The organism is Ruegeria sp. BHSC276 (assembly GCF_059612945.1).
On record NZ_JBXWRP010000004.1, the window covers coordinates 1 to 57352 of the forward strand.

Here is a 57352-nt window from a genome sequence, read left to right on the forward strand (position 1 = left end):
GCCCGACAGCCCGGTGCCGGGCGCATCCAGGCGGTCCTTGACCTCGTCCCAGATGGCGCCGCGGCGCAGGGATTTTTCCACGATCTCGTCCAGCTCGGCCTTGGACTTGGCTAGCCCGTGGATGCGTGGGCCGTAGGCGATGTTGTCATAGATCGACTTGGGGAACGGGTTGGGTTTCTGGAACACCATTCCCACCCGCGCCCGCAACTGCACCGGGTCGATGCTGGGGTCATAGATATCCTCGCCGTCCAGCCGGATGTCGCCCTTGACGCGGCAGATGTCGATCGTGTCGTTCATCCGGTTGAGGCAGCGAAGGAACGTCGACTTGCCGCAGCCCGACGGCCCGATAAAGGCCGTGACCGTCTTGTCGAGAATGTCCACCGAGACGTCCTTGATCGCCTGGGTTTCGCCATAGAAGACCTGGACGTCCTGCGCCTTTATCTTGACGGCATCGACGGCGACGCCCGGTTCGATCTTGCTCATGTCATTCATCATGATGATCCCTTTGCGCTTACCAGCTGCGCTCGAATTTGTTCCGAAGATAGATCGCGATGGCATTCATCGTGACCAGGAAACCCAGCAGCACCAGGATCGCCGCCGAGGTCCGGCTGACGAAGCCGCGCTCGGGGCTGTCGGCCCAGATGAAGATCTGGGTGGGCAGGGCGGTGGCGCTGTCGAACGGGCCGGCCGGGGCCGAGGTGATGAACGCGTTCATCCCGATCAGCAGCAGCGGGGCCGTTTCCCCCAGCGCCTGCGCCAGCCCGATGATCGTTCCGGTCAGGATGCCGGGCATCGCCAGCGGCAGCACATGGCCAAACACCACCTGATGCTTGGACGCGCCGATGCCCAGGGCCGCCTCGCGGATTGACGGCGGCACCGCCTTGAGCGCGGCGCGGGTGGCGATGATGATCGTCGGCATGGTCATCAGCGCCAGCGTCATGCCGCCCACGAACGGGGCCGAGCGCGGCAGGCCGAACCAGCCGATAAACACCGCCAGCGCCAGCAGGCCGAACACGACCGACGGCACCGCGGCCAGGTTGTTGATATTGACCTCTATGAAGTCGCTGATCTTGTTCTTGGGCGCGAATTCTTCAAGGTAGATCGCCGCGCCGATGCCCAGCGGGAAGGAAATCGCGAAACATACGAACAGCGCCCAGAACGACCCGATCAGCGCGCCCTTCAGACCAGCCAGTTCCGGGAATCGGCTGTCGGCATTGGTGACCAGGCCGGTGTTCAGCGGCTTGCTGATTACACCTTGGGCTTTCAGCTGGTCGAACCAGGCGATCTCGGCATCGTTCAGACGGCGGTTCTGCTCGGGCGTGTCGCGGTCGATGGTGCCCTTGTTCAGCTGGTCATACGGATCCGATACCGGCACCGTCAGCGTGATGGTCTGCCCGATCAGAGAAGGGTCAGCCACCACCCGGTCGCGCAGTTGAAACTGGGCGCCGTTGGACAGGATGCCCGCCAGGGCCTTACGGGTGGCCCGGTCGCTTGTGTCCACCTCGGGCAGCAACTCGGACAGCGAGGCTTGCAGTACGTCCTTGAAGCCGCCGCGCGGCAGTTTTTCGGGCTTGATCTCCTCGGGGTCGACATAAACCTCGAGCGTGATCTTGGTCTGGGTAAAGGCCTGATATCCCGACGATACCAGCGAGGCCACCAGGATGAACAGCATCAGAAAGGCAAAGCCGATGGCGCCCAGGCCCAAGCCCTGCAGCAGCTTCTGCTTGCGGTTGCGGCGGGTCAGGCTGGCGCGTACGGCGTCGGCGGTGTTGCCCTGCGGGGGCGTCTTTTCGGGTCCTGCGGTCAGGTCAGCCATGGTCTTGGCCTCAGTCATAGGCTTCGCGGTACTTGCGCACGATGCGCAGCGCGAAGACGTTGATGATCAGGGTGACGACGAACAGCATCATGCCAAGGGCAAAGGCCGCCAGCGTCTTGGGGTTGTCGAACGAGGTGTCGCCGATCAGAAGCGTGACGATCTGCACGGTCACCGTGGTTACGCTGTCCAGGGGGTTGATGGTCAGCGAGGCGATCAGGCCGGCGGCCATGACCACGATCATGGTTTCCCCGATCGCGCGGCTGACGGCCAACAGGATGCCACCGACGATGCCGGGAATGGCGGCAGGGAAAAGCACGTTCAGAACCGTCTCGGCCCGGGTTGCCCCCAGCGCCAGCGCCCCGTCGCGCAGCGAACGCGGTACCGCCGACAGGGCGTCATCGGTGAAAGACGAGATGAACGGGATCAGCATGATGCCCATCACGCTGCCTGCGGCCAGCGCCGTGTTGGGCGACACCGGAATGCCCAGCGAGGCGCCGAAACTGCGCATCGCCGGCGCCACCACCAGGATCGCGAAGAAGCCATAGACTACAGTCGGCACGCCGGCCAGGATCTCCAGCACAGGCTTGGCCACCGCCCGCAAGCGGTCGGGTGCGAATTCGTTCAGGTAGATGGCCGACAACAGGCCGACCGGAACCGCCAGGAACAGCGCGACCACGGTAATGACGATGGTGCCGAGAATGACCGGAAGCCAGCCGAATGCACCTTCGGCCGCAATCTGGTCTTCGCGCAGAGGGATCTGCGGTTCCCAATTCAGGCCAAAGAAGAACTCGGTGATTGGCACCATCTCGAAAAAGCGGATGGATTCGAACAGCAGCGCGGCAATGATACCGACGGTCGTAAAAATGGCGACGGTCGAGCAGAAGATCATCAGGCTTGACACGATGCGCTCGACCCCGTGGCGAGCGCGGAACGCGGCCCCCACGCGCGAGCGGGCAAAGGCCACGATGGCCAACGACAGAGCGAGGACGATCGACAGCAGAACCCATCCCGACATCTTATGCAGCTCAAGATACCGCTGGGCCGCGGCCATCTTCCATTGTTCGGGCTCGCCGAAGATCTGCCCGCGCGAGATCGACTTAATCTCGGCCAGCACCAACTGGCGCCCGCCAGTGTCCAATCCGTCAAGGCTGCCGGCAGGCAGGCCCGACATGACCACATGGTCGATCACTGGGCCTTGCAGGATCAGCCACAGTACGATCAGCACAAAGACCGGAACCAGCGTGGACAGAAAAGAAAACAGCCCGTGATAGCCGGGCAGAGAGTGCAGACGCGCCCCATCTGCGCGCAGACCGGCTGCAGCCCGCCGGTTCAGCAAATATCCAAGGATACTGACGCCCAACAGCGCCGCAAACACGAAAGTCGTCATCTGCCCCCCAGGCAAAAAAATAGGCTGCCCGGTTTCGTGGCCGGACAGCCCCGTGAATTGCAAGTCTTACGACTTGGGTTCCATGTTCTGGCCGTTCAGGATTGCGTCCTGCAGCTCTTCACGACGCTCGTCGGACAGGGCCACCAGGCCACGCTCGGCCAAATAGCCGTCAGCGGCCAGCGCGTCGTCCGACATGTATTCTTCCAGGAATTCGTCCAGGTTCGGGATCACGCCGCGATGCGCGTTCTTGACGTAGAAGTACAGCGGGCGGGACACCGGATAGGACTTGTCGGCGATGGTGTCGGCATTCGGCTCGACGCCCTCGATCTTGACCGGCTTCAGCTTATCCAAGTTCTCGTACAGGAACGAGTAGCCGAAGATGCCAACGGCGTTCGGGTCGGCCTCGAGGCGCTGAACGATCAGGTTGTCGTTCTCGCCTGCTTCGACGAAGGGTCCGTCGGTGCGCATGCGCGAGCAGTTTTCCTTGACCCAGTCGCCATCAAACCCGCCATTCTTGACAAAATCCAGCTCTTCGCAGCCGGCATGCATCGCCAGCTCGACGAAGGCGTCGCGGGTGCCCGAGGTCGGCGGCGGGCCATAAGCCAGGATTTCCACGGCTGGCAGGTCGGGGTTGACTTCGTTCCAGGTCTTGAACGGGTTGTCCTTCCACTCGCCATCAACCGGCACTTGGGCGCCAAGGGCCAAGTAGATGTCACCCAGCGACAGGTCCCAGTCCTGATCATTGCCGCGCGAGATGGCGATCGACAGGCCGTCGAACCCGATCAGGGCTTCCGAGATGTCTGTGACGCCGTTCTTTTGGCACAGCTCGTATTCCGAGGCCTTCATGGCACGCGATGCGCCGGTGATGTCGGCGGTGTTTTCACCGATGCCTTCGCAGAAGATTTTCATGCCGCCGCCGGTACCGGTCGATTCGACGATGGGCGAGGCTGCGCCGGTGTTGTTGGCGAACTGCTCGGCGACGGCCTGGGTGTACGGGAACACGGTCGAAGATCCGACGATGCGGATGGCGTCGCGCGCCGAAGCAGCAGACGCAGCAATGGCGGTGATTGCCAGAACCGAAGCGGTCAGTTTGATGGTGGTCATGGTCACTCCTGAAACTCAGCTTTGGCCGCCCCCTGCGGCCTTGGCGACTGCTCTAAGCGGGACGTGCGACGCTTATGTAACGGCAGTGTAACAGTTTCATGACAAAGCGCGCAGGGTTCGGGTTTTTGCGGGATCTCCTGCGCCGAATCCTGCTGAAATGGAGATGAGGCGGCCCAAATAACACCTGGCGTGCAGGGAAAATGGCCCCATACACACAAGTGAATGGACTCGGCGCCCCGATTCGAGGATCTTGGTGATCCAGTTTCGAATCATACCGATGGCCGGGTGACAGGAGCGTTGATATGCTGACCAGACGACACTTTGTTGCGACATCGCTTGCCTTGTTCTCGCAGCCGATTCTGGGTGCGTTGCCGGCCTCGGCCGCGACCGCGTCTCAATGGGCAGCATGGGATGCGCAGGTCACGCCGGCCAATTACGATCCGGCCGCGTCGAACCCCTGGGGTCTGCATCCGCGGTTCCTGCCCCGCCGGGTTCAGACCAACCGACCGCTGAAACCCGGCGACATCCATGTGGATGCGGTGGCGCGGTATCTGTATTTCATCGAAGATGGCGGTACCGCCATGCGCTACGGCGTGGCCATCGCGCGCGGTGATCTGTACGAGCCCGGAACCTATACGATCAAACGCAAGGCTAAATGGCCGCGCTGGACGCCCACCGCCGACATGATCCGCCGCGACCCGCAGGATTATGCCCAGTTCGCCGACGGCATGCCGGGCGGGCCGAAAAACCCGCTGGGGGCGCGGGCGTTCTATCTGTATCAGGGCAACCGCGACACCTATCTGCGCATCCACGGCACGCCTTATCCCCGGTCGATAGGTGGCCGCGCCAGTTCAGGCTGCGTGCGCATGGTGATGGCGCATATCATCGGCCTGTATGACCGGGTTCAGCCCGGCGCCACGGCACATCTCTACCCGCCCGAGCAGCCGATCACGGCCTCGGCCTGATCAGGCGCGGGCGCAGATCGGGCGCCCCTCGACGGTTCTGAGCGGCAGATAGGTCGTCTCGACCGGGCCGACATGGCGGTACCAGTAACACCCATCCTCGGGCATGATCCGAACCGCGTTCAAGTTCTGGCCGGGCGCGGCAATTGCGATCACCCCTTCGGGCACCTTGGCCAGGTCGCCGGGCGCGGACGCGCCGGACATCGACGCGGTTTCCGTACAGGCGCCGACTGCCAGCAAAACTGCCGCATATTTCAAGTCCGATTTGGCCAACATCGTGTACTTCCCCGTGCTGTTTCCCGGTCCGTTTGCCGCACAAAGTTGCATCCTGACGCGCGCAGTTCAATTCGCTGCGTACAATAGGTGTGACAGCGTGGCTTTTCTGCGCAGGGCGTTGCGAACAAATTTGGGTTGACCTTCCAGCGCGGTAAGGCGGCAGAAGACGCGCAAACAGCGAATGCATCTACAACCAAGTGAAACGAGCCGATGAACAAACTGACGCTTTTGATTGGCGGCGTTCTGATCGCGGGCGCTGCCGTATTTGTCTACAACTTCAACCAGCAGCCTACGGGCCATTCGATGGCGGTGCCCGATACGTCGTCGCTGTCGCAGGGGGAACCAATCGCGCAGGTCCGGGTGCCGGCGACGTTCAGTGCGCAGGCGCAGATGGGAAAGGTTGCCTTTGACGCTAAATGCGCAGCCTGCCATGGAATGAATGCGACGGGGCTGGAAGGGCTGGCGCCGCCGTTGGTACACAAGATCTATGAGCCCAGCCACCACGGGGACGAGGCCTTTCAGCGGGCGGTTCAATATGGTGTTCAGGCCCATCACTGGCGCTTTGGCGACATGCCGCCGGTCGCTGGCTTGACCCGTGCAGACGTGCAGGGCATCGTTGCCTATGTCAGGGAACTGCAGCGCGAGAACGGGATAGACTGAACCTTGCACAGCTGGGCGGACAGGATGATCGGACGGTGGCTTCTGGCCTTGGGCTTGGTCTTGGCCGGTGTTCTGGTGTTCTCGGAACCCGCCTTGGCGCATGGGGGCGATGGGGGTACACATGCCGTCGTCGATCTGGAAGCATCCGACCCCGACCATGTCGAACAGGGCCACCCGGGTCATTGCCACGGCGGGGCCTTCTGCAACGGCGTGGCAATGACCGTGGCCGCGCCCGTCGTTTCCGCTCTGGTATCAAGGATCAGCCGCCGTGCCATCCCGCCGGGCCGGTACCGGATGTTGCCGGTGGCCCTGTTCGATCCGCCCCCGCCGCGCGCCGTGTCCTGAGTCACGAAAGGCCCCTTTCGGGGGCGAGTTGAAGCAGACAAACAGGACAAGACGATGACCCTTTCAAAACTGACGACGGGAGCCGTGCTGGCGTCGATGATCGCCGTAACCGCCCTGGCGCATGGTGGCGCCACCGGGATCGTGAAGGAACGCATGGACGGTATGTCCGCCATGAAGGACGCGATGAAGACCCTGACGCCGATGATGCAGGGCAAGACACCTTATGACGCGGCCACAGTCCGGCGCGCGGCCGAGACGATCGGGCGCCATGCCGGTGACAGCATGACACGGCTGTTCCCCGAAGGTAGCGATGGCATGCCTTCCGAGGCCAAACCCGAGATCTGGCAGGACTGGGAAGCCTTCGCCGAACTGGCCGAGCAGCTGCAGACCTATGCCCAGGGGCTGGTCCTTGCGGCCGACAACGGGCTGATGATGGCCGGTGCCGGTCAGGGGTCCGGCATGATGGGCGGATCGGGCATGATGGGTGGCGCCTCGATGATGGGGGGCGGGGCCATGATGGGCGGAACCCCCGGGCGCGAGGAGCTGTCCGAGATGCCCGCCGATGGCGTGTTCATGATGCTGGGCCAGAACTGCTCGGCCTGTCACACGCGGTTCCGGTCGGAATAGGGTGCCACGATGAAACGCATCTATCGCTTGGGCCTTGCCTCTGCCGTACTGGCTGCGGCGGGGCTGGCCGCCGTGGTCGCGTGGCCAATCGGTCTGACGCCGCAACTGCCCGAGCTGACGGGCGACGTTGACCGCGGGGCCTACCTGGCGCGGGCGGGCGGCTGCATCGCCTGCCACACCAATTTCGCCGAGGGTGGCGCGCCCCTGGCCGGCGGCGTCAAGCTCGAAACACCCTTTGGCACGGTGTATTCCCCGAACCTGACCACAGACCCGGACCACGGCATTGGCGGCTGGTCGATCGAGGAATTTGCCAAGGCCGTGCGTCAAGGCGTGGCGCCGGACGGGCAGCCCTATTACCCAGCCTTCCCGTACCCGTTCTACGCCGATTTCACCGATCAGGACATTGCCGACCTGTGGGCGGCGTTCCAGACCGTGCCGCCGGTGGGCACGCCGTCCCGCGCGCAGCAGATGGCCTTTCCCTTCAACCAGCGCTGGGGGCTGAAACTGTGGCGCGCGGCGTTCCTCGAGCCTCCGCGCACCGATCCGGTCCCCGGCAAAGGTGATGTGTGGAACCGCGGCCGGCTGCTGGTCGAAGGCGCCACTCACTGTGCCGCCTGCCACACCGGGCGCAATCTGTTTGGTGCCCGCAAATCGGATACCGAGCATTTCAAGGGCAGTGATGCACTGCCGGGCGGCGACAAGGCGCCGGCCATCGACTATGAAACCCTGCAGAGGCTGGGCTGGACGGTCGACAACCTGGCCTATGCCCTGCGCACCGGCATTATGCCCGACGGTGACGTATTCGGCGGTGCCATGGGCGAGGTCGTGACCTACGGCACCAGCTTCCTGACCGAAGCAGACCGCCGCGCCATGGCCACCTATTTGTTGGACGACCATGACGGACAGTGAAAAGGTGGAGCCGCGGGGCCATCCGCGCAGGACGACATTGCCCTGGGTGGCGCTGACGGCCGCCGTCGTGATGGGTGCTGCTGGCGCGTTCGGATGGATTTCAGGCGCTGACCTCAGTGACGAACCCTCCGATCCGGTGCGGGGGGCGGTGCTCTATGCCGAGAACTGCGCCGCGTGCCACGGGGCCAACCTTGAGGGTCAGCCGGACTGGCAGACGCCCGACGCCAACGGTGTTCTGCCGGCCCCGCCGCATGACCGCACCGGCCATACTTGGCATCACGGAGACGGTATGCTGTTCGCCTATACCAAGCTGGGCGGTGCCGAGACGCTGAAACGCATGGGCGTGACCGGGGTACAAAGTGGCATGCCCGGTTTCGCCGATACCCTGACCGATGCAGAGATCCGAGACATCCTCGGTTTCATCAAATCCAGTTGGACGGAGCGCGAGCGTGAGATGCAGCAACTGCGGACCGAGGCCGAAGACGGCGGACCTTTCGAGGACTTTCGCTGAGTGCACCTTGACCTTCCACCTGCTGGAACCCTTATGTAGCGGGTCAGCAGCGATTCAATGGTGACGACATGACCCAGATTTCACACGCCCGCCTTCAAGTTCAGGGAATGAGCTGCGCCTCGTGCGTCGGCCGCGTCGAACGTGCCCTGAAGGCCGTGCCCGGCGTCGAGGACGCCTCGGTCAACCTGGCCAGCGAAAGCGCCCAGGTCGATTTCCACGCGCCCGCTGACCTGCCGACCATCCTCGGCGCGCTCGAGGCGGCCGGGTATCCCTCCGCGATCGAAGAGGTCACGCTGGACATTCAGGGAATGAACTGCGCCTCATGCGTGGGCCGCGTGGAACGGGCGCTGTCGGCGGGGCAGGGGGTCGTGGCGGCCTCGGTCAACATGGCCTCGGAAACGGCCACGGTCCGCTATGTGGCAGGCTCCACCACGCCCGAGGCCATAGCCGCGCTGGCCACGGCGGCGGGCTACGCCGCCACCCTCCGAGACGCGGCACGGCCCGAGCCCGAGGACCGCAAAACCGAGGAAATCCAGCACCTGGCCCGGCGCACAAGCTTTGCCGCGATCCTGGCTCTGCCTGTCTTTGTTCTGGAAATGGGCGCGCATGTCGTTCCCGGAATGCACCATCTGATTGCCCAGACGATCGGTCTGCAGACCAGCCACCTGTTGCAATTCGTACTGACCACGATCGTTCTGTTCGGGCCGGGGCTGCAATTCTATACCAAGGGCTTTCCGGCCTTGTTCCGGGGCGCGCCCGACATGAACTCGCTGGTCGCGCTGGGGACGGCGGCGGCCTATGGGTACTCGCTGGTGGCGACCTTTGCGCCCGATCTTCTGCCGGCGGGCACCGCAAACGTCTATTACGAGGCGGCGGCGGTCATCGTGGTGCTGATCCTGCTGGGCCGCTTCCTCGAGGCGCGCGCCAAGGGCCGCACCGGTGAGGCGATCCGCAAGCTGGTGGGGCTGCAAGTCAAGACCGCGCGGGTCGAGCGCGATGGCCGCGTGGTGGAACTGCCCGTCGATCAGATCGTCGTGGGCGACATAGTGCATGTCCGCCCCGGCGAGAAGATCCCGGTGGATGGCGCCGTGCTGACCGGGCGGTCCTATGTGGATGAAAGCATGATCACCGGCGAACCGGTGCCGGTCGAAAAGGCCGAGGGCGCCGCCGTGGTTGGCGGCACCGTGAACGGAACGGGGGCGTTAACCTTCCAGGCCGAAAAGGTCGGGGCCGACACGATGCTGGCGCAGATCATCCAGATGGTCGAACAGGCACAGGGGGCCAAGCTGCCCATCCAAGGTCTGGTCGACCGGATCACCCTGTGGTTCGTTCCGGCCGTGATCTCGGTTGCCGTGGTGACGGTTCTGGTCTGGCTGCTGTTCGGCCCGGACCCGGCGCTGAGCCTGGCGCTGGTTGCCGGGGTCTCGGTTCTGATCATCGCCTGCCCCTGCGCCATGGGTCTGGCCACGCCGACCTCGATCATGGTGGGCACCGGGCGTGCGGCCGAGATGGGTGTGCTGTTCCGCAAGGGGGACGCGCTGCAGATGCTTCAGGAAACCACCGTCGTTGCGCTGGACAAGACCGGCACGCTGACGGAGGGCCGGCCCGAACTGACCGACCTGATCGTGGCCGACGGCATGACCGAGGACGCGGTGCTGCGCCTTGTCGCCGCGGTCGAGGCCACGTCGGAACACCCGATCGCAACCGCGATCACCCGGGCCGCCGAAAGCCGCCGGTTGTCTCTGCCCAAGCCCGAAGCGTTTGACTCGATCACTGGCTACGGGGTGCAGGCAATGGTCGAAGGCCACCGGGTTCTGATCGGCGCCGACCGCCTGATGGCCCGCGAGGGGATCGAGATCGGCGGGCTGGCAGAGCGCGGCGCGAACCTGGCCGCCAAGGGGAAAACGCCGCTCTATGCCGCGATCGACGGGCGTATCGCGGCGGTGATCGCCGTGGCCGATCCGATCAAGCCCGGTACGCCTGCCGCCATCCAGGCCTTGCATGACCTGGGTCTAAAGGTCGCGATGATCACCGGTGACAACGCCGCTACGGCCCGGGCCATCGCCGCGCAACTGGGCATCGACCACGTGGTCGCCGAGGTGCTGCCCGAAGGCAAGGTGGCCGCGCTCGAAAGCCTGCGCGCAGACGGAGGCAAGCTGGCCTTCGTGGGCGACGGCATCAACGATGCGCCCGCGCTGGCGGCGGCGGATGTGGGCATTGCCATCGGCACCGGCACCGACATCGCGATCGAGGCGGCCGACGTGGTGCTGATCTCCGGTGACCTGACCGGCGTGGTCAACGCGTTCGACGTCAGCCGACGCACCATGCGCAACATCCGGCAGAACCTGTTCTGGGCCTTTGGTTACAACACGCTGCTGATCCCGGTGGCCGCCGGGGTTCTGTACCCGTTCGGCGGGCCGCTTCTGTCGCCGGTTCTGGCCGCGGGCGCGATGGCGCTGTCCAGCGTTTTCGTCCTGTCCAACGCCTTGCGGCTGCGTTGGGTGAAACCGGCCCGAACACCACAGGACGCTCCCGAAGAAACCCGCATCCTGACGCTCAACCCGGCCAATGCCGACTAGACAAGGAGGGAACCATGAATATCGGAGATGTCGCCGAGCGCTCGGGCCTTCCGGCCAAGACCATTCGTTACTACGAAGACATCGGCTTTATCAAACCCCGGCGCGGCGCCAACGGATACCGGCATTTCGACGAAAAAGAGCTGCACAAACTGGCGTTCATCGGCCGCGCCCGGTCGCTGGGCTTTACCATCGAAGACTGCCGGACGCTTTTGGCACTGTACGAGGACAAGCGTCGCGCCAGCGCCGATGTAAAGCGCATCGCCAAGCAAAACCTGAAGGAAATCGACGCGAAGATCGCCGATCTCAAGGCCATGCGCGCCACGCTGTCTCACCTGGTCGCGGAATGTGCCGGCGATGACCGCCCGGATTGTCCGATCTTGAATGACCTTGGGCGGATTTGACCGCATCCGTCTGCGACACATTCCACAGGATGGTGGCGGAAACCCGCGTCGTCCGGTCTCGTTTGTCCTCGACATCACTCCAGAAGAAGCCCAACGCCGACATCAAGGCGTTGGGAAGGAACACCCGCCTCTGCGAATAAAGCTTTGTAAAACGCTCGTTCAGAAACGGGGCGCAAGTTACGAACCGAGTTTCGCCCCAGCCCAGTGTCCCGAACAGAGCGTCTTTTGTTAGCCCACCCGGTTGACTTGGCTTTGCCGATACCCAATTTCCGCCGCCTACGCATAACAGAGGTTTGCCGAAATGAACCGTATCCTAGCAACCGTTCTGGCCTTAGGCCTGGGCACTGCCGCAACCGCCGAAACCCTGCGCGTGGGCATGTCGGGCGGGTATTTCCCCTTTACCTTCGTTAAGCAGGACGTGCTTCAGGGCTTCGAGGTCGACGTCATGAACGCCGTTGGCGAAAAGACAGGGTTGGACATCGCGTTCGAGACCATGTCGTTCTCGGGCCTGATCGGCGCGCTGGACGCGGGCCGGATCGACACGATCGCCAACCAGATCACCATCACCCCCGAACGCGAAGCCCGGTTTGCGTTCAGCCAGCCCTATGTGATCGACGGCGCGCAGGTGGTCGTGCGCAAGGGCAACGACACCATCAAGGGGGTCGAAGATCTGAAAGGCCACACCGTCGCCGTCAACCTCGGCTCGAATTTCGAGCAGCTTCTGAAAGAACTGCCGTATTCCGACGAGATCGAGATCAAGACCTACGAGGCCAACATCGCGCAGGACACCGCCTTGGGCCGTGTCGATGCCTTCGTGATGGACCGCGTGTCCTCGGCCCAGCTGATCGCCGAAAGCCCGCTGACGCTGGAGCTGGCCGGCGCGCCCTTCTCGGAAATCCGCAACGCCCTGCCGTTCCGCGATGACGCGGAAGGCCGGGCTTTGCGCGACCGGGTCGATGCGGCGCTGACCGAGCTGAAGCAGGACGGCACCCTGGCGGAAATCTCGGTCAAGTGGTTCGGAACCGACATCACGGCGAACTGAAGCCATGCGGGGATTGGACCTTGAATATATGCTGGGGCTGGTCCCCGTCATCTTGGGCTATGTGCCGCTGACGCTGGCGATGGCTTCGGCCGCCATGGTGCTGGCGCTGGTTCTCGCGGTGGCGCTGGCGGTGGAACGTGTCTTTCGCGTGCCTGTGCTGGATCAGCTGGTGCTTCTGTTCATCAGTTTCTTCCGCGGCACGCCGCTGCTGGTGCAACTGTTCCTGTTCTACTATGGGTTGCCGCAAGTTCTGTCTTTCCTGACCGCGATTGACGGGGTGACCGCCGCGATCATGGGGCTGACGCTGCACTTTGCCGCCTACATGGCCGAAACCATCCGCGCGGCGATCATCGGCGTCGATCGCAGCCAGTGGGAAGCAGCGCAGTCCATCGGCATGACCCAAGGCCAGTTGATGCGGCGGGTGGTCCTGCCGCAGGCGGCCCGCGTGGCGGCTCCGACGCTGGTCAACTACTTCATCGACATGATCAAGGGCACCTCGCTGGCCTTCACCCTCGGCGTGACCGAGATGATGGGCGCTGCCCAGAAAGAGGCGGCGGGCAGCTTCCTGTATTTCGAGGCATTCCTGGTGGTCGCCGTCATCTACTGGATCATGGTCGAAGGTCTGAGCCAGGCGCAGAAGGTCCTCGAGATCCGACTGAACAGGGCATATGCACGATGATCCGTATCGAAGGACTGACCAAACGGTTTGGCGGCACCGCCGTCCTGAACACCATTGATCTCGAGATCGCAAAGGGCGAGCGCGTCGTCGTCATCGGCCCCTCGGGCACCGGGAAATCCACGTTGCTGCGCTGCATCAACTTTCTAGACACGCCCGATGCGGGCCGCATCACGGTCGGAGGCATTTCGGTCGATGCGACACGGGCCAGCCGTGCCGATATTCTGGCCCTGCGGCGCGCGACTGCCTTCGTGTTCCAGAATTACGGCCTGTTTTCACATCGCACCGCGCTGGAAAACATCATGGAAGCGCTGGTCACCGTGCAGAAACGCCCCCGCGCCGAGGCCGAGGCGCAGGGCCGTCGCATCCTGAAGGAAATCGGTCTGGCGGAAAAGGCCGACAGCTATCCGGCCAGCCTGTCGGGCGGACAGCAGCAACGTGTGGGGATCGGCCGCGCCATGGCGATCGGGGCGCAGTTGATGCTGTTTGACGAGCCGACCTCGGCGCTGGATCCGGAATGGGTCGGCGAGGTGCTCGACCTCATGCGTTCGGTCGCCGCGCAGCGCCAGACCATGTTGATCGTCACGCATGAGATGCGTTTTGCCCGCGAAATCGCCGACCGGGTGATCTTCATGGAGGGCGGTCGGATCGTGGAACAGGGCCCCCCGGCACAGATCTTCGATGCGCCGAAAGATCTGCGTTTGCAGCGGTTTCTGGCGCGCGTCAGTGCATGACGACGCGGCCCCGCCCTCGGGGGCGCAAAGCCCCCTGTCCATCGCGCCACGATCGGGCGTGGTCCCTGCTCACAGCTGCGACCCGATCGGCAGCAGGCTCAGGAACCCTGCAACGATGTGATCCCAGGCGCTGCCCGTTGGCTCGGTATCATATTCCAGCACCGTTCCGTCGGCCGCACGGGTCCGCCAGGTCAACTGCCCGGCTGGCCCCAGCGTGACCCGGTACGTATAGGCGGGTAGCGCGTCGTCCAGCGCACCGATGGCCTGTTCGGTCAGGGCGGGCGAGTCGATCAGGATTCCCATCTCGGTGTTGATGTTGACCGAGCGGGGGTCCCAGTTGAACGACCCCACGAACAGGTATCGATCATCAATCGCGAAAGCCTTGGAATGTAGCCCCGACCGAGACTGCGCCCAGTTGATGCCCTGTCGCTGCTGTTGATAGTTGTCGGGTCGCAGTTCGTACAGATCGACGCCGCCGCGCAGCAACGGTCTGCGTTTCGTGGCGTAATGGGCATAGACGGGAAGCACATCGTTCGATGCCAGCGAGTTGGTGACGACCCGGACATCGACGCCTCGGCGCTCGAGTGCGGTCAGCCACCGGACACCGCTGTTGCGGGGCACGAAATAGGCCGAAACGATGGTGACCTCGGATTTTGCTGTCTCGAAATATGGCAGCAGTTGCGCGGCAAGGATCGGATCCGCGATGTCGGCGCCGGCTGCCTTGGCAGGCGGGTCCGCATAGAGTCGGGCCGGCACCCAATCCAGCGAAAGGGCCCCGTCTGCAAAGTTTTCCTGCGCCGACCGGCGCAGCGCGGCGCCATAGGGTGTTCGCTTCGCGTCTTCGACCAATTGGCGCAACCGGTCGCGGGCGGCGGCAAGGCTGAATTCCGGCGGCCCGACAACCGCGCGGGCGGGCACCGCGAACGGACTGTTCCAGTAGTCATCGAAGCTTTTGGAAACTTCGGTCACCACCGGCCCCGCAGCCAGCACATCGAGATCGGCATAGTTCATTTCCTCGCGGGCGAGAAAATACTCGGCCCCGATGTTCCGCCCGCCCACGATGGTAAACAGATTGTCGGCCGTCATGGACTTGTTGTGCATCCGTCGATTGATCCGCTTGAAATCGGTCAAACCGGCCACGACCAAGCTTTGATCGCGCCAGAACGGGTTGAACAGCCTGATTTCGATGTTTTCGTGCAGGTCCAGTGCGGCGGTCATCGCGTCATAGCCTGCGGTGTCCATATCATCCAGCAACAAGCGGACGCGCACTCCGCGATCAGCCGCCTGAAGAAGGCTGGCTGCAAAAAGATGCCCCGTCGGGTCGTCATGCAGCAGGTAATATTGTGCGTCGATCGTGCGTTCGGCGGCGGCCGCCATCAACAGCCGAGAGACCAGCGCCTGTTCTCCATCGCTGACAAGTCGCACGCCCGAGCGCCCGTCCCCAGGGTCGCCCAACCGGCGCGCCGCGCGTCCTAGTTTGCTGTCTTCACGGGCGGGCTGATAGTTGGACACCGTCTTTTCGTACATGCGCTCCTTGGGTGCGCAGCCAAGCAGCGCGACCAGACAGACCAGACCGGCTATGATTTGCCGCAGCTTCATGCAGACCCTCCCTTCGCAGGGTCTCAGATGACACTGCCACGGCCCCCCGGTTCAAGCCCCTTGCGGATCAGCGGTGCAGGTTTTCGGCGGCCTGTGGCGATTGCGCAGGGCGGGTCGGCCAGCCCCGTTCGCCGTAGTGGTAGCCGACTGCCTTCCGACCCGAGACACCCGACGGCGAAAAAAAACACCACTTGGAACGCGCGGCGTCTACAGGCCCAAGACCGGTTCAGGCAGAACCCGCATGCAGACAGCGGCAAAAAACAGACCGCTGCCCGACAGCACGAACACATGCCAGATCGTGTTGTGATACGGGATCCAGTCCAGCAGATAGAACGCAACGCCGGCCGTGTAGACCAGCCCACCCGCGATCATCAGGATCACGACCGCCGAGGGCAGATCGGCCAGAACACCCTGGCCCGCCCAAACGATGGCCCATCCCATCATCAGGTAAAGCGCCAGCCCGAACCACCGGAACCTGTGCGGAGCGATCATCTTCAGGGCCGAACCCAGCGTGGCCGACGACCACAGACCAAACAGCAAGCCCGGCGCCTGCCCGCCGGACAACAGCAGGAACGGCGTATAGGTTCCGGCGATCTTGACGTAGATCCCCGAGTGGTCGAGACGCCGCAGAACATCGGTCCATTCCGGGCTCTGGCTCATGTTGTAGAGCGCTGAAAAACTCAGCATTAAGACAAGCGTCACGCCGTAGATCAACGCGCCCCAGACCGCGGCGGGCTCGGGTCCGGACTGCACGGTCTGGCCGACCAGGATCGGTACCGCGACCAATGCCGCACCAACGCCCAGTACATGTACTACCCCGTCGCTGACGCGTTCGGACCGGCTGTAGGTCGGGCGAATTTCGGCAAAGGATTTCATCCCCACCAGGATAGGCCAGCGCTCGGCCCCGGGCAAGCCGGGTGTCGATGACCTTCGGGTGTCGGGCCTCTATGAGGGTTGATCGTCCGCCTTCGGGTCCTTGTAGCGGTTGAGGTCCAGAACGCCGGACTGAACCGGCGCTTGCCGTGCCAACATCTCGTGCAGGCGGTCGCTGAGCCTCCAGAAGTCGGAGCTTGTCCTGCGTATGCCGTAAGTGGCGATGACATTCATATAGTCGCTTTGCGAGCGGATCGCCTTCACGGCAGACACGAAGTCGGGCAACGCGTCGCTGGACACGCGGAAGAAGAAATTGGGATAGCTTCCGATCAGCCCGGGCAACACCGTGATCGTGTCGTCCCGGGGCAGGCGTCGTGCGTGTTCGCGGAACAGAAATGCAACGTTGGAATGGGCCTTGTCATGGACGAGGGAAAAGACCTCGGTCTGGTCTTCGCCATGTTCGACCAGCAAAACCGACAGGTCGGGCAGATATCTGACCCACGGGCCGGTTTGGCTGGACAACTGCCGCAGCAGCGTCGCGCTGGGGTCGCTGGTACAGGCGTCACCCGTGCAGCGATTGATCGGGTCGGTGACCGGCCACAGCCCGTTCCCGCGGTTCAGCAAGTTCAGCAGAAACTCGGCCTTGGGGTTGTCGGTGCCGAAGGCGATCCCGGTCGGGAAATCGTCATCGAGACGGCGCTGATGCCAATAGGTGTGCAACTCGGCAAGAAATCCCTGATACCAGCCATCATGCATCCGGGTTCGGATTTCGGCCGGCATGAAGGTCAGGAAACTATCTTCGCTCTCCATACGCAGCTCATTCATGTACAGCCGTGTGGCCAGCTGATGCGCGACCCGGCCGAACACGTCGTAGCCTGCGACCAGATTGTAATAGATCCTCTCGAACACCGGATAGTCGATCACCCAGGCGGTTTCCGGGATGTCGCCGTGAAACCCGATCATCGCCGAGGCGTTGTCAAAGTGCCGAAACACGGTGATCAATGCCTGTGGATTCGTCCCGCCCCCGTCCCAGATCGCATCATAGCCGAACCCCGTCCGATGCGCCGGGCTGTTGCGATAGCGGGCGTCGCGAAACTGAAGGTATTCCACCTGATTGCGGTGATAGAGCGACTGGAGATCGCCCAGCACCCCTTCATCGGCCCCGGCGACCGGCAATTCGAGATAGGCCGCGCCCTGGGCAAGATAGCTGGGATCGGTCACCGACAGATCCGCCTCGGGGTCAAGGAAACTGACCCAGAACCGGTCTTCGATCACGTTGACCGCCGTCTGCCCATGACAGACCGGGCCTCGGATGAAGCTGCGCACGAAGAACAGCGCGTCGTCCAACAAAAACTCATAGCGGCTGCGGGCGGGGAGCGCAGCGAAAGTGCTGAACGGGTTGCCGCCCTCTGCATCGCCATAGGGCGGCAGTTGTTCCAGCGACCAGTCGGGTTCAAGAAACAGCTCCCTATACCGGTCCATACGCCGGGACCCGAACGGATAAACGAGGTGTTCCTTGTGCACGATGGTCTCGGTCACAAGTTGCAGCCGATAGTAGAACGGCCTTGCGCCGGGGTCGTCGAAGGGCCGGCGGGACGCGATGACGGAGATCGGCTGCCCCGGCGGCGTCGTGGACCTTACCATCTGAAAGAACCGGCGCGGGTCGTCATCCGGGAAATGTAGGCGCGCCAGGAACAGATGTTCGAACAAGTAGCGGCTGGTCAACCGGCTACGGAGATCGTCGGCGTTCAGAAAGGCCTCCCACCTATCGACCTTCGCCTGGACCGAAGCTGGCAGATCCGCTGCTTCCGGATCGAGTGTCCCGCCGGCCCGCGCCCATTCGCGCAACAGGGTGAACTCGTCATCCGACAACCGCGCGGCAGCGTAGGGCATTCCGGCCAAGGGGTGTTTGCGCCGAAACGCATCGAATTCCTGCGGCGACGGGCAGACCAGTTCGCGGTTGATCGAAAGACCCAGCTCTTGCGGAACGGGCTCTCCCTCGGGCAGCGGCGCGGCGTGGCCCAGATCCAGAAAGCGTTCCAGCAGACTGAGTTGTCCGGGCTTTTGCCCCGGACCTCCGGCGACCGTGTGGAACCCCAGCGCGCGCCAGTCCGGCACGGTTCGGGCGTCGAGCCCAAGCCGCGTGGGCGGCGCATCTGTCAGCCGGTCGGTGTCGTAGACCACCTGCTTGGTCCCGCCGCGCGCCACGCCTTCGGGTGCGGTCAGCTTCAGTTGGCAGGGCGCGTCATAGCAGCTGTGGCAGACGACGCATCGCCGGTTCAGCAGGTCTCTGACCTGTACGGTGCCCGTCACGCCCGTTTCAACGGCGTTCTGGGCGCAGGCACCCATTGGGATGATCAACCCAGCCAAAACGATCAGTGCAAGGCCGGCTACCGTCATTCGGAATTGAAAAAATCCGCTGCGCTGCATGGCTGGACTCTGCCCGATCAAGGAATTGAAACGTCAGCGCAGTCTGATCCGCCCAAACCTGCGTGTCGAGACATTTTCGGCCGCACTGACCGATTGCTTGATTGACACCGCATAACCCCGCATGATCAGGCATGGACAGCACGGTCGAGACATGGCTGCACGATCTGGGCCTGGACCAGTATGCCGATGCGTTTGCACAGAACGACGTCGATGAACGGGTGCTGCCCTTGCTGTCCGACGCTGACCTGCGCGAACTGGGTGTCAGCCTTGGGCACCGGAAGCTCATACTGGCGGCGGCGCGGGATTTGGGCGGCACGCCGGACGGGTCGCCGCACCCTGCCATCCCTTTGCCCGAGGCGGCGGGGGCCGTGTCCGACCAAGCTGACCTTGCGGCTGCCGAGCGCCGGCACCTGACCGTGTTCTTTGCCGATCTTGTCGGCTCGACCGAACTGACCAACCGGATTGACCCGGAAGACATGCGGACCCTGCTGCAGCGCTATCAGGACGCCGTCGCCGGGGCCGTCAGCCGGTATGGCGGCTATGTCGCCAAATATCTGGGTGACGGGTTGCTTGTCTTTTTCGGTTGGCCGCGCGCCTACGAGGATCACGCGATCCGCGCGGTCAAAGCAGGCCAGGAGTCGGTGGCGCGGGTCAAGGCGCTGCAAACCCCGGACGGGACCCCGCTGTCGGTTCGGATCGGCATCGCCAGCGGCGACGTGGTCGTGGGTGACGCGATCGGCAAAAACACCTATGAGGAAGGGGCGATGACCGGGCCGGTCTTGAACCTGGCCGCCCGCATCCAGGAACGAGCGCCGCCGAACGCCGTGGTCGTCCCGCAGGAGGACGCCACGACGGCGTTGCAGGGCGTATTCGAATTCGCCGAACTGGGGCAGGTTCCGCTCAAGGGGTTCGATGCACCGCGGAGTTTGATGCAAGTTGTGGCGGAACGCAGCGCCGAGAGCCGCTTTCGCGCCGTGCATGACTGTGCGGCCCAAAACAGGTTGATCGGGCGCGAGACGGAAAAGGACATCCTGCTGCAGTCGTGGCGGCAGGTGAAGGATGGCGCGGGCCAGGTGATCCTGCTGGGCGGCGAGGCCGGTATGGGCAAGTCCCGGCTGGTCGAGGCTTTTCTTGCGGACCCCAACGTGGCGGAACACGCCGACATCATCCGCCTGAACTGCTCGCCCTACCTGACCAGCAGCCCGTTTCACCCGGTCGCGGCACGGATTTCGCAGGATGCGGGCGTTGGGCACGATTTCGACGACGACAGGGTTCAGGAGCATGTGCGCGGGATGCTATCCCGGCGTCAGGGTCTGAAACTCGACCAGGTGCTCCCGGTATTTGCGGCCCTGGTTGCGCCGCACAGCGCGCTGGCCCAAACGGTTCTGAACCTTTCGCCGCAAGAGCAGCGTGACCTGACGATTCAGACGCTGATCACCACGGTCAGGGCGCGAGCGTCAAATCGTCCCGTCATCATTTTCGTCGAGGACGCCCATTGGATCGATGCCTCGACCTTGGCCCTTCTCGAGCGGTTCAAATCGATCTGTGTCGACCTGCCGTTGCTGATGGTTATCACTCATCGCCCCGAATGGGAAATGCGGACCGGCGCCGGCGATACCCATGTCCAGACATTGCAGTTGCGTCGCTTCGGGCCTGCCCAGGTCGGCGACCTGATCGAATCGTTGACCGGCCGCCCGACCGACCCCGAAATGGTGGCCAGCATCATCGAGAAAACCGACGGAATCCCGCTGTTCGTCGAGGAATTGACCCGAACGATCACCCAGACGGGCGATCTGCGCAATGTGCCCTCGTCGCTCAAGGGCACGTTGATGGCTCGGCTCGATGCGGTGTCGCCCGGCGCCAAACAGGTCGCCTTGGCCGCCTCGGTGATCGGGCGCGAGTTCGAGCCTGACCTGCTGCTGGAAATCATGTCCCTGGGCCCGGAAGACCTGCACACGCATCTCGATGAGTTGAGTCGCGCCGGTCTGATTTTTGAAAGTGGCCACCGCAAGGGGCATTTCGTATTTCGCCACGCGCTGATCCGCGACACGGCCTATCAATCCATGCTCAGCACCACACGCAAGGTCCAGCACGCCCAGGTGGCCCGAGCGCTGACCCTGCACCGCGCCGCTGACATCGAGCGCCGCCCGGAACCCGTCGCCCGGCACCTGACCGAGGCCGAGGATTGGGCCGCTGCCTTTGAACGGTGGCGCGCGGCCACCGAAATGGCCTTGGGCAGATCGGCCAGCCAAGAGGCCTTGGCCAACGCGGCCGAAGCGCTGAAGGCCGCGGGCCAGTTGGGCTCTGACGACAGCCGCGAGGTGATTGTTGCTACTTCGCTGCTGGGGCGTGCCCATGACAGCGCCGGGCAATTGCCCGAGGGGATTGCGCTGCTGCAACAAGCCATGGATGCGGCGCGGCGCACCGGCCGGGATGCGCTGGCCGCGGATATCACGAACCAGTTTGCGGATACCTGCATGATGGCCGGCCGGAATCATGAAAAGGCGATCTCGCTCTGCCTCGAGGCGCTGGAAAAACTGCCCGAGCAAGACGAGGCGCGCCGCTGCAGCCTCATGGGACAGATCTCCAAAGCCTGCATGTTCATTGGCCGCCTTGCCGAAGGCGCGGAATATGGTCAACGATGCATGGACTTGGCCGCGCGGCTGGGCGACCACAAATCGCAGTTTCACGTCATGATGACCCGCTATGGTGCGCCGTTCATCGCCCGGCAGGGCGACGACCGCTGGAACTGGCGGGAAAATCTGGAGGCGATGCACGCGACGGCGGAAAAACTGGGCAGCATCGACCAGGGGCGCGACCGCACGCTCAGTTTGTTCGTCGGTGCCGAGATGGCTGACCGTGCGTTGGTCGACAGCTCGCTGGACCTGTTGACCGAGATTTCGAGCAAGGACATGCATCTGCAACTTTATTGGGTGCAGATTCATGCCCGGGCCATGGTGGACATCTTGGACGGTCGGTTCGACCGGGCCGAAGCCTATGCGACCGAGGCGTTGAAGATCGGCCGTCAGACTCACGGTGCCCATGTCGAGGGCGTGTATGGCGTTCAGATGTTCACGATCCGTCGGGAACAGAACCGCCTTCACGAAGTGGCGCCCGTCGTCAAACGCCTGATGTCCGACAACCCGGAAGATGTCGCTTGGAAGCCCGGCTTTGGCCTGATCGCCGCCGAGCTTGGCTATTCCGAGGCAGCTGAACGAATCCTCGATGAGTTGTCCGAAACCGGCTTCGAGCTGCCGGAGGATGCGATGTATTCGACCACTCTGGGCTATCTCGCCGATATCTGCGTAGCGGTCGAACGGCGCGACCTCGCCGAGATCATCTATCAGAAACTGTTGCCCTTTCGCGATCTGACCATCACCGCCGGGGCAACTACCGTCTGCACCGGCGCCGCTGCACGACGGCTGGGCGCGCTGGCGGCGCTTTTGGGCGAATGGGACACTGCCGAGAGTCTGTTCGACACCGCGATGGCCGTCGATACAGCGATGGCCGCTCCACCCTGGATCGCCCATAGCCAAGCCGCCCGAGCCCGAGCATTGCGCCGCCGAGGTCGCCCTCAGGACCTTAGCATTGCCTTGGAGCTCGAGGTGGCAGCGTTGGCAACCGCGCGAGAATTGGCTATGGTTTCCTTGGCGTCAAGACTTGAGGGAGCAGCGTCCTAGTTTTCAGAAAGTGTGTACCGGGGGGGTGCCATGCCAAGATATATCATTGAACGAAATTTTGCCGAACAGCTTGATCTGGGAGACGACGACAAGATCAAGATCAAGGAAATCAACGATGAAGAGGGGATCGAGTGGATATTCTCGTTCCTCAGTGCCGACAAGCGCAAGACCTATTGCCTGTACGAAGCCCCGGACGAGGAAAGTCTGCGCAAGGCGGCGAAGCGCCTGAACATTCCTGCTGACGTCATCACGCCGGTTGACCGTGTCGACCCAGGCCTTTTCGCCTGACGTAGCATCCGATCTCAGTTGCGCCCGACGCCGGCAACAGGCGAAAGGGCACCCGCAGAGGCAGACAAGCAAGGATCCTGTCCACCTGATCTGGAGGACCGATAATGTTTGACCTGATAACGCTGAACGGCAGCACCAAATCCGTGGACCAAGACGCGCTTGACGCTTTGGACGCGGCGCTACGCGGCTCCGTCTTCCTACCCGGTAGCCCGGAATACGATGACGCCCGGACCACTTGGAACAGCATTGTCGACCGCAAACCCGGCTTTGTGATCCGGGCGCTCGGCGCCAGCGATGTGCAAAAGGCCATCAATTTCGTGCGCGAGGCGGGGCTGATCATGTCCGTCCGCTCGGGCGGACATCAGATTGCCGGGCATGCGGTGGCCGATGATGCGGTGATGCTGGATTTGTCGCAGATGAAATCGGTGCATGTCGACCCGAAGGCGCGCACCGCGCGTGTGGCGCCAGGCGCGGTACTGGGTGACGTAGACCGAGAGACGCAGGCGCACGGGTTGGTGGTTCCGACGGGCATCAACTCGACCACGGGGATCGCCGGGTTGACCTTGGGCGGCGGCTTTGGCTGGACCACGCGCAAGTTCGGCATGACCATCGACAACCTGATCTCGGCCGAGGTGGTGCTGGCCGATGGCGCGATCGTGACCGCGTCGGAAAGCAGCCACCCGGACCTGTTCTGGGCCATCCGTGGGGGCGGTGGCAATTTCGGCGTGGTCACTTCGTTCGAGTTCCGCCTGCATCCGCTGGGGCCGCAAGTCCTGTCCGGCCTTGTGATCCACCCGCTTGAACAGGGTCCCTCGCTGTTGCCCGAATACGCCCGGATCGCCGACACCGCCCCTGACGAGCTGACGGTCTGGACGGTGATGCGCAAGGCCCCGCCGTTGCCCTTCCTGCCCGAAGACTGGCACGGGCGCGAGGTGCTGATCTTTGCCGCCTGTTATGCCGGGCCCATCGAAGACGGAGAAGCCGCGATGGAGCCGCTGCGCGCCCTCGGAGACCCGATCGTGGACGTGATCGCGCCGCACGCCTTCGTCGACTGGCAGGCCGCGTTCGACCCTCTGCTGACCCCCGGCGCGCGCAACTATTGGAAAAGCCACGATTTTGATGCCTTGCCCACGGATGCGGTCGCAGGGCTGCTCGACAGTATCTCGACCTTGCCGGACCCGGCTTGTGAAGTGTTCATCGCCCACGTCGGCGGCGCGATGGCACGGGTCGAGGCTGCGGCGACAGCCTATCCCCAACGCTCGGCCCATTTCATCATGAACGTGCACACCCGTTGGGAAGACCCAGCCAATGACGATGCCTGCATTGCTTGGGCGCGGGCGCTGTATGACCGCATGGTGCCGTATGCAACCGGCAGTGCCTATGTCAATTTCATGCCCGCGGATGAGGCCGCCGCCCTGTCATCGGCCTATGGTGCGAACGCGGCCCAATTGTCCCGGATCAAAGGCAGGTACGACCCCGGCAACCTGTTCCGGGTGAACCACAACATTCCACCCGCGTGACGGCTTGAACTTCTTGCGGTGTTTGGCATAGACCGCGACCAACTGGACAGGGTCGGCGGGCAACACTACCGTGGGCCCGACATTCCCAACAGGAGACCCAGATCCATGTCCAAGATGCTTTCGATCGCGGCCGCAACCCTTGCGTTCACCGCAACTTCGGCCCTTGCGGATGGGCATTGCGCCGCGGGCAAGACCCTGACCGAGGGCAAGTTCACCGTGGCCACCGGAAACCCGGCCTATTACCCTTGGGTGATGGATGACGCGCCCGAGTCCGGCCAAGGCTTTGAAGCCGCCGTCGCCTATGCCGTGGCCGAGGAGATGGGCTTTGCCGCTGATGACGTGGTTTGGGTCCGGTCGTCCTTTGACGAGGCGATCCAACCCGGCGCCAAGAACTTCGACGTGAACATCCAGCAATACTCGATCACGCCCGAGCGCGATCAGGTCGTCGATTTCTCGGCCCCTTACTACACCGCGCCGATGGCGGTTCTGGTCAGCGCAAACGCCGTTGACACCCCGCCCACGCTCGAGGCGCTGAAGGGCCTGCAATGGGGCGCGGTCGGCTCGACCACAGCGGTGCCGAAACTGGCCAACGTAATCCAGCCAAATGCCGATCCGCTGCTCTATGGCGACAATGCCGATGTGAACGCGGCCATGACCGCGAACCAGATCGACGCCGCGCTGTTCGACCTGCCCACTGCCCTGTTCCTGAGCGCGGTGATGATCGAAGGGTCCAAGGTAATCGGCCAGTTCCCTGCCGATCAAGGCGACAACCCCGATCAGTTCGGCATGTTGATGGAGGAAGGCAACCCGCTGAAATCCTGCGTGGATTCGGCCATCGCCGCGCTGACCGAAAGCGGCAAACTGGCCGAGATAGAGGCCAAGTGGCTGCAGGACACGACGGGCGTTCCGCTGATCAAGTGACATGACACAGAACAGAACGGCGGGCCCGACCCGCCGCGAACTTTTTGAGGCGCAGCAGCGGCGGCGGTCGATCCGGATCGCCGCGACCAGCACCGTTCTGGTCGTGTTGGCGCTGATCGTGCTGGTGCCGCTGGCACCGGGCTGGGCCAAGGTCCAGCAGAGCTTTTTCAACGGCGAGGTTCTGGTCAAGACCTTCCCGAAGCTGCTCGAGGCCTTTAAGATCAACGTGATGATCTTTGCTTGGTCGGCGCCCGCGATCGCGGTGCTGGGGCTACTGATCGCGCTGGCCCGCGACACCAAATCGCCCGCTCTGTTCCCGTTGCGTATCTTCGGCGCGGCCTTCACCGACATATTCCGCGGCGTGCCTGTGATCCTGACCGTCTATCTGATCGGCTTCGGCATTCCCGGGCTGGGTCTGGCCCGGCCGTGGAACTCGCCCTATATCTGGGGATCGCTGGCGCTGATCCTGACCTATTCGGCTTATGTGGCCGAGATTTTCCGCTCGGGCATCGACAGCGTACACCACAGCCAGCGCGCCGCCGCCCTGTCGCTGGGCCTGACCGAAGGCCAGGTGATGCGCGACGTGGTGCTGCCACAAGCCGTCCGCAACGTCGTGCCCTCGCAGATGAACATGTTGATCGCGCTGCAAAAGGACGTGTCGCTTCTCAGTTTCATCGGCCCGGTCGAGATCTTCCGCCAGGCCGGCGTGTTCAAATCGCTGCTGGCCAATTTCACGCCTTATGTGGGCGCGGCGATCATTTTTCTGATCGTGACCATCCCGGCGACGCGCTATGCCGACCACCTGATGGCCCGGCAGATGCGGGAGCGGCGCTGATGGCGAAACTGAACTTGCGCAACGTCGTCAAACGCTTTGGCGACCGCACCGTCTGCGACGGCATCGACCTGACCGTGGACGAGGGGCAGATGGTCTGCCTGATCGGCGCTTCGGGGGCGGGCAAATCCACCGTTCTGCGCTGCATCAACCTGCTCGAGCCGATCGAGGATGGTGAGATCCTGCTGGACGGGGTCGACATCTCGGTGCCCGGGCTGGATCCGCAATCGGTGCGCGCCCGCATCGGCATCGTGTTCCAGAGCTTCAACCTGTTTCCGCACATGACGGCGCTGGACAACGTGATGCTGGCGCCGCGCCGCGTGCGCGGCCGCACGCGCGCCGAACTGCTGCCCCAGATCGAAGAGATGTTCGAACGCTTCGGGCTGGCCGACCGGATGCACAACTATCCCGACCAACTATCTGGCGGGCAGCAGCAGCGGGTCGCCATCGTGCGCGCTTTGGCAATGCAGCCCGAGGTGATGTTGTTCGACGAGATCACCTCGGCCCTCGACCCGCAACTGGTGGGCGAGGTTCTGGACGTACTGCTGATGCTCAAACAGCAGGGCATGACCATGGTGATGGCCACGCACGAGATGGGCTTTGCCCGGCAGGCCGCCGACAAGGTGTGTTTCCTGCGGAACGGCCGCATTGTCGAGGAAGGCCCGCCCGAGCAGCTCTTTGACCACCCGCAGCAAGACGCCACACGGCAATTTCTGGCGCGCGCGCTCAAGTAAACGCCGGCGCCGGTTCAAAAATTGAACATTGCACGGGCCGGACGCCAACTTCGTGCTAGAGTCCACCGAACTGCCATATGCTGCTGGAGGTTCGGAATGCGTCTTTCAACCCTGTCTGCCGTGTGCGTTGCTGCCGGTCTTACCCTCAGCAACATGGCTTTGGCCCAACAGGTCGCTGACACGATCTATACCGGTGGTCCGATTCTGACAATCGATGACGCCCGGCCCACGGTACAGGCGGTCGCGGTCAAGGATGGGCGGATCATCGCGGTAGGTGAACTGACCGAGATGCGCAGTCATCAGGGCGAAGAAACGACGATCTTTGATCTGGACGGGCGCGCAATGTTGCCCGGCTTTGTCGACAGCCACGGTCACGTGGTCATGGGCGGTTTGCAAGCCTTGTCGGCGAACCTGCTGGCACCACCGGATGGCACGGTCACCGACATTGACAGCCTGCAGGCGGCGTTGTCCGCTTGGGCCGAGGCCAATAGCGACACGGTCGAAGCGATGGGGATGATCATCGGCTTCGGCTATGACAACGCGCAACTGGCCGAGCTGCGCCACCCCACCCGTTCCGAACTGGACGCGGTATCGCGCGACGTTCCGATCATGATCATCCACCAATCCGGCCATCTAGGGGTCGGCAATTCCAAAGCGCTCGAATTGGCCGGGATCACCGCAGAAACCGAGAACCCGCCCGGAGGCGTGATCCGAAAGGACGATGCCGGCCAGCCGAATGGCGTGCTGGAGGAATACGCATTCTTCGGCGCCTTGGTGCCCCTGCTTGGCAGTGTCGGCGAAGACGGGCTGCAGACTTTTGCGCGCGCCGGCAGCCGGATGTGGGCGCGCTTTGGCTACACCACCGCGCAAGAGGGGCGCTCCTCGGGTGCAGCAGTTCAGGCCCTGCGCCGGGTGGCCGCGGACGGCGACCTTCCGATCGACGTGGTGGCCTTTCCCGACGTTCTGGAATCGCGCGATTTCATCGCATCGGACGCGTCGCGCACCTATGCCGACCGGGTGCGAGTCGGCGGGTGCAAGCTGACAATCGACGGCTCGCCGCAAGGATTTACCGCGCTGCGGGATCGGCCCTACTACGATCCGGTCGGGGATTACCCGCCCGGCTATGCCGGCTACGCCGCCATCACGCGCGAGCAGTTGCAGGATTCGGTGAACTGGTGTTTCGAGAACGGTCTCCAGATCCTGACCCACTCCAATGGCGAGGGGGCCACGGACATGCTGATCGCCGCCATCGACGAGGCGCGGTTGACCTATGGGGATCCGGGCAATCGGCCTGTTCTGGTGCATGGTCAGTTCCTGCGCGAGGATCAGGTGGCCAGCCTCAAACGATTGGGCGTGTTCCCATCGCTGTTTCCGATGCACACCTTCTATTGGGGCGACTGGCACCGCGACCACACGGTCGGGCCGGTCAATGCCGACAACATCTCGCCCACCGGCTGGGTGACCGAGCGCGGCATGATGTTCGGTACGCATCACGACGCGCCTGTGGCATTTCCAGACAGCATGCGGGTCTTGGCAGCGACGGTTACCCGGCGCACCCGGTCGGGCGACATCCTGGGCCCGTATCAACGGGTCGATGTGATGACGGCGCTCAAGGCGATGACGATCTGGCCGGCATGGCAGCATTTCGAGGAAGATCAGAAGGGCTCGATCGAGGTGGGCAAACTGGCTGATTTCGTGATCCTTTCGGACGACCCGACCGCGGTCGACCCCGAAACGCTGGCCCAGCTTCGTGTGGTGACCACCATCAAAGAGGATGCGGTGATCTTCGACGCCGAAACAACGGTCAAAGAGGGGCGACTGGACCGTCGCCCCCTTGCCCCCGACCCGGTGACGGCACATCTGCTGCTGCATGCGCTGTATCAGGGCATGGATGTCGAACGGCCTTGGCTGGCGGACTTCACGCAGCCCTCGACCGAATGAATCGGCTTTCTGAGGTGGGGCAATAGAGATACCGTCGCCACATGGTGCTTTTTCTGACCCTTGTTGCGACAATCGCCGGTCTGGTGGCCTGGTATTTCTGGTCGAAGTCCAGGGCCAGGGCCGCGCTGCTGCAAACACCGCTGAGCGATGAAGAGCGGCGGACCATCCACGCGACGGTGCCGATCCTCGAGCGGCTGCCTGCCAAGCTGCGCGCCACTTTGGAAGGCAAGATAAACCTGTTCCTGAACCAGGTCGATTTCATCGGCTGCGACGGGCTTGAGGTCACGGACGAAATGCGCCTGTCGATTGCCGCACAAGCCTGCCTTCTGGTCGTCAACTCGGACCAATGGTATGACAATCTGACGACGGTCCTGATCTATCCCAACGCCTTCAAGTCTCGCCAACAGCGGCACAGCGGCTATGTCGTGACCGAACAAGAGATCATCCGTACCGGCGAAAGCTGGGATCGGGGGCCGGTGATCCTGTCCTGGGCGCACAGCCGGCAGGGCGCGGCAAACGATCATGACGGGCACAACGTCGTGTTCCACGAATTTGCCCATCAGTTGGATGACTTGTCCGGCGGCACCAACGGCGTGCCCGTACTGGCCAAAGAGCAAAGCTATGCCGGGTGGGAGCGTGTTTTTTTGGCGGCCTTCGACGCGCATGTGCAAGCGGTCGAGACGGGCCGGCGCACAGTGATCGACCCCTATGGTGCCACCGGACACGAAGAGTTCTTTGCCGTCACGGTCGAGCTGTTCTTTGAGCGGCCCAAGGCCTTGAAGCAGGTCGAACCTGCATTTTATTCGGAATTGCGCAAGTTCTTTCGCCTTGATCCTGCAAACTGGTCGTAGGATCGCCGGCCCAGATGACTCGGAATGCGGCGATCAGCCGGAAAAGGCGCGGCGCTCATCCGATTGCGTGGTCTTCAGCGCGCGGGTCAAGCAGATTGCGCCCATGCTAACCAGGACAAAGCAAGTTCCGGCGAGCATATAAACCAACAGTGCGGTCAGAACCGAATACCCGGACAACAGGGCGGCCACGGCCAGACCAAGGCTGAATATCATTGCCAATCCGACGATCCCCAACACTGTCCCAGTCCCTCCGGTCATGAGTCGCGACCCGGTTGTGAGAGGACCAAGATGCCCACCACTCAAGCCGCAATTCGATTACGGTTTCAAATCATGGCAAAAGTTTGAACTGCCAAGGGTAAAAATTTGGTTAGCGGTTGCCTGTCTGCACCGATCCCATCACGCGAATCCATGAACTGTTGCGATATGGTACGGTGTGCGCTGCATGCCGGAACAAGTGTTGCAAGGGCAAGGCGTGAGGTGCAAATCGGTTCATTTGTGCAAGGTTTTGCCGATGGTCAACGGGCCGGGTGTCAGGCTTGGTCGACCTGCGACAGCAGCAGAACCCCTGCCATGACCAACCCGATGCCGGCGATTTTCTGAAGGCTCAGCGTTTCCGAAAACAGGACGTAGCCGACGACAAGAATACCAACCATCGCCAGCCCCGTGACGGCCGGATAGGCGATGCTCAACTCGATCCCGCGGATGGCGACGATGAAACTGCCCAGCAGAAGCAGCCCGCTGGCCAGCCCGGCCCACGCCCAAGGAGATGCCACCAAGGCGCGGATGTCAAACGGACCGGACAGCTGTTGAACGGCCAGTTTGAATGACACGTTGGTGCAGATGTTCGCGCAAACCGCAAGCAGCAAAGAAGACCAGTAGAGTGACATGTTCCTTCTCCTCGGTTGTCGGGTCCGTCACAGGCTGAGGTACTTGGCAGCCAGCGTGACCACCACGAAGGCTGCGCCGACCATCAGGCTGATGCGGTCGCGCAGCGCGAACAGAACCGGGTCGTCGGCCACCCGCCCGCGCCGCGCCCCGACCCAGATCCGGTTGCCCCAGTACAGCAGCAGAAGGCACAGCAGCCACAAGATTTCGGGGGTCCGGTAGATGGTCTGGACCTCGGGGCTGTTGATGTACAGCGCCAGAATGACCACCGCCGCGGTGATGTTTGCGACGCCCAGGCTGAACATCGTCTCGCTGTCGGCATGCGAATAGTCCCGGCCATGCACGGTGCTGTCATCGGCGGGGGCCGCGGCCACTTCGACATAGCGTTTCAGATAGCCCAGGCTGACGAAGATGAACATCGAGAAGGCCAGAAACCAGGACGACAGGACGATACCGGTGGCGGCCGAGCCCGCGATCACCCGCAATGTGTACAATGAAGCCAACACCATAACGTCCGCCGTGGCGATCTGCTTGACCCAAAAGGAATAGGCCATGGTGATGGCAAGGTAGGCGATCAGCACCAGGGTGAAATTGACCGGAAGGAAAAAGACCGACAGTCCGAAGGCGACGATCGGCAGGGCGATGGCCCCGACCACGCCCGCCCGCAGCGAAAGGTCGCCCGAGGGCAGGGGACGGAACTGCTTGCTGGTATGCTGGCGGTCGGCCTGCAGATCGACAAGATCGTTCAGGAAATACACGCCCGATGCACAGAGGCTGAAGCAGATGAAGGCCAGCAGCGACGCCAGCACGCTCTCGATCGGCAGGTGCTGCTGTGACGTGAACAGAGGCGCAAAGATCAACGCGTTCTTGGCATATTGATGCGGACGCATCGATTTTAGGAATGCTCTCCAGCCGGGTGGCCGCGAGTTGACGACCATTTCGGCTTTGTCCGCCGCCCGTGCTGCATCCACATCCCGTGCCGGTGCATTCACCAAGATTTCGGTCTTGGCTGCGGCCCAGATCGGACGGTCCGCTGCGGTGTCACCTGCGTAGGTGAAGGGATCCTGTCCGGCCATATTCCGGATCGCGGCCAGTTTTCTGGCGCCTTTCAGGTTGTGCGTTGCGTCGGTGGCCAGGACAGTATCGAAAAGGCCCAGATGCTCGGCCACCGGTTCGGCAAAGGCCTTCGGCGCGGCCGTCGCCAGAACCAGCTGCCGGCCCTGGGCCTTTTGTTGCTTCAAATACGCCAACAGCGCCGTTTCGTAGGGCAGACCGGCCGGGTCGATCCGAACCTGCTGCGCGATGCGGGATTTGGCATAGGCGATGCCGCGAAACAGCCAGAGCACCAGCACAAATATGTTCAACGGGTTCTTCGTCAGAAACTGAACGATGGCCTCGACAAAAAGATCGGTCCTGACCAGCGTGCCATCCAGGTCGACGAAGATTCTTGCGGGCTTTTCACTCATCAACGGGTTCTTCTTTCGGTCCGGGCATCCTTGAAAGCGAACCTTGCCGACCTGCCGGACCTTCGCCCGGCAGGGCCGCCACACGCGGTCTCAAAGCTTCACCAGGCGGCCACCGGCCACCTCAATTCCTTTCTTTGCAAAGACGTTGCGCGTGTCGAATATCATCGCGGCTTCGCGCGCCACCAGCGCATAGTCGGGCGCGCTGTGGTCGGTAATCACCGCCACCGCGCCATAGCGTTTCAGGTTTTCCGCCGTCAGAGGCATCGATTCTCGCCCGGCCAGATCCGGGAACTCGCCCCCTTCCGGCAGGCTGGGGAAGAACGGATCATGGTAATCGACCCGCGCGCCCAGCTTCTCCAGCTCTTGCAGCAGCACCAGCGCGGGGCTGCGGCGGGTATCCTCGACGTCGCGCTTGTAGGCGATGCCCATCAGCAGGATGCGTTGGCCGGCCAGAGGTTGGTCGGTGTCGGCCCCATCCGGCGCCAGCCGGTCGGCCATCCGGCGGGCCAGCGCGCTTGGGACGGCATCGTTGCTGGACCGGGCCAGGTTGATGATCGGCGTGTCGGATCCGGCATCGGCCGCGCGCCAGGCCAGATAGGCCGGCGAGACCGGGATGCAGGCGCCGCCGATCCCCGGACCGGGATAGAAGGGCATGAACCCGAAGGGCTTGGTGGCGGCGGCGTCGATCACTTCCCATACATCCACGCCCATTGCGTCCAATGCGGTCTTGAGTTCGTTCACGAGCGCGATGTTCACCGTCCGAAAGCTGTTTTCCACCAGCTTGACTGCCTCGGCGGTGGCGGCCGAACTGACCGGAACCGCGCGTGTCACAATGGCGCGATAGAACTCCTCGATCAGTTGCAGCGACAGCGGATCGTCGGCGCCGACAACCTTGGGAATGTTGTGGGTGTCGAACTTGTCATTGCCGGGGTCTTCGCGCTCGGGCGAGAAGCCCAGAAAGAAATCGACCCCCGCGCGCAGGCCGCGCGCTTCTAGCAGCGGCTGCACCAGCGTCGTGGTGGCGCCCGGCCAGACGCTGCTTTCCAATACCACCAGCTGTCCGGGCCGCAGATGCTGTGCGATGGTCTCGGCGGCGGCTGCGACAAAGCGCATGTCCGGGTCCTGGCTGTCGGTCAGCGGCGTGGGGACGCAGATCAGGATGATGTCGGCCTCGGTCAGGGCTGCCGCGTCCTGCGTTGCCCGGAACCGTCCGCTGTCCACGGCTTTGGCGATTCGGTCTGGTGCGAGGTACGAGATGACCTGCGCACCTTGATTGATCCGCGCGACCCGCTGCGGGTTCAGGTCGATTCCGGTGGTGTCAAAGCCTTTGTCATGGGCGGTCAGCGCCAGAGGGAGGCCGACATAGCCCAGCCCGACCACGGCGACCCGCGCCTCGCGCGCGGCGATGCGCTGTCTGAGGGCCTGGTGATGTGAGGTTTCGAGATTCATGATGTACCCTGATCATACAAACTGGAACTGAAATCAATTGCCGTCTTGGACCTAAACAAACCGCCCTCAACCACCGATACGGAGGATCGGGGCCGAATCCAATAAAATAGTCTCGCCCGGGCAGGGCGCAGATTGAATGTTTCCAAATAGGGCGCAATGGCACCTATTGCCGTGGACTGTACTGTGACAGCTTGCGCAGTCGGACGATGCTGCAATTTTCCTATTTCCCACCCAGCGCCCGCTGAAACGACTGTTCGGCCATGGCCGCGCCCTTGTCCCACCCGAACCCTGACGCCCGGGCCAGCGCCTTGTTCGACAGGTCGTGTCGCAGGCCCGGATCGGACAGCAGGCGGATGGCCTGGTCTGCCAGCGCCCGGCTGGATGTCGGGTCGAAATACAGCCCGCCATCGCCGACCACCTCGGGCAGGCTGCCGCGATCCGAGGACAGGACGGGCGTTCCGCAGGACATCGCCTCGAGCGCAGGCAGGCCGAAACCCTCCCACAGCGAGGGAAATACCAGCGCGTCGGCGGCGTTCAGCAAGGCGGCCAGTTGGGTGTCGTCGATCTCTCCGGTAAACAGGATGTTTTCGGAACACGCGGCATTCGCGGCTGCACTGGCCTTGAGGTCTGCGATGTTGTCCCAGAACCGGGCCCCGGTCGTGCGCCCGACGATGGCCAACCGCGTGTCGGGAAACGTGGCGACGATGCGCGGCATTGCCTCGATCAGGCGCAGCACGTTCTTGTGCCGGTTGAACCCGCCTACATAGACCAGAAGCGGCGCGTCCGGCGGGATGCCATGGCTTTGCCGGACACGGTCCAGCTGCAACTGGTCCCGGGCGGGGGCAAAGATCGGCTCGGCCCCTTCGGTGATCGTGTCGATCTTGCCGCGGGGAATGCGCAGGATGGCCGCCAGATCGGTTGCCGAGGCCTCGGAGATCGTCATCACCCGCGTCGCCTGTTTTTTGGCCAGCCAGCATTTGGCCTGCCACAGGCGGAAGTTCAGCTTTCGGGGAAAGATCAGGTCGGGAAACCGCTCGGGGATCGTGTCGTGAAAGCACACCACGCTGGGTCGCCGCGCAAGCAGGGGAAAATAGGAATAAACCGCCGGATAGAAGAACAGGTCGCACTGAATCTGCCTAGCGGCCCGCGCCATCGTCATCAGGTCGGCGCCTTTGCGGGCCCGCGCGCCTGATGAGGCCTCGGACATCGAAGCCCCGGACCCGGCGACCCGTATCTCGACCCCGTCCGGCACCACGCGCGTGGGGGGTTGATCGAACAGCAGCGTGTACCGGTACCCCGTGTCCCGGCTGACCAGCGCGTGGATCAGGTTGCGGGTAAAGCGGCCAAACCCGCGTTCGTTTTCCCACGATGTTGCGTCAACGGCGATATGTGTCAAAACCCATGAACCTCGAAACAAGAAACACTGAAAAAACCGTCAATTACGGGGCGCCGTGGCGGGATTGAAGATAGGTGCGTGTGGCGTCGAGCCCGGCGGGCAAATCGTATTCAGGCCGATAGCCCAGGCGCGCGCGGGCGAGGTCGATCCGGCAGACCCCATGTGCCGCGAACAGTTCGAGCATGGCGTGGTCGGGAAAGACCTCGGCCGGACCGGGCAAGCGGCGCTTCAACTCGTGAACCATGGTTTCGAACTTCTCGCGACCGATCAGGCTGCGGGCGGCGGCGCTGACGCGCGCGGCCAGAGCTGGCCGGTCGGGCGGGGCGTCCTCCGATGGCGCGGGCAGCCGGGCCTGCAGCGCGGCCAGTGGGGAATGGCGCACCTGACCCCGCCCGATGATCCGGGCATAGCCAAGCAGCAGGTCCGACCAGGCGAAAGGTGCCGCGCCGGAAATGATGAAACGCTCGCGGTCCAGATCCGGCAGGATCGCCGCGCGCAACAGAGCCTGCACCAGATCATCGACGAATACCCCGTTGCAGACACCTTCGGGATCGGGCAGGACCACCGTTCCACGCGCCAGCCAGTCGGCCAGCTGGTCGGTCCACATCCGGCTGTGCGGGCCATAGACCAGCGTCGGCTGCAGGATCGCCGCGGGGCAGTTCCCTTGCATCAAGGCCTGCTCCATGGCCTGCTTGGCCTGCCGATAGGCCGACCCGCCCGGCCTTTGCATGGGGCTGTTTTCATCCAGATCCTGATGTGGCCAGCCGTCATGCACGACGATCGAGCTGACATGGACGATCCGGCCGACGCCCGCAGTTTCGGCGGCGGATCTGAGCACCTCGAAATCCGCAAGGTTTTGGGTTGCGGGTGCGCGCATGTCATACGCGAGGTGAAACAGCACCTGATGGCCGCGCAAGGCGGCCTGCATCAGAGGTCGGTCAGACAGGGCGCCCACCTCGACCCGGACCCCGAGCGCGGCAAGATCGCGCGTGCCGTGCCGGGTTCTGAGCAAAGCGGTGACGTTTGCCCCGGCCTGGGTCAGCTGTTCCAGCAGCCGCCGACCGACGAACCCCGTGGCACCGGTGACAAAGACCGGGCGGCCTGCAAGGTCCTGCCATTGGGCTTGGTTCCCGGTGTGGGTCCGATCCGTCAAAACTCGATCCAAAGCAACATGTTGTCCGAGGTCAGCCTAGCGCAACGCGCTGGCCTGTGCTACTGCGCAGGAAAGGAATGTTGGATTGGAGCGCGGGTTTTGCGCCGGGCCACCGCCGGATCCGCGATTGAAGGACCGAGCACCGTAAGGGGCCGTTCCCAAGGTTGATTGTCGTGTGCGCCGGACCGGTGCGGTCGGGCGAAAGTATTGAGTGAAGGAGTTGTTTCATGCGTATCGGGGTTGTCGGCGGGGCCGGGAAAATCGGGAAATTGCGGGTCGAGACCATCCAGGAGTACCCGGACACGACGCTGGCGGCCGTCATGGATCTGTCGGAAGAGGGTGCCCGGGCCGTAGCCGGTGGGGCGCCGGTCTTCACCGACCTGGACCGGTTTCTGGACACCGATATGGATGCCGTCGTGGTCTCGACACCGCCGCACCTGCACGAGGCCCCCTGCCTGGGCGCGCTTGCGCGGGGGCGGCATGTGCTGGTCGAGAAACCGATGGCCAACTCGGTCGAGACCTGCCGCCGAATCCTGAAGGCGGCCGCAGCCGCGAACCGGGTCGTCGCGACCGGGTTCAACATGCGGTACTACCCGGCCTTCGCCTATGTAAAGGACGCCGTAACCAGCGGCCAGATCGGAACGCTGACCCATGTGCGGGCCTTCGGCGGCCATGACGGGCTAGCCCATTTCGCCCACGATTGGGAATACCGGACCCCGCTGGCGGGCGGCGGCGCGATGTGGGACATCGGGATTCACCTGACCGACCTGGTGCGGCATCTGCTGGGCGAGGTTACGTCGGTCTATGGCGTGGCTAGCGAGTCCGTTTGGAACTTGGCGGGGTCCGAGGACAATGCCATGGCGATCTTCCGCAATCCCGACGGGCTGGCCGCGATCTATCAGGCCACATGGGATGAATGGCGTGGATACGACTTTGTCATCGAGGCACATGGAACCCACGGGCTGGTGCGCGGGGCCTATGCGCCGATGAAGAACGTGCTGGTGACCCTGCCGGAACCGGGCGGAAAACCGGTCACGACCACCCGGCACTATTTCGACATCGCGGTCCGGGAAAAGCTGCGGTCGTGGAAATCGACGGCCAAGCTATCCTTCGCCGAGGAACTAAGGGATTTCCTGAAACTGTGCGACGGGGACCTGAGCGTCCGGATTGCCGACGGGAATGCCGGTCTGCGCGCGATCGAGATTGCCTTGGCGGTGGCCGAGAGCAGCCGCGCCAACGCGCCGGTCGAGTTGCCCCGCTTGCTGCCCGAGCGTCCTTGACCGGGATCAGGCGTGGGCGGGTTCCGGCCCCTGCACATAGCCTGCAAGCTCGCCCAACGCCCACATCGTGACGATCAGAAAGATCAGGGGGGATGCTTTCCAGAAGTCGCGCAGATGTATCCGTTTCTTCCGCTGGGTTGAATAGTGCCGCGCAAACAGAACGAAGGGCAGCAAGGGGGTCACAGCGGCGCGAAAGACACGCTTGGCGGCCGAAATCTCGCCGGAATGTATCCGCGCGTATTTTCGCCCCCAATGAAACCACTCGACCGCCAGCTGATGTGTCGGGATGCGTGGCCGGAATTGCGTTGTGCGGGGGTGTTCTGACAGGACCAGCTTGTGACCAGCCGCCTGTAATGCCGCGTGGATCGAGGGTTCGTAGAACCGCTCTTTGTAGAGGGCCTGCAATTCACGCAGGGTATCGGCCCGGTAGCAGACGTTTGTTGCCGACAGAAAATCGGCCTCGGAGGTCGGTATCGGCGGCATGTAGCGGCTGAAGTCACAGATGTGAACCGCCCAATTCCACGCCGTGTCATGGCCGTTGTCCACGCATCCCCCCACTGCGGCCGCGCCGGTTTGCCGTTGCAGGTCGATGGCGGAGGCCACCCAGTCTTCCCGCGGGATGCCCCGGTCTTCGACCATGCCGATCAACCGGCCGCGCGCGGCCTTGACGCCCTCGGCGCGGCGAATGTCCCAGAACCGGTGCAGTTCGAGCGCGTTGCGCGGCACCTGGCCCCGGGCGACCACGCCCAGATCCAGAAACCGGAACTCGGGGAAATCGGTCTGCAGGTCGGCGGCTTCGCGCGATAGCTGGTCGTAGGGAATGATGACTTCGAACTGATGCGTGCCTGACTGGTTCCGCAGTGCGTTCAGACAGTTGCGCAGCGCAGCGCCTCCATCGACGATGGCGACGATCACGGACAATTCGGGTCGGGTCGGATCGGACATCGGCCGCTATCCCGCTAGCGGACCTTGGAAAGGGACTGTCCGGCCCCGAACCAGTAACCCGAAATCTCACCCGCCCCCCAGGACAGCGCAAAAGGCACCAGAAGCGGCAGCGACCGAAGCAGCTGTGGCACATGCCTCTTCTTTGACAGGATGTTGCGGACCACCCGCGCAAAGACGACCGGCGGCAGGGCAAAGGCCAAACAACCCATCAGAGCGCGTTTCGTCGCGGGTTCGCCGCGGACCCGCGCCCCGGCGAAGCTTTTGGAGTAGAGATATCGCTGTGCCATATACAGCCCGAAGGTGTAGTGCATCTTGTGGCCGGCGACGATGTCGTTGCGCATGACCAGTTTCGCGCCTGCTTGGCGCATGTAATCATGTAGATGGTTTTCCCATTTGCCGTCGTCCAGCACCGCGTCGCATTTGCTCAGCACGTCGCGTCGATACACGGTGTTGTTGCCGGGCAGCCAATCACACGGTCCGTCGGCCAGCGGCGGCAGGACCGCGCTGTATTCACACAGGAACGCCGCCCAATCGATCAGCGAGTCGGTCGCCTCGTTGTCGACCGGCCCGGCAACCGCATCCGCGCCGGCGGCGATCTCTTCCAGCATCCGGGCCGTCCAATCCGGCGGGACGATGACGTGATCCTCGATCACGCCGACCGCATCCGCAGAGGCCGTCCGGATGCCAACTGCCCGCATCTGCGGGATCGTGGCTTCGGCGCCCACCGAGATGACATGAACGTCGGGAAATTCGGCCTGGACCTTCTGGGCAAAGCCGCAGCCCAGACGCTCGACCGCCAGGACCTCGGGTTTGGGGCCGGTCTGGTTGCGCAGCGCGGTCATGCAGCCTTGAAAATCGGAATAGGAATTGACGCAGGGTATGACGACCGAAATCTGATGTGGTTTCATGACTAAATCTCCAATCCTGATCGTAATGCAAAACCGGTCGTCTGCGCGCCCATAATCCGAAATATTGAATTTGAACGTGCTTGAACACAGCGATCAAAGGTCGGCTGGCCAACTGTCAAAAAAATTTGCCCATTGATTCAAAGGTGACCGGATTGTGGCATCAGTGGCAACAGTCCTGATTTGGGCTTCGCGGGCGAAACCGGCTTGGCCAATCCGTGCGGGGGCATGGATTTGGCCATCCGCCCTGATCTGACCCAGTCTGGGCCGCTGCGTTTTCAGCGGCCAGTCGTACAAAGGGCGCTGATATGCGTGGCGTCGCACAAGTGCTCTTGTTACACCTTCACTACCGAATGCAGTTGGAATGAACCATGCAGACAGAACCCGGAACGGATGTCCGCCAGCCCCTGCGCATCGCGCAGATGTGTACCGATTTCGGAATGGGCGGAATAGCACGCCATGCGCTGGACCTGAGCACTTGGCTGACGGGTCGCGGGCATGAAATCTATCTGGCCGGCAGCCCCGGAAACTGGGCGAACGAACAACTGAGCGATCGATTTCTGTCGGTTCCGACGCGCGGTGTTGCGGCGGATGGCGGGTCGGTTCTGCGGCGACTGTCAAACGCGGGGCGGGGCGCGCAGTCGCTGCGTCGTTGGTTGCGCGAGGCGAACGTCGACGTGATCCATGCGCATGAATCCGCTCCGGCCCTGGTGGCATTGCTGGCGCGGATGGGTCTGAACATTCCACTGGTCGTGACCTATCACGGCTCGGACCCCGACCGGATCAGGGGGTTCGGCGCCATTGCGCGCCATGCCGACCTGATCGTCACGCCCAGCCACCGCGCCGCCGAGGACCTTGTGGCGATCGGGGGTATTTCCAAGGGCAAGCTGCGGGTGATCGGCCTCGGGATCAAGCCGCCCCCCGTAGACCTGCCGGAAGACGTGGCCGCGTTGCGTGACCACCTGTTGCGCGGGGGCACGCGCCTGGTCGTGACCATCGCCCGGGTGGCGCATCAGAAAGGGATCGACATTCTGATCGAGTGTGTGGCGCGCCTGAAGGGCAGCCATCCCGAATACCGCTTCGTCGTGGTCGGCGATGGGCCGCTGGATCGCGAGATGCAGGCGTTGGCCACGGATCGCGGCCTGGACGGGTATCTGCAGTTCGTGGGGCGGACGGATGTTCCGTACCGGTATCTGCGGGCGGCGGATCTGATGCTTTTGACCTCGCGGTGGGAGGCCCTTCCGATCTCGATTGCCGAGTCGCTGCAGACCGGCACACCGATCGTCGCGACGGATTGTTCCGGGGTGCACGAACTGGTCGACGACACGGTCGGGGCCTGCGTTCCCATCGGTGATGTCGCGGCGATCATACAGGCGGTGACAGAGGTGCTGGAAGATGATGCGAAACGCGCGGCCATGGCGGCAAACGCGTTTCAGAGATCGAAAGCGTCCCGCTTTGACCCCGACCATATCAACCGGCAGATCGAAAGCCTGTATCTTGGGCTGCAGGAGCGGTAGGCCCGGTCGGTGGCGACTTGTGCCTTTCGATCGGGGCGGGGATCGTGTTCCATGCCCCGAAAGTGTTGGTTCTTGAGTATTGTGACATGCGTTCGTTGAAAATCCTGATGTTCACTACCTTCTATCCGCCCTATTCCTTCGGTGGCGACGCGGTGGGCATCCAGCGCATGGCACGGGCGCTTGTCGCGCGCGGGCATGACGTGACCGTGGTGCATGACGAGGACAGCTATCTGATCCTCGGCGGCAAGCCCCAACCCGAAGGCGACCCGGACGGAGTGCGCCGGATCGGACTGCGCAGTCGCTATGGCATGCTGTCGAACCTTCTGACCCAGCAGACCGGCCGCCCGGTGGTGCACGCGGGCCGCATTCGTCAGTTTCTGGACCAGCAGCAGCCGGATATCATCTGGCACAACAACACCTCGCTCATCGGAGGGCCGGGCCTGTTGCCGATGGGATCGGGCCTGAAGATCTATGAGGCGCATGAACACTGGCTGGTGTGTCCCACCCATGTCCTGTGGCGCCATGGGCGTGAGCTGTGCGACAAACGCCAGTGCCTGCGCTGTGTCCTCAGCTACCGGCGCCCACCACAGCTGTGGCGGTATACCGGGGCGCTGGACCGCGCCTTGGACCACATGGACCTGATCGTCGCAAAAAGCGAATTCAGCCGCGCCAAGCATCGCGAATTCGGGCTGCGCCACGACATGCAGGTGCTGCCGTATTTCCTGCCCGACCTGCACCCATCGGCGCTGCCCGAACCGGCCGTGCATGACCGCCCTTATTTTCTGTTCGTCGGTCGCCTGGAAAAGATCAAGGGCTTGCAGGACGTGTTCCCTGCCTTTGACCGATACCCCGATGCCGACCTGCTGATCCTGGGCGACGGCGACTATGCGCCCGATCTGAAACGACAGGCCGCGGGCAACCCGCGGATCCGGTTCCTGGGCCGCAAGACGCTGGATGAGCTCAATGCCTATTACCGGGGGGCGATCGGTCTGATCGTGCCCTCGGTGTGCTATGAAACCTTCGGCATCATCCTGATCGAGAGCTTCCGACTGGGAACGCCGGTGATTGCCCGGCGTCTGGGCCCCTTTCCTGAAATCGTCGAGCGGGCCGGAGGTGGGGCGCTGTTCGACACGCAAGAGGATCTGATCGCTGCCATGCGTGAACTGCAGCACGAGCCGGGGCGGCGCGACAGCCAGGGCCGTGCCGCGCGCGCCGCGTTTCTGGAAATCTGGCACGAAGACAAGGTTCTGGCCGCCTATGGTGCCGCACTGGCCCGCGCCGCGTACGGCAAGGGCGACCGGGTGCTGGCCGCCGCGCTCGAGGCCGGAGCATTTGAGACCGGCGCGCAGGCCTGACCGTCGGATCAGGGCGCACAGGACCCGATCCGGTGGGCGTTCGCCATGACCGAAAAGGTGATGGTCGTCGCTGAAATGCTGGGAAAGACCGAGGCATCGACGAGATGCACACGCGACAGACCGCGGGGCCGTCCCAGCGTATCCGCCTGCCCGGCTTCGGGCAGCTTGGCCATGGGCATCGACCCGCCGACGTGAAAGCTGGACCCCACGGCCCCCTGACGGCGGGCAAAGCCAAGCGGCAGCAACCCGGCCAGCCTCAGAACCTCCGCGATGCGCGCGGCGGCCTTGCCGGACACGGCGTCGGTTTCGTCATTGCCCGTTACCGTCGGGACAAGCCGCCCGTCCGAGGCAAGAGTCAGTCCGATCCGAGCCGAATGCGCCGAGTGCAGAAACACCTGGGCCACGATCAGCCGCCGCGCCAGCATGCGCCACAACGGCCCCGAGCCGGGAAGCCGGGCGCCGTAGTTGCGGATCAGGTCATGGGCGAAGAATTCGTTCCAGGTGTACAGTTGCGAATGGACCATATGGGGCGAGACGGCCGCGTCGTCCAGCTCGACGAAGATCTGCGGCAAAGTATGGAAGGGTCCGGCATCCGGGCGGCGGGGCAGGTGCCATCGGTGCAGACTGGGCAGAAAGAAATGCTGACTGTCCAGCAGGCGCAGGCTGGCGTCGGGAGCCGGAGAGGACAGCAGCAGAATACGCGCGGTCTCGAGCACCCCGGCAGCGATGAAGACGCGGTCGGCCTGAATGGTCTCGCCCCCGTCGAGCGTGACCGTGACCGCATCGCCCTGTTCCTGAAACCGGTTCGCCAGCCCGATCCGGTACCGAAAGGCCGAATGGTGGCGCAGCCCCTCAAGCGTATGCGCGGCCGAATAGATCAGCCCCCAAGGACAACCATGCAGACACTGACCGCAATACCGGCACCCGGTCTCGACCGCCAGCCGCGACGCCCCGGCCCGGACACCCAGTTGGGCCAGATCGTCTTTTCGCAGTGTCAGCCTGTCGAGCACGCGTTGGGCCTGTACCGAGGGGCTCAGCGGGGTTCTCTCGTGCATCGAAAAGGCCGGAAACAGGTCTTGCAGGGCGTCAGTCTGCCCGCTGATGGGCATGAAGGTGGCGACGGCGCGGTAATGGGGTGCCAGATCCTGATCGGTGATCGGCCAATCCTGCATGTCGGCCGCCCGGTTGGGCAGAACGGCAGAGCCCCACAGGTTCGACAGCCCGCCAGCCGCGTGCGACGCCCGCAAGGCGACCGCGTCGGGATCGGTCAGCGTCATCGCGCCGGGTTCCATGGCGAAATCGGACCCAAACCGGCGAACCTGTCCCGCCGGGGTGTCGAATTGCGGGGCCTGCCAGGCCCGCCGGTCCTGCGGCGACCAGCTTTCGGGGTCGGTGGCGGCCAGACGGCCGCGCAGAGCCATCGCCGGCTCGTCGGGTCTGCGCCCGCCATCCAGCATCAAAACCCGGCGACCCCGGTCCAGAAGGGCCGAGGCGACCGACACGCCCGCCGGTCCGGATCCGATCACCAGATCGGTCACGGCGCGCGGCCCGCCCGGATCGCGACGGGGACGGTCATGTCGTCACTTGTCCCTGCATCTCGGCCACGATGTCGTCGATGATCTGCTGCAGCGTTCGCATCGGCCGGAACCCGGTCACGCGTTCAAGTTTGGTGACGTCCGGCAGCCGCCGCTGCATGTCCTCGAACCCGTCGGGATAGACCGTGTCATAGGGCACATGGCGGATCTCCGATCGGGATCCGGTCGTTCGGATGACCTGCTCGGCCAGCCTGCGGATCGTGACCTCCTGGTCGGTGCCGACATTGAAGACGTCTCCGCGGGCCTCGGGCAGGTGCATCAGGCGGCACATCGCCTCGACCACGTCGGCCACATGCCCGAAACAGCGCGACTGGTCGCCGGTTCCGTGTACCATCAGGGGGGCGCCGTCCAGCGCGGCCCGCACGAAATTGGGCAGAACCATTCCATAGCGCCCGGTCTGCCGCGGACCGGTCGTGTTGAAGAATCGCAACACCGTGACCGGCAGCCCGGATTCACGTGCATGCGCCAGGGCCAGGAATTCATCCAGAGTCTTTGCGCAGGCATAGGACCAGCGCAGATTGCGGGTGGCGCCGATGGTCAGGTCGTCCTCTTCCTGGAACGGAAACTTGGTGCTTTTGCCATAGACCTCGGAACTGGATGCGATGAAGGTATGGGTCTTGTCGGTCAGCGCCGCATCCAGCACGTTTTCGGTGCCGGCAACATTGGTCAGGATCGACCGGCTGGGTTCGTCCATGATCAGTTTGACGCCGACCGCTGCCGCCAAGTGAAACACCACATCGGCCGGGCGCACCAGATCTGCAACCAGCTGCCGATCCAGAATGCTGCCCTCGACGAAGGAAAAATCGGCGTGGTCCGCCACCCCGGCCAGATTGGACATCAGCCCGGTCGACAGATCGTCGAGAACGGTCACCCGATGTCCTTCGCCGATCAGCCGTTCGGTCAGATGAGACCCTATGAACCCGGCGCCGCCGGTAATCAGAATGTGCATGTGTTCGTACCAGTCACTTACCAAGAACCAAATTCAACCTCTGCCGACCCGCGCTGATAAACCCGGCGCCGGCCGTCTTTGAAATTTACCACGGCTTTCCCCGAACCCGCGCCCGTAACCCGCGCAGGGCCTTGCGGACGGTCAGATAGGGGCCGCCGCGCCCCGCCAGATGCGCCCGCCACCGGGCGATGTCGGTGAAGTAATACATCTCGAGCCGGGGCAGATTGTGGATGTCATCCCCCGATCGGGCCACGCCCAGCCGGGTTCCGACCGCGCTATCATACCGCCGGGCGATCATTTGGCGGACGGTGGGGTTCGAGGCGCCGTAGGGCGGTGCGAAATGCCGGATCGGGCGGTGCAAGCGGGCCGAGATTTCAGCCCCGCTGGCCTCTATTTCGTGTTGGGCTGCCCCGGCGTCCAGTGCCGTCAGGTCCGGATGACTGATGCTGTGGGCGCCGAACTCCACGCCCTGATCGGCCAGGCTTTCGATCTGGTCCCATCGCATCAGCGGCCGGGGCGGGACATGCCCGCCGGCCCAGGAATCGGTGCCGCCGATCCGGCCCGAAGGCAGATAGACGATGGGCTGAAACCCATGGTCGCGCAGGATCGGCCAGGCGGTGTCGGCGAAATCGGCGAACCCGTCGTCAAAGGTTATGACGACCACGCGCGGGGCAGGGGGGGCGGCTAGGGCGTCAGGCGTCACCACCGGCAGGCCCGAGTCGGCCAGCGCCCGCATCTGTTCGGCAAAGATACGCGGCGCGATTGACGTCGGTCCGGGCGCGTCCGAAATCGCGTGATACATCAGGATATCGGCCTGCCAGTCGGACATGGCTCAGTCTTCCACCACATGCGAGGCGAAGACCTCGCGATACCGGTTCCATTTCGCGCGATCGACCCGGCCTGCATCGTCGATGCAATCGGCGGCGCCATAGGCCATGGCAAAGGCATGGTGGGTGTTGTCATGGGCAAACAGTCCCTGCCGCCCGAACACCAGCAGGCCATCGAGACCCGACAGCCAGCGATCGACGGTGTCGAACCGCGCTTCGTAGCCGATGTCATAGACCGGATAGGCATGGCTGAGCCGACGGGTTTCGCAGCGCCGGACCGGAACCGTGACCGGCAGGCCCAGCTGACCCAGCCACTTGGTGAACTCCTGCCCCAAGGCCTCGTCGGACATGCTCCACCATTTCTCGTCCGGGTCGCAGGGCAGTTCGGCGCACAGGACCGTCACGCCCTTTGGCGAGCCGCTGGCGTTGTAGTTCTTGGGTTCTGACATGCGGCTGATCGGGATCGACAGCTCGGGGAAATAATGTGCGTCGAACTCGGTGAACTGGTCGGTTTCCAGCACCAGATACAGCAGGATCATGCCGCGAAACCGGATGCCGCGGGCCGCTTCTACCACATCGGCGGGCGGGTCGGGGATCAGGCGCGTCAGCGCGGTCAGCGGGATGGTAGACAGGATCAGGTCGCCGGTCAGCTGTCGTTCGCCGCCGGCGTCGCGGACGGTCAGGCCGCAGACGTGGTTTCCCTGCCGCTGGATTGCGGTGATTTCGGTGTCGAACAGAAATTCCGCGCCTTTTGTCCGGGCGCTCTCGCGCATTGCGTCCGAGATCTGCCCGAACCCTTTGCGCGGATAAAAAAACCGCCCCGCCGTTTCGCTGCGCAGCCCGGGCAACAGCCGCAGCATCTTCATCAGGATCTTTCCGACCGACCCGCTGCCCACCCGTCGTTCCGCCAGCTTGACCGCCAGCTTCTCGGGCTCCAACCCCCACAGCTTGCGCACATAGGGAAAATAGAAATTGTCAGAGATCGTCGGACCCAGCCCGTCATACAGAACGGTCGAGAAGGTCTGTTGGCCCTGATGTTTCTTGCGGAAGGGTTTCAGCACCATGTCGCCGATCAGCGACAGGGCGAAGGGTTTGGGCAGACGCAACACCGCATCGGTCAGCTTGAGCGGAAAATGGATCCACTTGCCGCCCAGCCGGATGCGTCCATGTCGGGGGCGCAGCAGCAGATCATCGCCCAACAGGGTCTTCACGTCCTGCAGCACTTCGGGTTCGGCTGCGGGATGGAACCGGTGCGAGCCGTAGTCGCAGACCACGCCTTCGACCGGGAACGAGGCAGAGTTGCCGCCCGCCACCGAGGCCCGTTCGACGACGGTCACGCGCGCCTTGCCCGCCAGCGAATGGGCAGCTGCCAGCCCCGCCGGACCTGCGCCCAGAATGATGATATGGGGCTGATCGCCCGATCGGGGTTGGGAAACATCCGTCACTTGCACTCTTCCTTTCTCGAACGCGTGGGCGCAGCAAGACTCATCCCTGAGACCAACAGAACCAGCGCGCCGATTCCGCCCGCCGAAAACAGAACCACCTGCCAGACCAGCCCTGCGGCAACCACCGCTGGGGCGCTGACTCCAAAGGGCACGAGGAACCCGGCCAGCGTCGCCTCGCGTAGCCCGAGCCCGTTCAGGGACACCGGCAGAACCGCGATGATCTTGGCCAGGGGCCAGGCAAAGATCCACGCGCCGGCGACCACCGAAACGCCCGCAGCCCGTGCCAGCCACCAGGCCAGAAGGACCAGCGACAGTTGAATAAGAACCGAAGTCGAAAAGGCGATGGCCAGAAGGCCGGGCCGGGCCGCAAACCCGGCCAGGGCATCGGCCAGCCTCAGGGCAAAGCTGCGCCCTGGCAAGGCCGGGAAGGCGCGCCAGATCAGCGGTAGCAACCACGGCAGGGCGACCATTCCGACCATCACGGTCAGCACGATCATGGCCGCGGCCCCGATCGCCGTCGTCCCGGTCGCGCCGTCCCACACCAGAACCAGACCCAGCCCGGACAGGGTCAGCAGGGCCACCATGTCGATCACCCTGTCCACCGTGGCCGTAGCAACCACTTGGGCCCCGTCGCGCATTGCGGCCTGCGCCATGGCTGCGCGTACGGTGTCGCCGCCGATCGCGCCGGGCAGGCACAGGTTGGCGGCAAGGCCGGCAAAATGAGCGCGGATCGCCAGCAGGGGCGAAATCCGGCGATTCAGCAACAGCCACCATTTCAACGCTGCGGCGACATGGGCCAGCAGGAACAGAACCAGTACGGCCAGAAACACGGGGGGCGGAATGGCCTTGAGCGCCGCCACGATCGCGTCAGCCGGCAAAAGCCAGAACAGACCGGCCAGCATCACGCCGGACCCGACCAGCCGGATCAACCAGCGGCGCGTGACCGGATCGGAGGGTAGCAGGCGCCCCATGTCACGGCCGCAGGTGGAGGCGCGAAATCATGTCGGCAATCAGCCCCAGCGACCAGATCATGATGGCCGCCAAAAACGAAAACACCGCGGTCTCGCTGAGGTTCCAGTAGAAGATGTCGACGATGAACTTGACCAACCCGAGCGTGAAGAAAGCCAGACCCAGCGGGATGAAAACGCGCAGCGGGTTGAACAAGGTGCTGATGCGCAGGATCAGGATGATGAAGTTCAGAAAATCGATCGGACGGATCTTCGATTTGCCGATCCGCTTTCCGTACTCGATCGGAACATAGATCATCCGCTTGCCGTTCGACGTCATGCATAGCGTGATCGTGGTGGTGAACGAGAAATTCTGCGGCAGCAGCGGCAGGAACGGGATCAGCTCGGATTTGCGGAACACCCGCAGCCCGGAATTCAGGTCGTTGATCTTGCGCTCGGCCAGAAACGAGGCGAAGGCGAACAGGAATTTCTTGGCCGGCCGCCGCAGCAGCGGCACGTTTTTCATCGCGGCGCCCCGATCCCCGACCACCATGTCCTGATCGCGACACAGGGCCAGCATTTCAGGCAGGTAGCGCGCAGGGTAGGTGCCGTCGGCATCGAGGATAGCCACGTATTCATGCTGCGCCATGCGTACGCCGCGCTTGAGGCTGGCCCCATAGCCCGAATTGACGTCGTTGAAGGTGACGGTTGCCCCGCTGGCTTCGGCTTCGGCGCGGGTTCCGTCCTCGCTGGCATCATCCACCACGATGATCTCGTAGGGGATGTTCAGCGGCCCGAGATGCGCGCGAACGTCTTCCACGGTCGCGCGAACGGCGTTTTCCTCGTTGTAGGCCGGAATGACCACGCTCAGGCTCATGCCGGTGACATCCGGCGTGCCCGGCTCATCCGTGTTGGCGCGATCCGTGCCGATTGGTTCTGCAACTTTGTTCATGAAACCCAAAACCCTGACCTACTCAAAATCAATTCTGTTCATACTCACCCGGGGGGCGTCCATGAAAATGGTCGCGGCCGTCCCGGAAACTTCCCGCCTATGGCAATCCGACACCTGAGCACCGAGCGTATCGGCAAAACAGGGCGAAATTGGACCGTTTCCGCGCCTGGCCGCCATTTTTTCGTATTTTGCGCCCGATGCTCATCACCTCACCAGATCGGCGGCCCGAGGTGAAAGGTGACGACCGTTTCGCTGCCGTCCTCTTTTGCCAGATGCGCAATGATGTCGTTGGCCTGTTGCGCGGGGTTCAGTCTGAACCGCGCCTTGGCCGGGCCGTCGGCGGTTTGAGGGCCGGTAACCTCGGGGGTCTGGCCGTTGACTTCGACCCGCGCGATCCTGAGCGCGGGGTCCCGCACGCGCAGCTCGACGTCGAGTGGCTTGCCGGCCCTCAGCGGGTCGCGCAGGATCAGCCGGGCGACCGGGGGCATTCCATCGGCCGGGGCGACGCGGCTGGTGCGATGGGCGCCGGGGCCGAAATTGTAGAGGCCGGCGGCCACGACCGCCGGCACCAGCAGAAGGTAGCCCCAGCGGAAGATGCCCAGCCCACGCCAGATCCGCCGCAGCGGACCATATTGCGCGGCCTCGGGGGCTAGCCGTGCGGCAAAAATCACGGCGCCGGTCACGGCCACGCCGGTTGCAATCAGCCCCATGACAAGCCACAGCACCCGCGAAAAGGCGCCCCCCCAGAACCCGTAGTGCAGCTCGTCGACGACGTTGCGCCAGCGTGCAAGGCTGGTGTTGTCATTCGGGGTGAAGGCGCCCGTGATCTCGAGCGTGGTGGGGTCCACCGCCACGGTGCTGAGCCCTCGAATATGCGGCATCGACGGCAGATATCCCACGAAGCGGAAGCTTTCGGTGGTCTTGCCCGGCAAAGTCACGCCCGTGGGTTCGAACCCCTGCAGGCCCGTACGCGCGCGGGCCTCGGCCCGATCTAATAGATCGGGTGTGAATCCGGCGGGCAGCACGGTTTCTCGTGCGGCCGCTGGCTGTGGCTTGGGGCGGTGGCCGTCTATGCCGAAATCACCCAACAGAAAGATGAAGGCGGTGACACCGCTGATCAGCAGCAGGGGCGTGGCCCAAAGAGCGGTCAGCCGGTGCATTCCGCCGGCCCAGGGCCGCAGGCCGTTGGCCGTTGTGGGCCAGCGCAGAAGCCCTTTCCAGAACCGCCGATAGGTGATCAGGCCGCTGACGATCTGGAACAGCAGTATGATCGAGGTCGCCGCCACCGCCTTGTAGACGATGCTCTGACCCGACAGCAGTTTGACATGGAGCTCGCGGAGGATTTTCTGAAACCCGGGATAGCCGGTGGTCTCGACAAGCGCGCCGGTGGCGGGATCGGTCCAGAAGACGACCTGTTCGCCCCAGCCGGTGCGGCCTTCGGCCCGGTCGACGAACCACGGGGTGGGACGCTTGGTGATGGTTTGAACGGTGCTGTGAGGATGCGCGTCCTTGATGCCCTTGTAGATCGCTCCAAAACTGGCCGTGCGGTCCTCTTCCGCGGCGGTGGTCCAGATTGCGGGGCGGGTCAGTGCCTGAATTTCATTGCCGAAGACAAGAATGGAACCTGTGAGGAACAGAAAGGCAAAGAAGATCGACAGATGCAGCCCCAGCCAGGTGTGAAAGGTGAAAAGGCGGTTGCGTAATTTGCGGTTCATGGAACGGCCCGAAGGTGCACGGTATCAGAAAAGGAAAGGTCGTTAGCGGTGCCACTCGGGCCCAGAGCCTGGTTTTCACGGCATAGTCCTTGCCCGACCGGACTTTTTACAGGTCGGGCAAGGGGCAACCCGTTGGGTTGCAGTTCATTCCAGAACGGCGCCTTTGCCGACACGCTCGGCCCGGGCCGCCTGTCTTTTGGGTTTTGCCTCGAACTCCTCATGATAGGACCTCTCGACATTGACGTCCCAGACATCGTTGTCTTCCCCCAGGATGTTGCGGGCCGCATACATGGCCGACAGCATCGAGTGATCCTGGTTGTTGTAACGGTGCAGCCCGTTGCGTCCGACGGTCTGGAAGTTTTCCAGCGTCTTCAGCCAGCTGCTGACGGTGTCCAGGGCGTCCTTGTATTCGCTGTCATAGACGGGATAGGCCTTTGGCTGCCGGATCACGGCGTGGTCAATCACGTCCGACGCCTTGGCCAGGCCCAGCTGCTCCAGCTCTTCGCTGGCCAGCTTCCTCAGGTCCTCGTCGCTGGACGACCAAAGCCCGTCGCCCTTCTGGCAGAAATATTCCATCCCGATCGAGGCGGTATTCTGGTCGGGCAGCATTTCGGCCGACCAGGCGCGGAAGTTCTGAATGCGCCCGACCTTGACCTTGGGGCTGTGGATGTAGATCCAGTTGTCGGGAAACGGGTCGGCGTGGTTCAGCACCAGCGTCACGATCAGGAAATCCCGGTACTTCAGTCGGTCGGCGGCCTCGATCACCTCGGGCGGCGGCGGCGGGTCGAAGGCATGGATCAGGTCGCGCACGGCCATCGAATTGATGAACTCGTCGGCCTCGACCCGTTCGGTGGTTTTCTCACCTTTTTCGTTCCAGTGGCGGATGTCCACTGAAGTCACCCGGTTGCCATCGCGGTTGACCCGGAACACCTCGGAATGGGTCTCGACCGAGCCGCCTTGTTCCCGGATCAGGTCGCGGGTCTTTTCCCACATCATGCCAGGGCCCAGGCGGGGGTATTGGAATTCCTCGATCAGGCTGGCCGTGTCATTGGCGCCCGAGATGGCGTTCCAGACAGCCTTGGGCAATGACAGGTTCTTGATCCGCTGCGCGGCCCAGTCGGCCCGGATCTCGGACGGGGGAATCCCCCAGACCTTCTTGGTGTAGCTGTGGAAGAAATGCATGTAGAGCCGGCCACCAAAGCGGTTGATCACCCATTCCTCGAACGTGTCTTCCTGCGGCTTCGGCCGGATTTTCCATTTGATGAAGCTGCCGATGATCTTGTAGGTCTCGTACGGGCCGATATTGCCGAGCGCGTTGAAGATGCGCAGCGGATAGTCATAGAACTTGCCGCGGTAGAAAATCCGGCTCAGGCGCTGGACGGTAATGAAGTCATCCCCCATCACCTCGTGCCACATGTCTTCGACCTCGCGCACCTTGGTGAAGAACCTGTGCCCGCCGATGTCAAAGCGGTATCCGTTGTGGGTTTCGGTGCGCGAGATGCCGCCCACCATGTCTGAGGCCTCGTAGACCCGCGGGACATGCTTGTCGCTCAGTTTCTGAAGTTCGTATGCAGCGGTCAGACCTGCTGGTCCGCCACCAATGACGACGACCGGAACAGTATCGTTTTTCAATTCACTCACACCAAATCTCACACAAAATAGCTTGGGTCAGGCTACTAGAGGCTGCACCAACTTCGCAACAAATTCCTGTCACACGCTCGCTTCGTGATCCCAGGCCGCTCAAAAAGTGCCCGACGCGCGAAAGTTGCGCCGCGCGCCGCAAGCGATCAATGACCTGGTTCACATCTACCGGCCCCCACGCGATTTGGGCTCGCGGCTGCGCCGTCGAGGAGTTGCCGACGCGTTGCACCAAAGGCCGGACAGGCTGCAAACACTTGTTTTACCAGAAAATCATTCGCGCGGGGCGCATCGAAATCACACCGACTTCCGCAGTCTGTGTCCGGCGGGCGGGACGGCTGGCGCCGGCATGACCGCCGCAACGTCGAACGGTTCCAATACGCCCTATTTGAATATGTACCCAAGGTAAACAATGGCCCGGCTGCGGGGGGATTGTTTTGTTTCAGTGGCGCCCGGGGCGGGACTCACCTTCGGGGAGGGCGAATCTTGTGCGTGTTGAAGACCCGCACCGGCCGCTCAGTTCCGCCTGACCTGCAGTTTCTGACGCTGACCCAGAACGTGGTATTCGAACAGGCACCAGACATATACGGCCGCGGAGTAGACATAGTAGACTTGGTGATACAGCAGGCATTTGACGGCAAACCAAAGCCCACCATGCCCGGCCATTGTTCTGAACAGGTCCAGATTGATCGCGAAGGCGATACCCAGCAGGATCAGGGGGAGAGGCCAAAGGCCTGGCCAGAACGGCAGAATCAGAAGCGACAGAATCAGCAGCCCCGCGACGGCCGCGCGCGCGCGCTCAGCCATGGAGGTGTTCAGATCGTTCGTCAGCCCCTCGCGCGAGATCATCAGGCGGGACCATGGCAGGGCCCGGCAGAAGATATCGGTGCTCAGGCTGTTGCGGATCGTCCAGATCTTTAGGTGTTTTCCCTGCAGGTGTGGTTCGACCAGAATGCGGCGGCCGGATTCTGCGATGCGATAGCCCAGTTCGATGTCCTCGATCGAGGGGATCTCGTAGGTCTTGACGTCAAAGCCGCCCACCTCGAGGAAGACGTCCCGGCGGATGGCGCCGCACCCGGCCCAGAACGTGCGTGCCTCGCGCCGGGCGCGCTGATGGTGATAGCGGTGCAGCAGGTTCTTGTAGCGCGAAAACCACGACTGCCCGTCCGGCGCGTCGTCATAGGATCCGAAAACCGCGCCGACATTGTCCTCGGACATGGCGCGGCGGATGTGTTCGGGGCCATCCGGCCAGGCGATGACGTCGGAATCGACGAACCACAAGATGTCGCCCGTGGCCTGTTCGGCCGCCAGATTGCGCGCGGCGCCCGGCCCGCCATTGACCGGAGTCGTCAAGACCGTCGCCCCCATTTCGCGGGCCAGCGCGGCCGTGCCGTCCGGGGACTGGTCATCGACCACCAGAACCTCTTGGACCGTGCCGGCCTTCAACATCTCGATCAAAGGGGGCAGCACCCGGGGCAACAGGTGTTCGGCCCTGTAGGCGGGCATCACCACACTGATCGTCGGTTGGTCGTTTTGCATCATTCATCCTCGGTGGGCGTTCGTGGTCTAGAGCGTGGATTTCGCACCAGAACGAGCAGGGTGGCGGCGAAGGGCAGCAGCCACATGACCCGCGCCCCGTAACGGTCGGCTGGCTGGGAAACGCCGCCGCATACCAGCGCGTTTACGGCGATTCCGATCAACAGGAACAGCGTAAACACCCGGTAGGGCGCAGCGACCTGGGCAGGCCACAGCAGCAGAACGGCCACGATCGCCCCCGAGACCGCGTAGATCGCGAAGTGGACCCCCACCAGCGGGTCGATCCAGGTCTGGGATCGTTTCAGGGTCGTTTTGTCCAGGACGGCAAGCTGATCTTCGGACAGGCCCGAGAGCTTTTTGGCGTTGCGTATCGTGGCCGAGTTGGGGATCGTCATCGCCACGCTGTGCGTTCCAAGCTGTCTCAGGGCGTTCTTGCCCAATGCGGTTACCGTCGCGACGGGATAGGCGGACAGGACGCGCAGAAAGAACTGTCGCTGTTCCAGAGCGATGGCCTGCTGATCCTCGGGCGGCAACAACCGGAACGAGCCCAGCCGCGGGGACCGCTCGAAGATGATGTGGGACGCGGTCAGACGGTATGGATCATCCGACCATGTCAGGGCCTCGTGCAGGGCGCATGTCGCCAGGTCCGGCGCAGGGCAGACATCGTTCAGATAGGCCAGCCCCGGCCCGTCGACGATCAGGCGGGCGGTGATGTGAGGCGTATAGACCACGTCTTTGTGAGTGACGGTTTCGACGGCAACTTCGAAAGCCTTCCGTTCGGCGATCGCAAAGAAGGCAAGGCACATCGCAAACCCGGCCGCCAGCCAGCGCCCCGGGCCGATCCGCAGAGCGGCGGCCAGAACGACCAGGGGAACCATCAACACCGCGATTCCCAGATGTGACGGATGCAGCACCACCGAGAAGGTGCCGAGCGCCAGTGCCCCCAGCGCCTCGGCAACGTGCATCCTGTGGCCTGCCGCCACCACGGCGGCGACCAGGATCAGCATGACAGGTGTGAAAATGTCGGGCATGACGTAGGCGACATAAAAGGGCAGCGACGTCGTCGAGGCCGCCAGAAGTGGAAGACAGACCATCTGAGCGGTCGAACGTGTGGTCGGCGCCGCACGTCCAAGCATTCGCATCGCCAGCCAGACGGCCATCAGCACCAGACCCAGTTGCAGCCACGCCAGACCGGCCAGCCATCCGACGCGCCAGAACCCTGCGACCAAAACGGCGTAGAAGATCGATCGCGATCCGCCCGCAGTCTGGTCGTCGTCGGCCGTGTTCCGGGTTTTCTGGGTTTCTCGGGCTGCGCTGTCGGGTTCACCCGCCGCCGGCAGGACCATCGACAGAACGACATTGCCCTGCCGCACATAGCTGCCGGTATCGAAATACACCAGCGGTCCGCGATTGATTGCAAGGATCGACAGACCGGCGGCGACGGTCACACCCAGCAACAGAAGGGGTATGGACCACCGCGGGCGCATTGCATCGTCAATCCGGGTCATGCCCCGCCGGCAGCGGTTTGGGGCGCTGCGGTGGCCAGGTGCCGGAAATAGGCGATCGTGGCCTCGAGGCCTTGCTCCAGGGGCACCTTGGGGGACCAGCCAAGTTGCTCTTTGGCACGGGTGATGTCGGGTTGACGTTGGATCGGGTCGTCTTGCGGCAGCGGACGGAAATCCAGCCGGGATGTCGAGCCGGTCATGCGGATCACGGTTTCCGCCAAATCGCGGATGCTGAGTTCGACGGGGTTGCCCAGGTTGATCGGCCCGGTCACGTCTTTGGGGGATTCCATGAGGCGGATCAGCCCGTCGATCAGGTCGGACACGAAACAGAACGACCGGGTCTGACCGCCGTCGCCATAGACGGTGATCGGTTCTCCGGCCAGAGCCTGCATGATGAAATTGGACACCACCCGCCCGTCGTCGGGGTGCATGTGCGGGCCGTATGTATTGAATATGCGCGCCACCTTGATCGGCAGGCCGTGCTGCCGGTGGTAATCGAAGAACAGCGTTTCGGCACAGCGCTTGCCTTCGTCATAGCAGGAACGCGGCCCGATCGGGTTCACATGACCCACGTAGTCTTCGGTCTGCGGATGGATCTGGGGGTCGCCATAGACTTCGGATGTCGAGGCCTGCAGGATGGTGGCGCCGACCCGTTTGGCCAAGCCCAGCATGTTGATGGCACCATGCACCGCCGTTTTCGTTGTCTGCACCGGATCGTGCTGATAGTGGAACGGAGAGGCCGGGCAGGCCAAATTGTATATCTCGTCGACCTCGACATACAGCGGAAAGGTCACGTCGTGGCGCATGACCTCGAAGCGGGGGTTGTTCAGAAGATGACGCAGATTGCCGCGTCTCCCGGTAAAGAAATTGTCCACGCACAGGACCTCATGCCCCTGATCCAGCAATCGTGCGCACAAGTGCGATCCCAGGAAACCCGCGCCACCGGTGACGAGGATGCGTTTGGCAGTCAGGTGCAGGCCATCGGGGTCGAAATCAGCTGCGTTCATCAAAATACTCTTCAATAACCGACCGGCGCGCAGAATGTCGCCCCGGCCCAGGAAACCCGTTCGGATACCTCCGGCGGTCAGGTACCCACACTCGTCATCTTCAGTATGGGCGAGGTTACACGAAGTTCTTGGGCCGACGAAGGACAAAAAAATGGTCCGAGACGCAATTCCGCGCTGCTGGTTCCGCCGACACCGGTCAGCGCAGTGGCGTGCAGACCGGTCCGAACCAATGAGGGCGGTCGGAACCGAGTGGTTGCAAAAACCTTATTCGCAAGGGGCGCGGGCGTTCCGCAGGTGCAGGCGCACAGCACTAATTTACGGCTTTGGGCAGTGTCCGCATCGGAACTTCACGCCGAGGACGCGAAGCCGATTCGAGCCAGAAGGCGGAGGATGCAGTGTTAACCGAAAGGAAACAAAGAGCCGCCCAAGGGTTGATTTGGGGGTCAATTGTCGCCAAAAGACCAAAAAATGCCACAATTATTAAAAAAGTTCTCGCAACAACAACGTGATGGTGTACCTTAGTTTCATCCAATCCACGGCCTGACATCTGTCCGGGTCTTTATGTGTTCAAGTATACGAGGGTGGGAATAGATGTTTAGAACTTTGAAAATGGTCGCGATCGCACTGGCCGCGTCCTTCGTAATGACCGGGACAGCCAAGGCCATCACGACTGTGAGTGCTGGCGGAAGCTATGACATCACCTCGGACAACCTGTTTGTCGGAACGGTGTCCACCATGGGTGGTCCGGGTGTTTATTCGGTGAACTTCACTGCGCCGACCGCGCCGCTGCCTGGTAATGCACAGGCCTCGGTCACCGCGAAAATTCTGGGAACCTTCACCGGCCTGACCATGAGCTGGGTCGATGCGGCGACCAACACCGTGCTGAACTCGGCGGCGCTGGTATCGGGTGTTACCCGTCTGAATACCACTTTCCTGTCGACCGGCGCGCCGGGGCAGAACCTGGTCTTCAGCTGGGCGAACTCGTCGGGGACCACCAATGGCGGCGCCATCACCTTTGACTTCGACGTGGCCGCGGTTCCGCTGCCGGCCGGCGGGTTGCTGCTGTTGACGGCCTTGGGAGGTCTGGCGTTGACCCGTCGCCGCAAGGCGGCATGATCAAACGGTCATAATGATGATTATGTTAAAAGGGCTGCGCAATGCGGCCCTTTTTTCGTTTGGCCCGGCTC

At 63.3% G+C, this 57352-nt stretch carries 51 protein-coding genes (1 of these 51 cut by a window edge); 23 read left to right on the forward strand and 28 right to left on the reverse strand.

The genetic code is table 11. The features are described 5' to 3' along the window. The 4 genes from AC2FMD_RS07225 to AC2FMD_RS07240 all read right to left on the reverse strand — a co-directional run. Positions 1–492: phosphate ABC transporter ATP-binding protein (locus AC2FMD_RS07225; RefSeq protein WP_496743439.1), on the reverse strand; the 492-nt coding region annotated here is incomplete at its 3' end. A gap of 19 nt (positions 493–511) precedes the next feature. Beyond that, entirely contained in the window at positions 512–1834 is a 1323-nt protein-coding gene (gene pstA / locus AC2FMD_RS07230; protein ID WP_496794854.1) for a phosphate ABC transporter permease PstA, read from the reverse strand. Continuing rightward, positions 1827–3203 (reverse strand): phosphate ABC transporter permease subunit PstC, encoded by a 1377-nt coding sequence (gene pstC / locus AC2FMD_RS07235; protein WP_496712001.1) that lies wholly within the window; start codon positions 3201–3203, stop codon positions 1827–1829. Before pstC ends, pstA begins: the two co-directional genes overlap by 8 nt. A gap of 66 nt (positions 3204–3269) precedes the next feature. Next, entirely contained in the window at positions 3270–4307 is a 1038-nt protein-coding gene (locus tag AC2FMD_RS07240) for a substrate-binding domain-containing protein (RefSeq protein WP_496683071.1), read from the reverse strand. 302 nt (positions 4308–4609) lie between these two features. On the opposite strand from AC2FMD_RS07240, the gene AC2FMD_RS07245 reads away from it, so the two are divergent. Beyond that, positions 4610–5272 (forward strand): L,D-transpeptidase, encoded by a 663-nt coding sequence (locus tag AC2FMD_RS07245; RefSeq protein WP_496712002.1) that lies wholly within the window; start codon positions 4610–4612, stop codon positions 5270–5272. Here the strand turns inward: AC2FMD_RS07245 and AC2FMD_RS07250 are convergent, their stop codons facing one another. Beyond that, complete coding sequence (locus AC2FMD_RS07250) at positions 5273–5545, reverse strand: hypothetical protein (RefSeq protein ID WP_496685579.1); 273 nt, start codon at positions 5543–5545, stop codon at positions 5273–5275. Positions 5546–5755: 210 nt separating this feature from the next. Here AC2FMD_RS07250 and AC2FMD_RS07255 point away from each other — a divergent pair, with 210 nt between their 5' ends. The 10 genes from AC2FMD_RS07255 to AC2FMD_RS07300 all read left to right on the forward strand — a co-directional run bounded on the left by AC2FMD_RS07255 (position 5756) and on the right by AC2FMD_RS07300 (position 14029). After that, entirely contained in the window at positions 5756–6205 is a 450-nt protein-coding gene (locus AC2FMD_RS07255; RefSeq protein WP_496683079.1) for a c-type cytochrome, read from the forward strand. A 24-nt stretch (positions 6206–6229) separates the two neighbouring features. Then, positions 6230–6550: a hypothetical protein gene (locus AC2FMD_RS07260; RefSeq protein WP_496683082.1), complete on the forward strand. Its 321-nt coding sequence runs from the start codon at positions 6230–6232 to the stop codon at positions 6548–6550. A 54-nt stretch (positions 6551–6604) separates the two neighbouring features. Further along, positions 6605–7177 carry a c-type cytochrome gene (locus tag AC2FMD_RS07265; RefSeq protein ID WP_496743443.1) on the forward strand — a complete coding sequence of 191 codons (573 nt, stop codon included), beginning with the start codon at positions 6605–6607 and terminating at the stop codon, positions 7175–7177. A 9-nt stretch (positions 7178–7186) separates the two neighbouring features. After that, on the forward strand, positions 7187–8086 hold the full coding sequence (locus tag AC2FMD_RS07270) for a c-type cytochrome (RefSeq protein ID WP_496683089.1): 900 nt from the start codon (positions 7187–7189) through the stop codon (positions 8084–8086). 70 nt (positions 8087–8156) lie between these two features. After that, positions 8157–8597, forward strand: a complete 441-nt coding sequence (locus AC2FMD_RS07275) for a c-type cytochrome (RefSeq protein WP_496685748.1) — start codon at positions 8157–8159, stop codon at positions 8595–8597. A 68-nt stretch (positions 8598–8665) separates the two neighbouring features. Next, a complete protein-coding gene (locus tag AC2FMD_RS07280) occupies positions 8666–11176 on the forward strand; it encodes a heavy metal translocating P-type ATPase (RefSeq protein ID WP_496794855.1) in 2511 nt (836 codons plus the stop codon). A gap of 14 nt (positions 11177–11190) precedes the next feature. Continuing rightward, the gene (gene cueR / locus AC2FMD_RS07285; protein WP_496683096.1) at positions 11191–11577 is read left to right on the forward strand and encodes a Cu(I)-responsive transcriptional regulator; all 387 of its coding nucleotides are present in this window, start codon (positions 11191–11193) and stop codon (positions 11575–11577) included. 301 nt (positions 11578–11878) lie between these two features. Further along, positions 11879–12619, forward strand: coding sequence for an amino acid ABC transporter substrate-binding protein (locus AC2FMD_RS07290; RefSeq protein ID WP_496794856.1), 741 nt, complete (start codon positions 11879–11881; stop codon positions 12617–12619). A gap of 4 nt (positions 12620–12623) precedes the next feature. Then, complete coding sequence (locus AC2FMD_RS07295; protein WP_496685590.1) at positions 12624–13298, forward strand: amino acid ABC transporter permease; 675 nt, start codon at positions 12624–12626, stop codon at positions 13296–13298. After that, positions 13295–14029, forward strand: a complete 735-nt coding sequence (locus tag AC2FMD_RS07300) for an amino acid ABC transporter ATP-binding protein (RefSeq protein WP_496743447.1) — start codon at positions 13295–13297, stop codon at positions 14027–14029. Before AC2FMD_RS07295 ends, AC2FMD_RS07300 begins: the two co-directional genes overlap by 4 nt. 69 nt (positions 14030–14098) lie before the next feature. Here the strand turns inward: AC2FMD_RS07300 and AC2FMD_RS07305 are convergent, their stop codons facing one another. The 3 genes from AC2FMD_RS07305 to AC2FMD_RS07315 all read right to left on the reverse strand — a co-directional run bounded on the left by AC2FMD_RS07305 (position 14099) and on the right by AC2FMD_RS07315 (position 18901). Beyond that, complete coding sequence (locus AC2FMD_RS07305) at positions 14099–15628, reverse strand: phospholipase D family protein (RefSeq protein WP_496794857.1); 1530 nt, start codon at positions 15626–15628, stop codon at positions 14099–14101. Positions 15629–15835: 207 nt separating this feature from the next. Beyond that, positions 15836–16504 (reverse strand): PAQR family membrane homeostasis protein TrhA, encoded by a 669-nt coding sequence (trhA, locus tag AC2FMD_RS07310; RefSeq protein ID WP_496683110.1) that lies wholly within the window; start codon positions 16502–16504, stop codon positions 15836–15838. A 69-nt stretch (positions 16505–16573) separates the two neighbouring features. Continuing rightward, complete coding sequence (locus AC2FMD_RS07315; RefSeq protein WP_496794858.1) at positions 16574–18901, reverse strand: fatty acid cis/trans isomerase; 2328 nt, start codon at positions 18899–18901, stop codon at positions 16574–16576. Between the two features lie 161 nt (positions 18902–19062). Between AC2FMD_RS07315 and AC2FMD_RS07320 the strand changes: the two genes are divergently transcribed. The 8 genes from AC2FMD_RS07320 to AC2FMD_RS07355 all read left to right on the forward strand — a co-directional run bounded on the left by AC2FMD_RS07320 (position 19063) and on the right by AC2FMD_RS07355 (position 29698). After that, positions 19063–22611: an AAA family ATPase gene (locus tag AC2FMD_RS07320; protein ID WP_496794859.1), complete on the forward strand. Its 3549-nt coding sequence runs from the start codon at positions 19063–19065 to the stop codon at positions 22609–22611. Positions 22612–22641: 30 nt separating this feature from the next. After that, on the forward strand, positions 22642–22899 hold the full coding sequence (locus tag AC2FMD_RS07325) for a DUF4242 domain-containing protein (protein WP_496683117.1): 258 nt from the start codon (positions 22642–22644) through the stop codon (positions 22897–22899). A 104-nt stretch (positions 22900–23003) separates the two neighbouring features. Continuing rightward, on the forward strand, positions 23004–24419 hold the full coding sequence (locus tag AC2FMD_RS07330) for an FAD-binding oxidoreductase (RefSeq protein ID WP_496683119.1): 1416 nt from the start codon (positions 23004–23006) through the stop codon (positions 24417–24419). A gap of 105 nt (positions 24420–24524) precedes the next feature. Further along, the gene (locus tag AC2FMD_RS07335) at positions 24525–25340 is read left to right on the forward strand and encodes an ABC transporter substrate-binding protein (protein WP_496685602.1); all 816 of its coding nucleotides are present in this window, start codon (positions 24525–24527) and stop codon (positions 25338–25340) included. A 1-nt stretch (position 25341) separates the two neighbouring features. Further along, a complete protein-coding gene (locus tag AC2FMD_RS07340) occupies positions 25342–26175 on the forward strand; it encodes an amino acid ABC transporter permease (protein WP_496685604.1) in 834 nt (277 codons plus the stop codon). Then, positions 26175–26906 (forward strand): amino acid ABC transporter ATP-binding protein, encoded by a 732-nt coding sequence (locus AC2FMD_RS07345; RefSeq protein ID WP_496742958.1) that lies wholly within the window; start codon positions 26175–26177, stop codon positions 26904–26906. Before AC2FMD_RS07340 ends, AC2FMD_RS07345 begins: the two co-directional genes overlap by 1 nt. A gap of 96 nt (positions 26907–27002) precedes the next feature. After that, complete coding sequence (locus tag AC2FMD_RS07350) at positions 27003–28847, forward strand: amidohydrolase (protein ID WP_496742957.1); 1845 nt, start codon at positions 27003–27005, stop codon at positions 28845–28847. Between the two features lie 41 nt (positions 28848–28888). Continuing rightward, positions 28889–29698, forward strand: a complete 810-nt coding sequence (locus AC2FMD_RS07355) for a M90 family metallopeptidase (RefSeq protein ID WP_496794860.1) — start codon at positions 28889–28891, stop codon at positions 29696–29698. A gap of 33 nt (positions 29699–29731) precedes the next feature. Here AC2FMD_RS07355 and AC2FMD_RS07360 read toward each other — a convergent pair whose 3' ends face one another. The 6 genes from AC2FMD_RS07360 to AC2FMD_RS07385 all read right to left on the reverse strand — a co-directional run bounded on the left by AC2FMD_RS07360 (position 29732) and on the right by AC2FMD_RS07385 (position 36047). After that, entirely contained in the window at positions 29732–29911 is a 180-nt protein-coding gene (locus AC2FMD_RS07360; RefSeq protein ID WP_496742955.1) for a hypothetical protein, read from the reverse strand. Between the two features lie 317 nt (positions 29912–30228). Beyond that, the gene (locus AC2FMD_RS07365) at positions 30229–30585 is read right to left on the reverse strand and encodes a DMT family transporter (RefSeq protein ID WP_496685616.1); all 357 of its coding nucleotides are present in this window, start codon (positions 30583–30585) and stop codon (positions 30229–30231) included. 27 nt (positions 30586–30612) lie between these two features. Then, the gene (locus AC2FMD_RS07370; RefSeq protein ID WP_496683134.1) at positions 30613–32049 is read right to left on the reverse strand and encodes a UbiA family prenyltransferase; all 1437 of its coding nucleotides are present in this window, start codon (positions 32047–32049) and stop codon (positions 30613–30615) included. 90 nt (positions 32050–32139) lie between these two features. Beyond that, entirely contained in the window at positions 32140–33498 is a 1359-nt protein-coding gene (locus AC2FMD_RS07375; RefSeq protein ID WP_496742954.1) for a nucleotide sugar dehydrogenase, read from the reverse strand. 220 nt (positions 33499–33718) lie between these two features. Continuing rightward, on the reverse strand, positions 33719–34894 hold the full coding sequence (locus AC2FMD_RS07380; RefSeq protein ID WP_496742953.1) for a glycosyltransferase family 4 protein: 1176 nt from the start codon (positions 34892–34894) through the stop codon (positions 33719–33721). A 43-nt stretch (positions 34895–34937) separates the two neighbouring features. After that, positions 34938–36047: an NAD-dependent epimerase/dehydratase family protein gene (locus AC2FMD_RS07385; protein WP_496742952.1), complete on the reverse strand. Its 1110-nt coding sequence runs from the start codon at positions 36045–36047 to the stop codon at positions 34938–34940. 227 nt (positions 36048–36274) lie between these two features. Between AC2FMD_RS07385 and AC2FMD_RS07390 the strand changes: the two genes are divergently transcribed. Further along, the gene (locus tag AC2FMD_RS07390; protein WP_496742951.1) at positions 36275–37327 is read left to right on the forward strand and encodes a Gfo/Idh/MocA family protein; all 1053 of its coding nucleotides are present in this window, start codon (positions 36275–36277) and stop codon (positions 37325–37327) included. A 6-nt stretch (positions 37328–37333) separates the two neighbouring features. Here the strand turns inward: AC2FMD_RS07390 and AC2FMD_RS07395 are convergent, their stop codons facing one another. Together AC2FMD_RS07395 and AC2FMD_RS07400 are read right to left on the reverse strand one after the other, a co-directional pair. Next, complete coding sequence (locus AC2FMD_RS07395; RefSeq protein WP_496742950.1) at positions 37334–38272, reverse strand: hypothetical protein; 939 nt, start codon at positions 38270–38272, stop codon at positions 37334–37336. Positions 38273–38286: 14 nt separating this feature from the next. After that, positions 38287–39180, reverse strand: coding sequence for a glycosyltransferase family 2 protein (locus AC2FMD_RS07400; RefSeq protein ID WP_496742949.1), 894 nt, complete (start codon positions 39178–39180; stop codon positions 38287–38289). A gap of 368 nt (positions 39181–39548) precedes the next feature. Here AC2FMD_RS07400 and AC2FMD_RS07405 point away from each other — a divergent pair, with 368 nt between their 5' ends. Next, the gene (locus tag AC2FMD_RS07405) at positions 39549–40694 is read left to right on the forward strand and encodes a glycosyltransferase (protein WP_496685632.1); all 1146 of its coding nucleotides are present in this window, start codon (positions 39549–39551) and stop codon (positions 40692–40694) included. An 86-nt stretch (positions 40695–40780) separates the two neighbouring features. Continuing rightward, positions 40781–42049 (forward strand): glycosyltransferase family 4 protein, encoded by a 1269-nt coding sequence (locus AC2FMD_RS07410; RefSeq protein WP_496727616.1) that lies wholly within the window; start codon positions 40781–40783, stop codon positions 42047–42049. Positions 42050–42057: 8 nt separating this feature from the next. On the opposite strand, the gene AC2FMD_RS07415 is transcribed toward AC2FMD_RS07410, so the two are convergent. From AC2FMD_RS07415 to AC2FMD_RS07465, 11 genes are all read right to left on the reverse strand, one after another. Further along, complete coding sequence (locus AC2FMD_RS07415; protein ID WP_496713281.1) at positions 42058–43587, reverse strand: GMC oxidoreductase; 1530 nt, start codon at positions 43585–43587, stop codon at positions 42058–42060. A gap of 34 nt (positions 43588–43621) precedes the next feature. After that, the gene (locus AC2FMD_RS07420) at positions 43622–44593 is read right to left on the reverse strand and encodes an NAD-dependent epimerase/dehydratase family protein (RefSeq protein ID WP_496685640.1); all 972 of its coding nucleotides are present in this window, start codon (positions 44591–44593) and stop codon (positions 43622–43624) included. 85 nt (positions 44594–44678) lie between these two features. Next, positions 44679–45422, reverse strand: coding sequence for a polysaccharide deacetylase family protein (locus tag AC2FMD_RS07425; RefSeq protein WP_496713279.1), 744 nt, complete (start codon positions 45420–45422; stop codon positions 44679–44681). Positions 45423–45425: 3 nt separating this feature from the next. Continuing rightward, on the reverse strand, positions 45426–46865 hold the full coding sequence (locus tag AC2FMD_RS07430; protein WP_496713277.1) for a protoporphyrinogen/coproporphyrinogen oxidase: 1440 nt from the start codon (positions 46863–46865) through the stop codon (positions 45426–45428). Continuing rightward, complete coding sequence (locus AC2FMD_RS07435) at positions 46862–47836, reverse strand: lysylphosphatidylglycerol synthase transmembrane domain-containing protein (RefSeq protein ID WP_496794861.1); 975 nt, start codon at positions 47834–47836, stop codon at positions 46862–46864. Before AC2FMD_RS07435 ends, AC2FMD_RS07430 begins: the two co-directional genes overlap by 4 nt. Before the next feature lies 1 nt (position 47837). Next, positions 47838–48764 (reverse strand): glycosyltransferase family 2 protein, encoded by a 927-nt coding sequence (locus tag AC2FMD_RS07440; RefSeq protein WP_496683730.1) that lies wholly within the window; start codon positions 48762–48764, stop codon positions 47838–47840. A 209-nt stretch (positions 48765–48973) separates the two neighbouring features. After that, positions 48974–50479, reverse strand: coding sequence for a PepSY-associated TM helix domain-containing protein (locus AC2FMD_RS07445; protein WP_496794862.1), 1506 nt, complete (start codon positions 50477–50479; stop codon positions 48974–48976). 144 nt (positions 50480–50623) lie between these two features. Then, positions 50624–52120 carry an NAD(P)/FAD-dependent oxidoreductase gene (locus AC2FMD_RS07450; protein ID WP_496685652.1) on the reverse strand — a complete coding sequence of 499 codons (1497 nt, stop codon included), beginning with the start codon at positions 52118–52120 and terminating at the stop codon, positions 50624–50626. Positions 52121–52633: 513 nt separating this feature from the next. Then, positions 52634–53656 carry a glycosyltransferase family 2 protein gene (locus tag AC2FMD_RS07455; RefSeq protein ID WP_496742946.1) on the reverse strand — a complete coding sequence of 341 codons (1023 nt, stop codon included), beginning with the start codon at positions 53654–53656 and terminating at the stop codon, positions 52634–52636. Then, entirely contained in the window at positions 53656–55161 is a 1506-nt protein-coding gene (locus tag AC2FMD_RS07460; RefSeq protein ID WP_496742945.1) for a hypothetical protein, read from the reverse strand. Before AC2FMD_RS07460 ends, AC2FMD_RS07455 begins: the two co-directional genes overlap by 1 nt. Beyond that, positions 55158–56165, reverse strand: coding sequence for a UDP-glucuronic acid decarboxylase family protein (locus AC2FMD_RS07465; protein WP_496683743.1), 1008 nt, complete (start codon positions 56163–56165; stop codon positions 55158–55160). The genes AC2FMD_RS07460 and AC2FMD_RS07465 overlap by 4 nt, the downstream gene beginning before the upstream one ends. A gap of 591 nt (positions 56166–56756) precedes the next feature. On the opposite strand from AC2FMD_RS07465, the gene AC2FMD_RS07470 reads away from it, so the two are divergent. Continuing rightward, on the forward strand, positions 56757–57281 hold the full coding sequence (locus AC2FMD_RS07470) for a VPLPA-CTERM sorting domain-containing protein (protein WP_496742944.1): 525 nt from the start codon (positions 56757–56759) through the stop codon (positions 57279–57281). 69 nt (positions 57282–57350) lie between these two features. Here the strand turns inward: AC2FMD_RS07470 and AC2FMD_RS07475 are convergent, their stop codons facing one another. Next, positions 57351–57352: a 2-nt sliver of a glycosyltransferase family 2 protein gene (locus tag AC2FMD_RS07475; RefSeq protein WP_496742943.1), read on the reverse strand. It continues 883 nt past the right edge of the window; just 2 of its 885 coding nucleotides fall inside the window; the start codon falls outside the window, past its right edge; its stop codon straddles the right edge of the window (only 2 of its three bases are visible, at positions 57351–57352).

Excerpts from the sequence above, each read along its gene's own strand:
- AC2FMD_RS07305 (WP_496794857.1), bottom strand. The coding sequence starts at position 15,628 with ATGAAGCTGCGGCAAATCATAGCCGGTCTGGTCTGTCTGGTCGCGCTG.
- AC2FMD_RS07325 (WP_496683117.1), top strand. The coding sequence starts at position 22,642 with ATGCCAAGATATATCATTGAACGAAATTTTGCCGAACAGCTTGATCTG.
- AC2FMD_RS07365 (WP_496685616.1), bottom strand. The coding sequence starts at position 30,585 with ATGTCACTCTACTGGTCTTCTTTGCTGCTTGCGGTTTGCGCGAACATC.
- AC2FMD_RS07255 (WP_496683079.1), top strand. The coding sequence starts at position 5,756 with ATGAACAAACTGACGCTTTTGATTGGCGGCGTTCTGATCGCGGGCGCT.
- AC2FMD_RS07330 (WP_496683119.1), top strand. The coding sequence starts at position 23,004 with ATGTTTGACCTGATAACGCTGAACGGCAGCACCAAATCCGTGGACCAA.
- AC2FMD_RS07245 (WP_496712002.1), top strand. The coding sequence starts at position 4,610 with ATGCTGACCAGACGACACTTTGTTGCGACATCGCTTGCCTTGTTCTCG.
- AC2FMD_RS07420 (WP_496685640.1), bottom strand. The coding sequence starts at position 44,593 with ATGCACATTCTGATTACCGGCGGCGCCGGGTTCATAGGGTCTCATCTG.
- AC2FMD_RS07400 (WP_496742949.1), bottom strand. The coding sequence starts at position 39,180 with ATGAAACCACATCAGATTTCGGTCGTCATACCCTGCGTCAATTCCTAT.
- AC2FMD_RS07390 (WP_496742951.1), top strand. The coding sequence starts at position 36,275 with ATGCGTATCGGGGTTGTCGGCGGGGCCGGGAAAATCGGGAAATTGCGG.
- AC2FMD_RS07315 (WP_496794858.1), bottom strand. The coding sequence starts at position 18,901 with ATGACGGTAGCCGGCCTTGCACTGATCGTTTTGGCTGGGTTGATCATC.
- AC2FMD_RS07335 (WP_496685602.1), top strand. The coding sequence starts at position 24,525 with ATGTCCAAGATGCTTTCGATCGCGGCCGCAACCCTTGCGTTCACCGCA.
- AC2FMD_RS07455 (WP_496742946.1), bottom strand. The coding sequence starts at position 53,656 with ATGCAAAACGACCAACCGACGATCAGTGTGGTGATGCCCGCCTACAGG.
- AC2FMD_RS07260 (WP_496683082.1), top strand. The coding sequence starts at position 6,230 with ATGATCGGACGGTGGCTTCTGGCCTTGGGCTTGGTCTTGGCCGGTGTT.
- AC2FMD_RS07270 (WP_496683089.1), top strand. The coding sequence starts at position 7,187 with ATGAAACGCATCTATCGCTTGGGCCTTGCCTCTGCCGTACTGGCTGCG.
- cueR (WP_496683096.1), top strand. The coding sequence starts at position 11,191 with ATGAATATCGGAGATGTCGCCGAGCGCTCGGGCCTTCCGGCCAAGACC.
- AC2FMD_RS07280 (WP_496794855.1), top strand. The coding sequence starts at position 8,666 with ATGACCCAGATTTCACACGCCCGCCTTCAAGTTCAGGGAATGAGCTGC.
- trhA (WP_496683110.1), bottom strand. The coding sequence starts at position 16,504 with ATGAAATCCTTTGCCGAAATTCGCCCGACCTACAGCCGGTCCGAACGC.
- AC2FMD_RS07440 (WP_496683730.1), bottom strand. The coding sequence starts at position 48,764 with ATGAACAAAGTTGCAGAACCAATCGGCACGGATCGCGCCAACACGGAT.
- AC2FMD_RS07240 (WP_496683071.1), bottom strand. The coding sequence starts at position 4,307 with ATGACCACCATCAAACTGACCGCTTCGGTTCTGGCAATCACCGCCATT.
- AC2FMD_RS07265 (WP_496743443.1), top strand. The coding sequence starts at position 6,605 with ATGACCCTTTCAAAACTGACGACGGGAGCCGTGCTGGCGTCGATGATC.
- AC2FMD_RS07300 (WP_496743447.1), top strand. The coding sequence starts at position 13,295 with ATGATCCGTATCGAAGGACTGACCAAACGGTTTGGCGGCACCGCCGTC.
- AC2FMD_RS07320 (WP_496794859.1), top strand. The coding sequence starts at position 19,063 with ATGGACAGCACGGTCGAGACATGGCTGCACGATCTGGGCCTGGACCAG.
- AC2FMD_RS07410 (WP_496727616.1), top strand. The coding sequence starts at position 40,781 with ATGCGTTCGTTGAAAATCCTGATGTTCACTACCTTCTATCCGCCCTAT.
- AC2FMD_RS07295 (WP_496685590.1), top strand. The coding sequence starts at position 12,624 with ATGCGGGGATTGGACCTTGAATATATGCTGGGGCTGGTCCCCGTCATC.
- AC2FMD_RS07425 (WP_496713279.1), bottom strand. The coding sequence starts at position 45,422 with ATGTCCGACTGGCAGGCCGATATCCTGATGTATCACGCGATTTCGGAC.
- AC2FMD_RS07355 (WP_496794860.1), top strand. The coding sequence starts at position 28,889 with ATGGTGCTTTTTCTGACCCTTGTTGCGACAATCGCCGGTCTGGTGGCC.
- pstA (WP_496794854.1), bottom strand. The coding sequence starts at position 1,834 with ATGACTGAGGCCAAGACCATGGCTGACCTGACCGCAGGACCCGAAAAG.
- AC2FMD_RS07360 (WP_496742955.1), bottom strand. The coding sequence starts at position 29,911 with ATGATATTCAGCCTTGGTCTGGCCGTGGCCGCCCTGTTGTCCGGGTAT.
- AC2FMD_RS07435 (WP_496794861.1), bottom strand. The coding sequence starts at position 47,836 with ATGGGGCGCCTGCTACCCTCCGATCCGGTCACGCGCCGCTGGTTGATC.
- AC2FMD_RS07445 (WP_496794862.1), bottom strand. The coding sequence starts at position 50,479 with ATGAACCGCAAATTACGCAACCGCCTTTTCACCTTTCACACCTGGCTG.
- AC2FMD_RS07290 (WP_496794856.1), top strand. The coding sequence starts at position 11,879 with ATGAACCGTATCCTAGCAACCGTTCTGGCCTTAGGCCTGGGCACTGCC.
- AC2FMD_RS07345 (WP_496742958.1), top strand. The coding sequence starts at position 26,175 with ATGGCGAAACTGAACTTGCGCAACGTCGTCAAACGCTTTGGCGACCGC.
- AC2FMD_RS07250 (WP_496685579.1), bottom strand. The coding sequence starts at position 5,545 with ATGTTGGCCAAATCGGACTTGAAATATGCGGCAGTTTTGCTGGCAGTC.
- AC2FMD_RS07405 (WP_496685632.1), top strand. The coding sequence starts at position 39,549 with ATGCAGACAGAACCCGGAACGGATGTCCGCCAGCCCCTGCGCATCGCG.
- pstC (WP_496712001.1), bottom strand. The coding sequence starts at position 3,203 with ATGACGACTTTCGTGTTTGCGGCGCTGTTGGGCGTCAGTATCCTTGGA.
- AC2FMD_RS07465 (WP_496683743.1), bottom strand. The coding sequence starts at position 56,165 with ATGAACGCAGCTGATTTCGACCCCGATGGCCTGCACCTGACTGCCAAA.
- AC2FMD_RS07395 (WP_496742950.1), bottom strand. The coding sequence starts at position 38,272 with ATGTCCGATCCGACCCGACCCGAATTGTCCGTGATCGTCGCCATCGTC.
- AC2FMD_RS07275 (WP_496685748.1), top strand. The coding sequence starts at position 8,157 with ATGGGTGCTGCTGGCGCGTTCGGATGGATTTCAGGCGCTGACCTCAGT.
- AC2FMD_RS07375 (WP_496742954.1), bottom strand. The coding sequence starts at position 33,498 with ATGAATCTCGAAACCTCACATCACCAGGCCCTCAGACAGCGCATCGCC.
- AC2FMD_RS07340 (WP_496685604.1), top strand. The coding sequence starts at position 25,342 with ATGACACAGAACAGAACGGCGGGCCCGACCCGCCGCGAACTTTTTGAG.
- AC2FMD_RS07370 (WP_496683134.1), bottom strand. The coding sequence starts at position 32,049 with ATGAGTGAAAAGCCCGCAAGAATCTTCGTCGACCTGGATGGCACGCTG.
- AC2FMD_RS07460 (WP_496742945.1), bottom strand. The coding sequence starts at position 55,161 with ATGACCCGGATTGACGATGCAATGCGCCCGCGGTGGTCCATACCCCTT.
- AC2FMD_RS07350 (WP_496742957.1), top strand. The coding sequence starts at position 27,003 with ATGCGTCTTTCAACCCTGTCTGCCGTGTGCGTTGCTGCCGGTCTTACC.
- AC2FMD_RS07470 (WP_496742944.1), top strand. The coding sequence starts at position 56,757 with ATGTTTAGAACTTTGAAAATGGTCGCGATCGCACTGGCCGCGTCCTTC.